Consider the following 57,172-nt stretch of genomic DNA (forward strand, 5'->3'; position numbering starts at 1 on the left):
TACCCGGGCAGGGCGGCGGGCAGCAGCACGTGCCGCACCCCGCGCGCCCCGTGGGCGCCGAGCGTACGGCCGGCCCGCAGGAACAGCGGCGGCACCTGGTCGACGCCGGCGATCAGGCCGTTGGCGATCGAGGGCGTCGCACCCAGCAGGATCACCGCGTACATGGCCGAGTTGTTGATGCCGAGCCAGATGACGGCGGCCGGTACCCAGGCGACCGAGGGCAGCGACTGCAGGCCCGACAGCACCGGCCCGATGGCGGCCCGGACCGGTCCGATCCGGGCGACGAGCAGGCCGAGGGGCGTACCGATCGCGACGGCCACCACGAAGCCCGAGACGCCGCGCCACAGGCTCGTCCAGATGATGGAGAACAGGGTGCCCTCGCCCCACAGCAGGGTGAGCGCGTGCCAGACGTCGGCCGGACTCGGCAGCTTCGTGGGACTGGCCAGGCGCAGGCTGTGGGCGAGCTGCCAGAGACCGATGACCAGGACGAGGCCGAGCACCGGCGGGAGCACCCGCGTCCTCAGCACCTGGCGGAACCGGGCGCGCTGCGGGCGGTCGGCCTCCAGCGCGTCCAGACCGGCCGCCAGCGTACCGAGGCCGGCCCCCGGACCGTCGGGGAAGGGAGTGCGGCCGCTCGCCGCGGGTCGGATGTCAGTGCTGGACATGGCGGCGTATCTCCCCACGAAGGTGCTCGGTGATCTCGACGGACAGCGCCGCGACCTCGGCGGACTCGCCCCGCAGCGCATGCGGCAGGTCGACGCGCCACTCGCGGGCGATCCGGCCGGGCCGGGACGACAGCAGGACGACGCGCTGGGCGAGGCGCACGGCCTCCCTGACGTTGTGGGTGACGAACAGCACGGTGAGCTTGCGCTCGGTCCAGATCCGGGTGATCTCCTCGTGCAGGACGTCCCGGGTGATGGCGTCGAGTGCGGCGAACGGCTCGTCCATCAGCAGTACGGTGCTGCCCTGGGCGAGCGCGCGCGCCAGCGCCACGCGCTGTCGCATGCCGCCGGAGAGCTCGTGCACCCGCTTGCGGTACGCGCCGCCGAGGCGGACCAGCTCCAGCAGCCGCTCGGCCTCCGGCCTGCGGTCCTCGCGTGCCACGCCCGCCAGGCGCAGCGCCAGTTCGATGTTGCGGCCCGCGCTCAGCCACGGGAACAGCGCGTGGTCCTGGAACATCAGCGACGGCCTGGTGCCGGGCACCTCGATGGTTCCGGCGCTGGGTTCGTCGAGCCCCGCCACCAGGTTCAGCAGCGTGGACTTGCCGCAGCCGGAGGCCCCTACCAGGGTGACGAACTCGCCCGGGGCCACGTCCAGATCGATGTCGTCGAGGACGACGGAGCCCGCACCGGGGCGGCCGAAGGCCTTGGAGACGTGCGAGAGCCGGACCGCCGGGCAGTCGTCCGTGGTCCGGGCGACGGGGGCGCGCTGCGGGACGCTCAGTGCCGTGGTCATTGCGGGTTCCTCCTGCGGGAGTGGACGAGGGCGCTGCGCCGGGCTACGAGGTGCCGGGGGGTCACTTCGCGCCGAGCCCGGCGTCCGCCGCGGCGGGCCGGCCCGCCGCCGTGAGGACCTTGTCGAGCAGGGTCAGGTCGACGATCCCGGAGAGATCGGGCTTGTCGAGCAGGCCCGCGGCGACCGCGTGGTCGGCCCCGGTCCGCAGGGAGCCCGCCAGCGGGTCGTCGGTGAAGTCGATCCCCGCCCACGCGGGATCGAGGACGGCGGGCGGCAGCGCCTTGCCCGTGTCTGCCTTGATCCGCAGGTTGGCGGCGGCCTTCGCCTGCGCGGGGTCGGCCTCGATGAAGGCGTTGGCCGCCAGCGAGCCGCGCAGCACCGCCTCGACCACGTCGGGGTGTGCGGACAGGAACTTCTGCGAGGCGATGATGCTGGTGGTCGCGAATTTGCCGTCCGGCCACAGCGACTTCTCGTCCAGCAGGACCTTCCCGCCGAGCGCGACCAGCTCGGACGCGGTCGGCTCGGGCACCCAGGCACCGTCGATGGAACCGGAGCGGTACGCCTGCGGCACCACCTTGTTCTTCGTACGGAGCACCCTCACGTCGCCCGCACCGGACACCGGGTCCACCCGGTAGCCCCGGCCCGCCAGGTAGTTGAGCAGGGCGATGTCCTGGGTGCCGCCCAGCTGCGGGGTGGCGAGCCTCTTGCCCCGGAGGTCGTCCGGCGACGAGATCTTCTCCGGATCGACCACCAGCTTGACCCCGCCGGAGGCCGCGCCGCCGACGATCCGCAGGGACGTGCCGCGCGAGGTGACGTAGCCGTTGACCGCCGGGTTCGGGCCGATGAAGCCGATGTCGACCGAGCCGGCGTTGAGCGCCTCGATCTCGGCCGGCCCGGCGTTGAAGTACTGGGCCTTGATCCGGGTCGACCCCAGCTCCTTCTGGAACAGGCCGTTCTGCAGGCCCACCAGCGCGGTCCCGTGCGTGATGTTCGGGAAGTAGCCGATCCGCACGGTGTCGGCGGACAGCTTCGGACCCGTGGCCTCGACAGCCGGCCCCGCCGGGGCCGGCTGGGCGCTGGCGCCGTAGCCGCAGCCCGACAGCAGCCCGGCGGCTGCGGCCGCCGCCACGGCCGCGACGGCCAGGCGCCCGGTCCTCTGACAGAGCATCAGGTCCATCCCTCCTCGTCGGTCGTCGCGGTCGCGCGCCGTACGGACACGAAGGGCTCGCCCGCCATGCCCGCGGCGAGGGTGGTGCCGTCGGCCGGGTCGATCAGCAGGAACGAGCCCGTCCTGCGGTTGTCGGCGTACGGGTCGAGCGCGAGCGGCTCGGCCGTGCGCAGCACGATGTGGCCGATGTCGTTGACCTGCAGTCCCCCGGCGCCGGATCGCCGTTCGAGCGTGCTGGTGTCGATCCGGTACGCGATGTCCTTGACCACGGCGCGCACGGTGCGGGTGGTGTGCTTGAGCAGGACCTTGGCGCCGACGTGCAGGGGGCGCTCGTTGAGGTGGCAGATGCTGGCCGCGATGTCCTTGGTGGGTGCCCCCGCCGTGCCCCCGGCCGCGATCATGTCGCCGCGCGAGACGTCGATGTCGTCGGTGAGCCGGACGGTGACGGACTGGGGAGCCCAGGCGACGTCCGTCCGCCTGCCGAGCGCGTCGATGGCCGCGACGGCGGTGGTGCGCCCGGAGGACAGGACGGTGACGGGGTCCCCGACCCGCAGCACGCCGGAGGCGATCTGGCCGGCGTAGCCCCGGTAGTCGGGGTGCTCGGCCGTCCGCGGGCGGATCACGTACTGGACCGGGAAGCGGGCGGGCTCCGCCCTCGGGTCGCCGCCGACCGGGACGGTCTCCAGATGCTCCAGCAGCGTCCGGCCGCCGTACCAGTCCATGGCGGCGGAGTGCTCGACGACGTTGTCGCCGGCCAGCGCGGAGAGCGGGATCGCCACGACGTTCTCGACCCCCAGCGTGGCGGCGTACGCGGTGAACTCCTCGGCGATCTTCGCGAAGACGCCCTCCTCGTAGCCGACGAGGTCCATCTTGTTGACGGCCAGCACCACGTGCGGCACCCGCAGCAGAGCCGCGACCGCGGTATGCCGGCGGGTCTGCTCGACCATGCCGTTGCGGGCGTCGACGAGGACGACCGCGAGGTCGGCGGTGGAGGCGCCGGTGACCATGTTGCGGGTGTACTGCACGTGCCCCGGGGTGTCCGCGAGGATGAACCGGCGGCGGGCGGTGGCGAAGTAGCGGTAGGCGACATCGATGGTGATGCCCTGCTCGCGCTCGGCCCGCAGGCCGTCGGTGAGCAGCGCCAGGTCGGGGGCGTCCTGTCCGCGGCCGGCCGATACCCGTGCGACGGCCTCCAGCTGGTCGGTGAGGACCGACTTGGAGTCGTGCAGCAGGCGGCCGACCAGGGTGGACTTGCCGTCGTCGACGGAGCCCGCGGTCGCGAAGCGCAGCAGCGTGGTGGCGCTGAGCTGCTCGGTGGTGGTGGTCATCGTCAGAAGTACCCCTCGCGCTTGCGGTCTTCCATGGCGGCCTCGGACAGCTTGTCGTCGGCCCGGGTCGCGCCCCGCTCGGTGAGGCGGGAGACGGCGATCTCGGCGATCACCGCGTCGAGCGTGGTGGCGTCGGAGTCGACCGCGCCGGTGCAGGACATGTCGCCCACGGTGCGGTAGCGGACGAGGCGCCTCTCGACGCTCTCGCCGTCCTTCGGGCCGCCCCACTCGCCGGCGGTCAGCCACATGCCGCCCCGCAGGAAGACGTCCCGTTCGTGGGCGAAGTAGATCTCCGGCAGTTCGATCTCCTCGCGGGCGATGTACTGCCAGACGTCCAGCTCGGTCCAGTTGGAGAGCGGGAACACGCGTACGTGCTCGCCGGGCGCGTGGCGGCCGTTGTAGAGCTGCCACAGCTCGGGGCGCTGGCGGCGGGGGTCCCACTGGGAGAACTCGTTGCGCAGGGAGAAGACGCGCTCCTTGGCGCGGGCCTTCTCCTCGTCGCGGCGGCCGCCGCCGAAGACGGCGTCGAACGCGTGCTGCTGGATCGCCTCGGTCAGCGGGACGGTCTGCAGCGGATTGCGCGTGCCGTCGGGGCGCTCCTTGAGCTTGCCGGCGTCGATGTACTCCTGGACCGAGGCCACGTGCAGGCGCAGCCCGTGCCGGGCCACCGTGCGGTCCCGGTAGTCGATGGCCTCTCGGAAGTTGTGCCCGGTGTCGACGTGCAGCAGGGAGAACGGCACCGGCGCCGGCGCGAACGCCTTGAGCGCCAGGTGCAGCATGACGATCGAGTCCTTGCCGCCGGAGAACAGGATCACCGGCTTCTCGAACTCGCCCGCCACCTCGCGGAAGATGTGGACCGCCTCGGACTCCAGCGAGTCCAGGTGCGTCAGCGCGAAGGGGTTCCCCGACGCCTCGATCAGGCGATGGGTCGCGGTCGTCATACCAGTCCCCTCTCGGTCAGGAAGGTGTGTAGCTCGGCTGCGGAATCGGCCACCGAGCGGTTCTGCGTCCGGATGCGCAGATCCGGTCTCTCCGGTGCCTCGTACGGGTCGTCGACGCCCGTGAGACCGGAGATCTCGCCGGCCGCCTGCCTGGCGTACAGGCCCTTCACGTCGCGCTGGGAACAGAGCGTGACCGGGGTGGCCACGTGGATCTCCAGGAACGGTGTGCCACGGGCGGCGTGCCGGGCACGGACGGCGGCGCGGGAGTCGGCGTACGGGGCGATGACCGGGACCAGCGTCTTGACGCCGTGGGAGGCCAGCAGCGCGGCCACGAAGCCGATCCGCTGCACGTTGGTGTCCCGGTCCTCGCGGGTGAAACCCAGTCCCGAGGAGAGGAACTCGCGGATCTCGTCGCCGTCGAGCACCTCCACCCGGTGTCCCCCGGCGCGCAGGTGCTCGGCGAGGGCGCGGGCGAGCGTCGACTTGCCCGCGCTGGGCAGCCCGGTCAGCCACACGGTGGCGCCGCGCGCGGCGGCCGGGACCGCCTCGGCGGTGTCCCCGGCGGCCAGGGTGAGAGCCGTGGTCACGGTGGTGTACTCCTGGGAGGTAGGGGGCGTGCTTTCAGGGCCGGGCCGGGCACGCCCGTTCGCTCTGCGGAGCGTCGGCGCGGGCAGGGGCGGCGCGGGCAGGGGCGGCGCGGGCAGGGGCGGCGCGGGCAGGGGCGGCGCGGCCATTCAGGCGGCTGCGAACTCGACCAGCGCCCGGCCGAGCACGTCCATGTCGATGCGGTGCCAGGAGCCGGGCAGCTCCAGACCCCGGCCGTTGGGCAGGGCCGCAGCGGTCGCCTGCGCCGCCGCCCGCAGCCAGGCGCTGGTGCGGTCGCTGTTGAGGACCAGCGTCTGCGTCGGCAGCTGGGCGAGCCGGCCGGCCGGAACGGTGAAGTCACCGCAGATGGCGATGTCGTACAGCAGCGTGTGCGCGTTCGCCTCGTTCATCGCCCAGATCGGGCCCCTGCGCCACTGTGCGACGTCGTCGGGGGTGAGCCCCAGGACGGGACCGAGGAAGTACTCGGCCGCCTCGCCGCGCCGGTCGCCCTCCGCGAGGAGGGCCCGGAGCGTCTCGGCGGAGTTCGACGGGGGCTTGGGGAACCCCTCGACCCGGAAGAACGGCTCGTGCAGCGCCAGCCTGCTGATCGGCGCGCCCGCGAACGCCGCCCGCAGCGCCAGGTTCGCGCCCGTGGACCCGGCGAACACGGCCGCGGAGCCGCCCGCCTCCTCGATCATCGCCTCGAGGTCCTCGATCTCCCGCTCGACGGCGTAGGAGGGAGCGTCACCGCTCTGGCCGCGCCCGCGGCGGTCGTAGGCGTAGACGGTGCAGTGGCGCGCCAGAGCGGGAACGAGATCGTCGAAGATCGTGTGATCGCGGAACGCTCCGTTGAGCAGCACGAGAGGTGGGCCCTCGCCCGCGGTGTCGTAGGCGATCGTCGTGCCGTCCCGCGAAACGACCTTGCGCATCACGCACTCCTCATGCCGACCGGAGGTGCTCTCACCTCGCTCTGTGTCTGCAGCTTCGAGTGCACCGGTGCACAACCAGTCGAGAACCGATAGCGGCCCGCTTGCCCCGCCTGCCGGCCCGGCGGCGGCCCGTGGCTGACCTGCGTTCTTCCCGGAGAACGCGGACAGCCGCTCCTCACGCCTCGCGGTGTCGACCTGCGAAGCGCTGAGGAACGGCTGGTGCGTACGGCGCCGGAGACCTGCCCCGGGGTCAGCCCCGCAGCGTGGCGATGGCCTTCTCGATGCGCCGCCGGCGCGTCTCGGGCATCTTCGCGCTCTCGACGGCACGCACGTGCTCGCGCTTGCGGCTGTACGTGAGGTGGTCGTACGCGGCCCGGGCGGCCGGATCGTCGTCCAGGGCCCGGGCGAAGTCCTCCGGCTCGACGACGACGCGCGGTTCGGTGTCGAGCTCCAGCTCGACCTCGACCTCCTCGCCGATCTCGACACCCGCGGCCCGCCGGTTGGCATGGCTGAGCCCGATCAGGTGACGGCCGCGCAGGAAGGCGACCCGGCTCCGCCAGGAATGCCCGTTGAGCGTGATCGTCACCGGCGGCCGCGAGCCCTCGCCGAGAGCTTCCACCACCTCGGGCGGGACCAGCAGACCCCGCATGGGCTCGGGCGGCTCGACGTGGGACAGAAACTTCATGATCCTTCTCCTGGTTCTCCGCCGGGCCGCCCGGCTCCGGGCATGGCTACTCGGCGTAGGGCTGGTCGGTTCCCTGGTCGCTGAAGCCGAGACTCCAGACGTAACCGTCCGGGTCGGCGAAGGTGCCGCCGTACCCGCCCCACGGCAGGGCGCCGGCGGGCTTGAGGATCGTGGCGCCGGCCTTCGCGGCCTCCGCCATGACCTCGTCGACCCGCGACTCGCTGCGGACGACATAGGTCATGACCAGACCGCTGAAGCCGCTGCCCTCCTGGTCCGTACCCACCTGCTGGGCGAGTCCTTCGCGGCTGTAGAAGCCGACGGGCGAGGCACCGTCCGACTCGAAGAACACCGAGACGCCGTAGTCGTTCTGGATCTTCCAGCCGAGCCCTTCGGCGTAGAACTGCTTGGCCCGTTCCATGTCCCGGACACCGAGAAGGATCGAGCTGACGTGTGCCTTCATGTCGTACTCCTTGAGCGGTAGAGATGTGCGTGCCCGGTAGGGACGGAGGTCAGGCCGGTGGGCGAGCCGTAGCCTCCCGCTCCCAGGTCCCGGGAACATCACCGTAGGGCCGTGCGGCGGCCGGGGCTTCTTGATTCCTGACCGGTCTCGCGGCCTTCCACGCCTTTCGCGGCTCAGCACCGGGAGAACACCCAGGTACCGCGCCCGGATGGACGCACGGCCTGCACGTGAGCCCCCTGACTCAGCGGAGCTCCTGGATGCGGACCAGGTTGCCCGCCGGGTCACGGAAGGCGCAGTCGCGGATGCCGTACGGCTGCTCGACCGGCTCCTGGACGACCTCGGTGTCACCGGCCTGCACCTTTTCGAACGTGGCGCCGACGTCCGGGGTGGCCAGGAGAATCCAGCCGTAGGTGCCCTTGGCCATCATCTCCGTGATCATCCGACGCTCGTCCTCGGTGACGCAGGGATCGCCGGCAGGCGGTGTGAGCAGGATCGAGGTGTCCGGCCGGCCGGCCGGACACACCGTGATCCAGCGAGCCTTGCCCACGCCGACATCGCTGAGGACCTCGAAACCGAGGACGTCGCGGTAGAAGGCGAGGGAGGCGTCCGGGTCGTCGTACGGCAGGGATGTCGTGCGAATGGTGATGTCCATGGCAGGCAGGCTAGTGGTACCCCCCGGACGGGGCTTCTCGATTCCTGACCCGATCCGGCCGCGAGCCGTGAGGGCCCGGCCAGCCCGTGAGGGCCCCGCGGTCCGTGAGGGCCCCGCGGTCCGTGAGGGCCCCGCGGTCCGTGAGGGCCCCCGCGATGCGCGAGGGCCCCGCGATCCCGCCGTCCCGTCCTCTCCCCGCGGCCGAGGACGGCCGCGGGGGAGCGCCTAGTTCCAGGCGGCGCCCGCGGGCTCCTGGAGAGTGGCGTTCAGCCGGTTGAAGAAGTTCGTCGTCGCGATCATGAGGAGGATCGCGGCGAGCTGCTCCTCCGTGAAGTGGTCGGCGGCCTCGTCCCAGACCGCGTCCGACACGGCCTGCCCGCTGTGGTCGGCCAGTCGGGTGGCGGCCTCGGTCAGTGCCAGCGCGGCGCGCTCGGCGTCCGAAAAGAACGGCGCCTCGCGCCAGGCGGCGACGGAGTGCAGGCGCTCGTCGGTCTCGCCGGCCTTCTTGGCGCCCGTGACTCCGGCGTGGACACAGGCGCTGCAGCCGTTGATCTGGCTCGCGCGAAGGTGCACCAGGTCCAGCGTGTGCTTTTCGACCCCGCCCTGGTAAATGGCCTTGTAGAGGTTCTGAATACCGTTCATCGCGTCCGGCAGAACCTTGGCGGGGTTCGTCATACGAGCCTTCATCGCAACTCCCTCAGCAGTGTTCTTCATTCTTCCGTTCGTCACCACACTGACGGATTCCACCCCACGGAGAGGACCGGAGAACGAGAAGAACTTTTCGAGAGGCGGCACGCCCACCGCGCTGAGCAGCGGCGATGCGGGAGCCTCGTGCGCGCCTGTGCCGCGGCTCAAGCGAGATTCATGCACGCCTGTACCACCACTCCAGGAAACCTCATGCGCTGCGGAGCGACCGCACAGCTGACGGACGACACCGGTCGAGTGAGAAAATCCAGCCGGAAAAGGACCGCTACCGGGCGAGGAAATCCGATTCCAACCCGACTCCAGGGGCGCTCCACCAGGACTCCACCCCGCTGGTGAACAACTTGTACGCGCAGTTCCGTTTCCGTACGAGCCCCCGCTCCACGGCTCCTGACACTCAGTGAGCGTCACATGACGACCCAGACCACGGCACCATCCCCCACAGAAACGGTTCCACCGCCCGTTCCTCCTCCCACCGTTGCGAATCGATACGCTGCATTCGTCGCCGGCCGGCGCTCCAAGTGGGTCGTGCTCGTACTGTGGCTCCTGCTCATGGGCGTCGGTGGCTCGCTGGCCGCCGGCCTGGCAGACGTACAGGACAACGACCCTGAGGCCTGGCTGCCGTCGAGCGCCCAGTCGACCAAGGCGGTACAGCTCGCGGAGCAGTACTTCGCCGACAAGGACACCAGCACGGCGGTCATCGTCTACGCCCGCGAGGGCGGTCTCACCCAGGCCGACCTGTCCCGCATCGACGGCGACCGCACCCGGCTCGCCGACAAGGTGGCCGTCGGCGAGGTTTCTCCCGCCGTGGTCTCCGACGACAAGGTCGCGGCCTTCGTGAGCGTTCCGCTGCGCACCTCGCCCAGCGACAACACCGTGCTCACCGACAAGGTGACGGAAGCCGGCAAGCTCACCTCCGACGGCGCCCCCGCCGGTCTCGACGTCAAGATCACCGGTGAGGCCGGAAGCATCGCCGACTTCGCCGACGTCTACTCCGGCATGGACGGCGCACTGCTGGGTGTCGCGCTCGGCGTGGTGGCGCTGCTGCTGCTCATCACCTACCGCAGCCCGGTGCTGTGGCTGATTCCGCTGATCACCGTGGGGCTGGCCAGCCAGGTGGCGAGCGGTGTGGTCTACCTCCTGGCCAAGCACGCGGGGCTGATGGTCAACGGCCAGAGTGCCTACGTGCTGATGGTCCTCTCGGTGGGCGTGGGCACCGACTACGCCCTGCTGCTCATCTCCCGTTACCGGGAGGAGCTGCACCGGCACGAGGACCGCCACACCGCGATGGCGCTGGCCGTGAACGGCTCGCTGCCGGCCCTGGCCGCCTCCGCCGCGACGGTGACGATCGCGTCGCTGTGCCTGGTGTTCGGCAGCATGAACAGCACCCAGGGTCTGGGACCGGTCGTCGCCATCGGCGTGGTCCTGGTGTTCTTCGCCATGACCTCGCTGCTGCCGGCGCTGCTGGTGATTCTGGGCCGCTGGGTGTTCTGGCCCGCGAAGCCGCGCGTCACCGCGGGGTACGACCCGAACTCGACCCAGGAGCACGGCACGTGGGCGAAGATCGCCGCGACCGTGGGACGGCGCCCGCGCGCGGTGTGGATCGGCACGGCACTGGTGCTGGGCGCCATGGCGCTGGGCATCACCGGCGTGCAGACCGGCCAGACACAGGCGGAGCAGTTCACCGGCAAGGTCGACTCGGTCACCGGCCAGCAGGTTCTGGCCGAGCACTTCCCCGCGGGCTCGTCCGCTCCCGCGGACGTGTACGTCCGCGACGCAGGGGCCGCATCCGCGACGGCCGCAGTCGCCAAGGTGCCCGGTGTGTCCTCCGTCAGCACCCAGGTGGCCAAGGGCGGCTGGACGCATCTGACAGCGGTGCTCCGCGACGCTCCGGACTCCGCGGCCGCCAAGGACACCGTCCGCGACATCAGGACGGCGCTGGACGGATCGACCGGTCCGGCAGCCGATGCGGTCGTCGGGGGCCAGAGCGCGGTGGCGCTCGACGTCTCCGAGGCGCAGGGTGACGAGGAGATGCTGCTGATCCCGCTGATCCTCGCGGTGGTGCTGGTGATGCTCCTCGTCCTGCTGCGGGCGGTCATCGCGTCCGCGGTGCTGCTCGGGTCCGTGGTGCTGTCGTTCGTAGCGGCCGTCGGCACGGCCTCGCTGCTGTTCCACGCACTCGACCACGGGAGGATCGACCGCGGGCTGGTGCTGTTCGGCTTCATCTTCCTGGTCGCGCTGGGCGTCGACTACACCATCTTCCTGATGACACGCGCGAAGGAAGAGGTGCGCATGCGCGGGCACCGCGAGGGAATCCTCACCGCGGTGACGGTGACCGGCGGTGTCATCACGTCGGCGGGCGTGGTGCTGGCTGCCACGTTCTGCGTCCTTGCGGCGATCCCTACGGTGAGCTCACTGCAACAGGGTCTGCTGGTAGCGGTCGGTATCCTCCTCGACACGTTCCTGGTACGCAGCCTGCTGGTTCCCGCCCTGGCCCTGGACCTGGGCCCCCGCTTCTGGCGACCGGGCCTGACGCCACAGCAGACAGCGCCGCACGATCCCGTGAAGAGCCGGACCGAAGCACCGTCCACCGTCTGATCCGCGGACGACCGGCACGTACGACGAGGCGCCCGGGCAGCGACACGCTGCCCGGGCGCCTACGGGCTGTCCCGCACTTCCTGGTGGATCAGCGCGCTCACCCCCGGCCTCCAGCGCCGCCTTCGGCGTACCCGGACCGGGCACGGCCTTACCATCTGGCAGGACCAGAGACTTCAGAGAGATACGGCCCAACAGAGCATCGACGAAGTCGTGACCAGGAGCCGCGCGGCCGCACGGCCGTGCGCCGGTCAGCCAGTGCCGCACCGCCGACTTGTCGTAGCCGGACCCGCAGGACCGTCGTGGCGCCTGGCATCGGCCGGCGGAACGTGGTCCGCTGGACCGGCCGGCCGGCCGCGACTGCGTCACTCGTCGTCGGATGCCGCTCGATGCGACGTTCCGGGTAAGGGTCTGTGCCGGAGTGTTCCGGGTAGCCGTCGGGGCGAGGGCCGATCCAGCCGTGGTTGACGACCGTGCGTTGCGAATTCCGCGTTGACCGAGGAGCAGCATGACCGACGAACACCGCCGGGTGCCGGACACCGTCGTCGTCGGAGCGGGCCTGGCCGGCCTGGCCCGCGCACTGGACCTGTGCCGTGCCGGTCAGCGGGTGGCGCTGCTGGAGGCGTCCGACGGCGTGGGCGGCCGGATGCGCACGGGCCGTCGGGACGGATTCCTGCCGGACCGTAGGTTCCAGGTGTGCAACACCCCTTACCCGCAGGTGAAGCGACGCCTGGACCTGAGCAGTTCGGCACTGCGGCCGTCCACCGCGGGAATCATCGCGTACACGCCGAAGGGGCCGATCCGTCTCGCCGACCCAACGAGGGAGCCGGGCGCGGCAGGGGCTCTGCTCCCGGGACGGGTCCTCTCCGCCCGCGATCCGGCCGCGCCGGCGGCACTCACCGCGCGGGACGCCGTTCTGCCCGCCTCCATGGTCAGACGGCGCCGGGACCTCTCGACCGCGGCGGCGCTCTCCCGGGCGGGTGTGTTGGACGCGGTGATCGCCGACGTCCTGCGGCCGTTCCTGTCGGGCGTGTTCCTGGCGGACCGGCTCGAGACCTCCGCCCGTTCCTTCCACCTGGTCTGGCGCAGCACGGCGCGAGGGCCACTGTGCCTGCCGGCATCAGGTATCGGCGCCGTACCGGCCCAGCTCGCCGGCACCCTGCCCGAGGGTGTCCTGCGTCTGGGTACGTCCGTCGAGGAGATCACCGACGCCGGAGTGCTGCTGAGGAACGGGAGCGAGGTGCCGGCCCGGGCCGTCGTGGTGGCGACGGCCCCGGCGACCGCTGCCCGCATGCTGCCGGACCTGACCGTGCCGGACGCACGCACCGTCACCACCTACCACCACGCCACCGAGAGCACACCCATGGCCGAGCCGCCCCTGATGGTGGACAGCACCGGCACGGCCCTGAACGCCTGCGTACTCAGCGAGGTCAGCACCGGCACGGCCCTGAACACCTGCGTACTCAGCGAGGTCGCTCACACCTACGCGCCCCCCCGCCACCGGTCTGATCTCCACTTCCATACTGGGAACGGACGCCCCGCGCCAGGCACAGGAGGTGCTCCGGCGCCTGGCCGAGCTGTACGGCACCGACACGAGCGGCTGGCAGCAGATCGCCGCCTACACGGTCGAGGGCGCCCTGCCGGCGATGCTTCCCCCTGGCCGCTGAGCCACCACACCCGCCTCGGCCCGGGCAGGTACGTGTGCGGGGACTCCCGGGCGACCGGCTCCGTGCGGGGGGCCCTCGCATCGGGCGCACGTGCCGCCCGGGAGGTGTCAGCCGACTCGGAGCGCCGCAGATGACTTGGGGCAGGGCCGCGAACGACCCCGTCCGTAGAGGGCCGATGGCGCGACGTGGTGGCGGTCGGATGACCTCGTCGGTTCGCACCCGGGTTCGTATCCAGGAGTCAACGTGGAACTGAGCGGTGTCCGTCCTGCCGTCACCGAGCCGCCGCGTCCGGGCACGCGCGGAACGCCCGCCGCCAAGGGGGCGGCCACGTGACACCCCGGTCCGCCGAAACATCCGACGTGGTCGTCGTCGGGGGCGGTGCCGCCGGCCTCAGCCTCGCGCACCGGCTGGCGGAGACCCGCGCCGCCACGGTGACCGTGATCGAGCCGCCCGACGGCCCGCTGCGCCCCGCGGAACGGACCTGGTGCTACTGGCACTCGGACGTCGACGGCCTCGAAGAGGCCGTCAGCGCATCCTGGTCCGTGCTGCGCGTGCACGGCGCCGACGGCCGCCCGGTCACCGTCGAACCGGACCCGTTCACCTATCGCATGGTCCGCTCCACCGACTTCGAACGAATGGTCCACGGCCGCCTGGCCCACTCGGACGGAGGGCACGTCCTGCGCGCGACAGCGCAATCGGTACGCAACTCGCCCGGTGGCGCGGAGGTCCGGTGCACACTGCCCGGCGGGGGGCCCCTGACCCTGCGCGCCCGTCGCGTGTTCGACTCGCGGCCGCTGACCGCCCTGCCGCCGGCGCGCACGCAGTTGCTGCAGCACTTCCGCGGCTGGTTCGTACGCACCGACACCGATCGGTTCGATCCCACGGTCGCGGATCTGATGGACTTCCGGGTTCCTCAGCCGGCACACGGACTCGCCTTCGGCTACGTCCTGCCACTGACGCCCAGTCGGGCGCTCGTGGAGTACACCGAGTTCTCCCGCAACACGCTGAACACCGAGGCGTACGAGTCGGCGCTCGATCGCTACTGCCGGGACACTCTCGGGCTCGGCCCGCTCACGGTCGAGCAGACCGAGCAGGGAGTCATCCCCATGACCGACGCCCGCTTTCCCCGGCACGCCGGAACTGCCGTGTTCCGCATCGGGACCGCGGGCGGCGCCACTCGTCCGGCCACCGGCTACACCTTCTCCGCGGTACAGCGACAGAGCCAAGCCATCGCCGCAGCCCTGCGCGACGGGCACGCAACCGTCCCCGCACCCCACGGGTGGCGCGCGCTGGCCATGGACGCGATATTGCTGCGCGCCCTGGACACCGGGCGGATCAGCGGCCCGGACTTCTTCACCAATCTGTTCCGCCGTGTCCCGGCCGAGCGCCTGCTGCGGTTCCTCGACGGCACGACATCGCTCCGGGAGGAGTGGGGCATCGGATTGCGTACCCCTGTCCGGGCGATGCTCTCCACGGCAGCCGAACTGCCCTTTCTGCCCCGCCACGCCCGGCACAGCGCGAGAAACGGAGTGAGCCACCGATGAGCCTCATGCGCGACCACGACCTGGCCCGCGCCTTCGACCACGCCTCCCACACCTACGACCGCCTCACCGCTCTCAATCCCGGCTACCGCACCGACCTCCTGCGCTCGGCCCGCCGCCTCCGCCTCCCCGAGGACGGAGCCGGCCTGCATCTGCTCGACCTCGGATGCGGCACCGGCGCCTCCACCCGGGCCCTGCTCACGGCCGCCCCCCGGGCCAGGATCACGGCCGTGGACGCCTCCGCGGGCATGCTGCGCCGCGCGATGACCAAGCCGTGGCCCGCACGCGTGCGCTTCGTCCACCTGACCGCCGAGGAACTCGCGACCGCCGGCGAGGGCCCGTTCGACGCGATTTTCGCCGCCTACCTGTTCCGTAACGTCACCGACCCGGACACGGTCCTGCGGACTGCCCGAGCCCTGCTGCGGCGGGGCGGACGTCTCGCCGCCCACGAGTACAGCCTCAGCGGCGCGCGGGTGCACCGGGCGCTGTGGACGGCGGTCTGCCAGGGGGTGGCCATCCCTGCGGGAACGTTCACAGGGGACCGCGGCCTCTACCGCCATCTCTGGCGCAGCGTCATCGCCTTCGACACCGCCCCCGACTTCGCCGACCGGCTGAGGCGAGCCGGTCTGACCTCGGTGCGGATCGCCCCGGTCGCCGGATGGCAGACGGGCATCGTGCACACCTTCCTCGCCCGCAACGGCGGCTCGACCACGACAAGGGAGCACGCACAGTGACCGCTCATCGCCCCGCTGCCGCCCGGCGAGGCCGCGACCGCAAGGCCGAGGTCCTGCTGCCCGCACCCGGCGCGGAGCGCTTCCGGCGCGGGGACGCACCGTCCGTCGCGGTGATCGGAGGCGGAATCGCCGGCCTGTCCGCAGCCACCCTGCTGGCCGAACGCGGCGCCCGAGTGACGCTGTACGAGAAGGACGGCTCACTCGGCGGTCGGCTCTCCGGCCACCGCACCACGCTGACGGACGGCTCCGCGGTGACCATGACCCGCGGGTTCCACGCCTTCTTCCGCCAGTACTACAACCTCCGAGGTCTGCTTCGCCGCACCGACCCCACCCTCTCGCGGCTCACCCCGCTGCCCGACTACCCCTTGCGGCACAGCGGCGGCCTGACCGACAGCTTCGCCCGTGTCCCGAGGACCCCACCCCTCAGCGCGCTCGGATTCGTCGCCCTCAGCCCCACCTTCGGCTGGCGGGACCTGGCCGCCATGGACCCCCGGGCGGCGCTACCGCTCCTCGACGTACGCGTCCCCGCGGTGTACGAGCGCTTCGACGACGTCACCGCCACCGGCTTCCTGGAAAGCGTGCGATTCCCCGAAGCCGCACACCACCTGGCCTTCGAGGTGTTCTCGCGCAGTTTCTTCGCCGATCCGCGCGAACTGTCCGCCGCGGAACTGCTCCTGATGTTCCACATCTACTTCCTCGGATCGGCCGAGGGTCTGCTCTTCGACGTACCGACCGAACCCTTCCCCCAGGCGCTCTGGGAGCCGCTCGCCGACTACATCCAGGGCCTCGGCGCGAACATCCGCACCAAGACCCCCGTGCACCATGTCATTCCTCGCGACGGCGGAGGGGCGGACGTGCACACCGACGCCGCTACCGACCACCACCAGGCCGTGGTGCTCGCCCTCGACACCGGTGGTCTGCGGCAGACCGTCGCCGCGTCACCCGGCCTCGGCACGGTCGGCTGGCGCGACAACATCGCAACTCTGCGTACCGCACGGCCCTTCCTCGTCTCCAGGCTCTGGCTCGACCGTCCGGTCCGCACCGACCGGCCCGGATTCCTCGGCACCAGCGGCTACGACGGGCTGGACAACATCAGCGTCCTGGACCGGTACGAGGGCGAGGCCGCCCGCTGGGCCGCGCGCACCGGAGGCTCCGTCGTGGAACTGCACGCCTACGCCGTGGAGCCCGCGGCGGAACGGAAGGACGTGCAGGACATGCTCCTCGACCGGCTGCGCCAGGTGTACCCGGAGACCCGCGAGGCGCGCATCGTCGACGCCCGGCACGAGTGGCGCTCGGACTGCCCGCACTTCGAAGTCGGTTCCCACCACCGGCGCCCCGCCGTGCACACTCCCCACTCCTGGCTGACCCTGGCCGGTGACGCGATCCGCTGCGACCTGCCCGTCGCCCTCATGGAACGAGCCGCCACCACCGGCTTCCTGGCCGCGAACGCCTTGCTCGCCGACCGGGGTGTACGGGGACAGGTGCTGTGGACGGTCCCCAGGTCGGGCCGCTCCCGCCTGCTCCGGGCGCTCGGGGCAGTCGCGGGATGTCGCCCGTCTCCCTGACCGGTGTCCTCCCGCGCACAGTGGCGGGGGAGGACACCGATGGTTGCTCAGCCGGGAAACCGCCCGGTGCTGCGCAGTGCCCAGCGTCGCTCGGCGTAGGCCAGGTCGTCACGCCACAGACGCCCGGCCGTGCGACGCATCAGCGGACGCAGCACGGGGGCGGCAGCTCGGGCGAGAGCGAAGCCCGGCCGGTCCGAAGTGGCGACCGTCGCCTCGATCACCGCAGTGCGCGGACGTTCGTGGTCCAGCCTTGTCATCGGCGTCGCGTGCGTCTCCACCACGGAGGCGGCTCCCTCGCCGTCGGTGATGCGCATGACGACCGTTCGCGGCTCCGGAGCGGTGAACTCGGCCCGCACGGGGACCACCAGGCGTCCGGCCACCCGGAAGGAGACATCGACGACGAAGCCGTCGTCCTCGTCGTTCTGTGGCTCCCGAATCACCGACAGGTCGATGAACGAGTACGGGTGGAACCACGAGCCGTGCCATGGGTCGAGCCGGTTGGCTACCACATCCTGGGGTTCGCACCGCCCCGCCGCCGTGAAGACCGCGTCCACCGCGCTGTCCGTCGCGGGGCGTACGGGCACCACAGGCCGCTCGGTCGGCTTCTCACCACCCACCTCGTCCAGCCTCACCCAGACGAGTACGCCGTCGTCGTGCACCGGGAAGGGCTGCCAGCCGGCGAACGGAGAACCGTCCAGGGCAAGGCCGTGCCAGTGGCACACCAGCGTGCCGCACGCCACCCGGCTGTCCCGCAGCGGAGCACCGAGATGGGGGCAGACACCCGGGCCCGCCCGCAGCTCACCGCCGTCCGTACGCCACAGCACGACCTCCACACCGCCGACCGTCCTGCCGTACGGGCGGTCACCCGCACGGACCTCCCGGGAGGCGCCGACCACGAACCAATTGCCCGACGGGCGGGCGGTCGCCCGCTTGAGCGTCTCGGCGATGAGCGCAGGCCTCGCCTGGCGCCAAGTCGGCGTCTGCGCCGCCCAGTCCGGGCCCGGACCCCGGAGCCGTAGTGGTGGCGACCAGCGCTTCCCGCCCATTCGCTCACTCACCGCACCGGCTCCTTCCGCTCGACTGCCGGATCACTCGCCGTGATCGCTCGATGCCGGATACGGGCACCCCACCGGGCACCGGTCACGCGCAGCACACCGACCGCGGCGGTGGCCACACGGCGCCGGCGGGAGACCACCGCACGACGATGCAGGACCGAGTAGTCCTGCTCGGCGATCACATCAAGGATCGCGCCGTAGAGGGTGAAAGCGGCACGGATGCAAGGACGCACCCGCGGATCGAGCATGGCGATACCCGGTTCCGCCGTCCGGTACACGCTCTGCGTCATCGCCGCCGCGTCCACCAGGGCCGCCCGAATCCGCGCATCCCGGCGCCCGGTGCGCCGACTCCACTCCAGCAGCGCCCTGTCCACACCGTGGGCGGCCAGCAGGTCGCCGGGCAGGTAGACACGGCCCCGGTCGAGATCCTCACCCACGTCCCGCATGAAGTTGGTGAGCTGGAACGCCACACCGAGCGCTGCCGCGTGCGGTGCCGCCTCCTCCCGGGGCACGACCGTGCCGAGGACCGGCAGCATCTGCAGACCGATCACCGCAGCCGAACCGTGCACGTACCCCTGCAGGTCGGCGTAGGTCGGGTAGTCGGTGACGGTCAGATCGGCACGCATCGAGGACAGGAAGTCGGCGAACAGCTGGTGCTCGATGTCATACCGGGCGGCAGCGTCGGCAACGGCTCGGACCACCGGTTCGTCACCGGCACCGGTGCGCAGCTCCCTCGCCAGGTCGCTCTCCAGGCGGAGTAGCAGCCGGTCGCGCTCTGCGGGCGTCCCGTCCGGGTCGAGGTCGTCCACGATGTCGTCCGCCCAGCGGGCGAAGCCGTACAGGGCGTGCACGGCGGAACGCCGCTCGGGCGGCAGCAGACGGGTGGCCAAAAAGTAGGTCTTGCCGTGGCGGGCGTTGAGCCGTCGGCACCGGGTGTAAGCGGTGCGCAGCTCGGGATCGGTGATCCCGGCTGCGTCCAGTTCACGACGGGTCATCAGCACCTGCCCCGGCCGGGACGGAGGAACTGCCGGCTGCGACCGGGGACGGACGCACTCGTCCGAGCCGGTGACTGGTGCCGCCGGTGACGCGCGCGGCTGCGAGTTTGCCACTGATGAGTACGGTCGGTACGCCGACGCCCGGCGTGGTCCCGCATCCCGCGAGTACGACGTTCTCCGCCCCTCGTACCAGATTGCGCGGGCGGAAGGGGCCGGTCTGGGCGAACGTGTGGGAGACCGAGAAGGGACTGCCGGCGCCATGGCCCTGCGCCGCCCAGTCGAGAGGGGTCACCAGAAGCTCCTGTTCAATACTGTCCGCGAATCCGTCCAGGCCCCGGCGCTCCAGTTCGCGGATCAGACGGTCGCGGTACCACGGGCCGAGGTCCCGCCAGGCGGCGGCCGAGGGACCGACCGTGGTGTTCGGGCAGGGGGCGAGGACGTAGTGGAGATGGCGTCCCGGTGGTGCCAGGGCAGGGTCGTGGGCGGTAGGACGGGTGATCAGCAGGGAGGGGTCGCTCATCAGCTCACCCGACCGGGTAAGTTCGTCGAACGTGTGCTCCCATGCGGCGCCGAAGGAGATGGTGTGGTGGGCGAGGTGAGGCCAGGTGCGGTCGGTTCCGGCCTGCAGGATCACGGCAGACGGTGAGTGGCGCAGCCGTGCCGGACGCCGAGGCCGACGCCCCAGGAGCTCGTAGGCAGCAGGCAGCTCACACGTCAGCACCACCGCATCGCAGGGGATGCGTTCGCCGGAGCTGAGGCGAACGGCACGTACGCGGCCCGCCGAGCGCTCAAGCGCGTCCACTTCTGCGCTCCAGCGCAGTTCGGCGCCGGCCTCCGCAGCCGCGTCGGCCATGGCGCGGGGGAGCGCGTGCATGCCGCCTTTCGGGAACCAGACGCCGGCCACCGTGTCCATGTAAGCGATCACCGCGTACGCCGCGAGTGCGCGGGCCGGGGCCACGCCGGCGTACAGCGCCTGGAAGGAGAAGACACGACGCAGGCGGTCGTCGGCGATGAAGCGTCTGATACGGCCGTCCAGCCTCCCGAACCCGCCCAGCGCGGCCAGCCGGGCCAGATCCGGGTGCAGCAGCTGGAAGGGGGAGTCGAAGTTCGTGTCGATGAAACGGTGCATCTGCGCCCGGTACAAACGCTCCAGCCACTGCCGCAGGTCGCGGTAGCCGGCCGCCGCCGATGCCCCGGCGAAGCGCCGAACCTCCGCTTCCATCGCCTCGCCGTCCGTGTGTACGTCGAGTGAGGACCCGTCCGCGAAGCACGCCCGGTAGGCCGGATGCAGAGCCACCAACTCCACGCGGCGGTGGAGACTGTCGCCGACAGCGGCGAACGCCTCGTCGGCCAGATGCGGCATGGTCAGCACCGTGGGTCCGGTGTCCACCTCGTATCCGCCCAGTTGTAGGCGGCCGGCCCGGCCGCCGGGGCAGGTGTCCCGTTCGACGACGGTGACCCGGCGGCCCGCACCCAGCAAGTGCAGGGCACAGGCCAGCCCGGACAGCCCGGCACCCACCACGACGACGTGGTCGGTCGGCCCCGGCACCCTCTTCACGCGACCCCCTCCGCACGGCGCGGGGGCACGCCCGTCGCCTGTCGTACCAACGTGGCGAACTCACGCCGGAGGGCCGGGTGGGCGCCGGTGCGGTCGAAGTGCCCGAGGCTCACGGCCGTCAGCTCCTCGATCTTCGCCTCCACCAGGTCACGGGCGCCGGTGTGTTCCAGCACTGCCCGCACCTGCTGCACGGCGTGAACGGACTCCGGGTCCGCCGCCAGTGTCGCGGCGGCGTGGTGATCGTCGGCGTCCTCTGCGAGTTGGACGCCGACGGCGAGCAGATAGGTGCGCTTGCGTGACCGCAGGTCGTCGTCGGCAGGTTTGCCGGTCAGCGCCGGATCACCGAAGGCGCCCAGGAGGTCGTCACGGAGCTGGAAGGCCAGCCCGGCGCATCGGCCGGCCGCCCGCAGTGCGTCCAGCACGTGATCGTCGGCCCCGGCCAGCGACGCGCCCAGCGCGAGAGGCCGGGCGACGGTGTACAGAGCACTCTTCAGGGTGGCGATGGCCAGCGCCTCGTCGGCACCGGACGAACGACCGGCCTGAGCGTGCAGGTCGCGGTACTGTCCGGCAACCATCTCGGTGCGCATCGCCCGCCACTCCTCGTGCAGGCGCGGCCCGTGCGCCGTACCGAGTGCCGTCTCCGTCAGTAGGTCGTCCGCCCAGGCAAGGGCCAGATCACCGACGAGGACGGCGGCCGACCTGCCGAAGGACTCCGCAGAGCCGTGCATCCCCGCAGTCCTGTGACGCCGGGCGAGTTGCACGTGCATGGCCGGGGCACCTCTGCGTCGCAGGGAGCCGTCCATCACGTCGTCGTGTACGAGGGCGGACGCCTGGATCAGTTCGAGGGCGGCCCCCGTCCGTAGAACCGCGGTGGTGTCACCCGAACCGCCGGCGGCCCGCCAACCGCAGTACGTGAAGCCCGTGCGCAGTCGTTTGCCGCCCCGCTCGACGAACGCGGCCAAGCGGCCGGCCAGCTCCTGGGCGAAAACGGGATCGACGGCACGGGAATGACGCAGCCGTACGTCGAGAACCTGCTCGAGGACGGTGCCGACCGCGTTCGCGACATCGGTCGCGGCAAGAGGGCCTTCGACGAGTTCGGCCGGTGGGGCAACGATCGGCGGCGGTCCAAGCATGCTCAACCCCTTCTCACTCCCGGTCACCCGCACGTCAGTGCTTCCGCCGAGTGCCCTGATACGGATGCGCCGACTCCCTGCCGGAACGCGCGCACAGTGATCTCACCCCGCCGGCCCGTCGATGTGCCGCTCATGGCGGCGTGTCACCCCGTGCGTGCTCCAGTCGGCGTACTTCCGCGAAGTCCGTGAGCCGGCCGAGTCGTCGCAGGGGTGCCTTTGGTCAGACACGACCGTGAACCCGACGAGCAGGTTTCCGTGTCCTGCACGGTTGCTCCCTGAACCAGCCCGACGTCACAACCGCCACGGACACGACCCGCTGTGGCGCGGCCACCGCGACGGCCTGGGACCGGATGCACCCCCGACTCACCCACCGCGGGCCCTGGCTGACCACGCCAAGGAATAACTAATAACTCCCCTCCCCGTCCTGCACGGCACGTTGGGCAGCGGTGCAGCTTCGACGGCGCCGAACAGCCCACGTGTCCGAGGCGCTCAGGGCTGACCGGCACGAGGGCTTACCGATCCGTCATACGTGAGGTGGGCATCGCCGGGCAGAGTTCGTGAGCCGTTCGGCGAGAGCCTCGACGAGGCCGCGGAGCTCATCCGGACGTTCGATGACGAAGGGCCGGTCCAGCGAGGCGAGTACAGCAGGCAGCCAGTCACGGACGACGTCGTCCGCCTCGTCGACTTCTACGAGCGCGCCACCGGAACAACTGCCAGCTGGTCCAACGAGCACTTTGCTGAGCTCAGGACCACCTCCGCCACCCTCGCGATCGGCAGCACCCGCACTGTCCCTCTGTTCGCGCCTGGCTCCGCCCGCCCGGCCGACAACCACAGCGTCATCCTCGAATTCCTTGTCGACGACGTGGACAGCGTGCACAAGAACCTGACCGGCTTCGTGGAGGACTTCGTCAACGGACCCACGACGATGCCCTGGGGCAATCGTGCGCTCCTGTTCCGCGACCCCGACGGCAACCTCGTCAATTTCTTCACCCCCGTCACACCGGCCGCCATCGAGAAGTTCGCTCGCTGAGGACAGCACAGCCGCCCGGCAGACGCACGGTTTCCCCGTCGGCCCGACTTCGCCGGCGAACGGTCCGATTTCGTTGTCACTGGACACTGACCTGTCGCAGCGAAGGTTGAGCACTTCTCACTGAAGGCTGGGTGGTCGGCCGCCGGCTGGATGGCTCCGTTCACGGACCGGGCTTCCTCGCGGGCGCCTCCGCCGCTGCTCAGTGGCGGCCGGTCTGTCGGGCCTGGCGGGTGGCGGTACGAGGGCTGCCGGTGAGGGGTCGGCCGTGGCCGGGCAGGAGAAGGGTTGCGGCGGTCAGCCCGTCCAGCCGGTCGAGAGAGGCCAGGGCGGTGCGGCCGTCGTGGCTGAAGCCCCCGCGGGCCAGGGTGCGACCGGTGTGTCCGGTCAGGACGTGGGTGACCAGGGCGTCGCCGGTGAAGAGCAGGCCGCGTTCGGGGAAGAAGCAACCGCTGCTGCCCGGGGCATGACCGGGCAGCAGGACGGTCCGCGGTGCTCCGGGGACCTCGTCCGGCCGCCGGCCGGTGTCGAAGCCGCGCACACCGGAGACGGCGGGGGCGGTGAAGGCTCCCTCGCGGGCGAGGTGGAACGAGGTGGTGATCGCGGTGGGCCGGCGCGGGAGGTAGGGCAGCGCGGAGCGTTCCGGCTCGGCGTGGCGCAGGGCGCTGCGTGGGCGGATCGGCGGGCGGCGGCTGGGCGGTGCGGAGGTCGCGGACGGCCTGGAGGGCGTCGGCCAGGCGTACGGCCTCTTCGTCCACGGCGGTCAGCGGGCTCTTGTCACGGTCGAGGGGCGGGTGTGACTGAGTGCTTCATCTGGTGAGAACCGCCACATGAAGCGCTCACTGATCCTGGGTGTACTGAGCTGCGTACCAGCTGGAGTCGATGGCGGGGTTGCGCAGGGCTCCCCAGAACCGGTCGCCAGGTATCGGTGGCAGTGGCGGATTGCCCAGGTCCGCATGGAGATCCGCACGCCAGTCGACAGTGAGGCGACTCCGTATCCCCGCGCTCTCGTACACGGACCTGTAGGGGGACCCCCAGATCCCGTGTGCCATCTTCTCCGCGGCCCACCTGCGAGTGTCGTCTCGGTGGGTGTTCGCCTGCACCAGCACCGCGCGTAGCCGCAGGGCCAGCGGACCGGTCTGGTCCGGCCGTGGTGGGGCTTCACCCCGCTCCAACGCGTCCAGGGCCGACTTGACCTCCGGATACTTGTTCAGGCCCGTTTCGAGCGCCAGTCTGCGCAGTTGCTTCCGCGCGGCCTCAGCCACCTGCTCACGTGGCAGGACCGCGAGCAGTGCACCGAGCTCCTCGAATCCGTCCAGGTAGCTCGCGTGGAGGAGGTCGGTGGGACTGCAGGAAAGGTCCAGCTCCGGTAGCCGCTCGCCCGGTGCGGGAAGGGGATCGTCGGCGCTGCCCCACTCCGGGCGGGCAGACATGGTGGGCTCCCAGAACAACCGACCGTTGAACGTCACGACACCACCATCCCGCCCGCGCTCAAGCCGGCCGGCCAGCTCTGCCAGATACTCACCCAGCGAGTCGGCCTGCCCGAAGCTGGTGCCGGTCTCGTCGAAGAACCGTCCGATCGCACCGAAGGACTCCTGCCCAGTGCGACAATCGATCACGAGACCGTCCGACGTCGCTTCATAGGAACCGAACTTCACGTATCCGTGATGCCAATAGTGCTCGGCCTCCTCCTCGTCAAGGTCATGGGCGACGTCGCGCATGAACCCGGTGTCCCCGAGGATTCCACCCACTCCGAGCAGCCGGTCGTCCGTGCTGAACGTGAAAGCCTCCGCCCCGTTCGCCGCCCCGTTGTGCCGGAGCAGTGAAGCGACCAGGTCCGGAGGAAAGGTGACACCCAGTTCCTCTTGCGCTGCCACGATCTCCTCATCTCCCGCAGGCGGCTGAAGGGTGGCGAGAGTGCGGGGTGCGTGCTCGCGCAACCACGCGTCGATGCGGTTCCATGAGTCCTGGACCAGGTCTGCTGTCATAGGGCCGACCCTAGAGCCAGACACTGACAGCTTGATCGTGAGCCGAAGCCCAGGAGTTGTCACCGGCGGAGCCGCGTGAGCCGGCGAAGCGGAACAGTCGAAGCAGTCTGGTTGTCACCAACAAGGCATTCGACTTGTCACGGGCGCTCGTTCAGCTGCCCGGCGAGACAGCGGAACAGACCCTCGGGGTCCTGTGCGCCGTCCCGGGTCCGGGCGCCGCCGGCCAGCCCGGCGCCCATGAGCGACACCGGCCGTTATCGCCGAAGTCCGTTCGCCACCGTCGTCATGATCGCCAGCAGAGCTTCCTGCTGATCGTGCGACAGGCACCCGAACAAGGCTTGGCGTAAAGCGGCGGAGTGGACGGACGTGGCACGCGTGAGAACATCCTGGCCCTCCTCGGTCAGTACGGCCAGCAGGCCGCGCCGGTCGGTGGCGCACGTTTCGCGGCGCACCCACCCGCGGTTCTCGAGACGGGTGATGGTGTGCGAGAGACGGGACGGGCTGATCCGCGCGTTGCGGGCCAACTCGGACATGCGCAGGCGCTGCTGCGGAGCTTCCGACAGCTGTATCAGTAGTCCGTAATGGACCGACCGCATCCGTGCGTCATGCTGCATTTGCTGGTCCAGGTGTTCCTGGAGGGAGGTGGTGGCGTCCACATACGCCTGCCAGGCGCGACGTTCCTGCTCTGTGAGCCTGGTCTGACGGGAGGTCACGGTATTCTCCAGCGGGTCGGTGCGGATGGGTGGGGACGTCAGGTCCATCGGCGGGCAACGGATCGCGTCAGACAGGTCAGCAAGGCGCAGGAGAGGAAGCCGGCAGCGAACACGGCAGTGTGCCTACCCTGCTGGAGCAGGGCGGTGCCGACGGCGATCGCCAGGGAACTGGTGAGCATTGCCGCCGCGGCGAACAGCGCGGACGCCCGCGCCCTCGCGGAGAACGGAACCAGGTGCGGCAGCCAGGTCTGCAAGGTGGTGTGCAGATAGCCCCAGGCGGCGCCCAACAGGAGTGCGCAGACCAAGGTCGATGACGGCCCGGGCGAACTCGCGGTGAGAGCCGTCCCGACCGCGCCCGCCGCCCCGCCGACTCCCAGCAGACGCATCGGCGGCCAGGTGTGACAGTGCCGGTGGACCATGACCGTGCTGCTCAGCACGCCGACGGCGTAGAGCGGCTGGGCCAGCGCTGTCACGGTCCGAGCACCCGACAGGGCGAGCGACGGGGCGAGCAGTGCGGGCAGGGTGAGCAGCGCCGCGCCCTCGGCGGCGCCCAGGGCGATCACCGTTCGGTACGCAGGCGCGTTGGCGTGCCATCGTGCCGCGCTCGGCCGAGGGGGCGACGCATCGGGAGGGGCGCCGGACATCCGGAACACGGTGGCGACGGCCAGAAGGCCGACGAGGAGGAAAGGCAAGCGCCATGAGGCCGCGAGCGAGGCCAGGACGGCCAGTGGGGGAGCGGCGACGGCAGCCATGGCCGCCGCCACCGTCAGGCCGGCGAAGGAGCGGTGGCGGTTCTGCGCCGAATCAGCTGATTCACAGGCGAGTGACACGCACGGAGGGACGGCGGCGAAGGAGGCGCCCGCCGCCATCCTCAGTGCGATCCACCACCCCGGCCCGGGCGAGAGCGCGGAGCCGGCCGACGCGATCGCGCCGAGGAGCATGCCTGTCTGCAGGCACCGCTGATATCCGTACCGATCGGCGGCGGCACCCCAGAGCGGCAGCGCGCAGCCGTATCCGAGTGAGTAGGCGGCGACCCCCATCGTGATGGTGGCGACGTCCGTGTCCCAGGCAGCTGACAGTGCGACGATGAGCGGACCGGTGACGCACCAGTCCGCATTGGCGACGGCGGCGGCCCACCGAGGTGCGCTCGCTGGGGGGCCGAGGCCGATATTTCTCTTCATTGTCCCGATGAACACCGTAGGTGATGCATAGGTTGCAATCGAAAAGACGTAGCTCATTCGGCTGCAGAGATGTGGCGATTTTCGGCCAATGATGTGAAGCGTAAACGCACTGCTTTTATGTTGTTGTAAAATTTCTTGAGACACCGGGGTGCGGCTATTGATCTTTACCTGTTACGGGGGGGGAACGATGGATGTCTGCATACTTGGCCCCATGGCCATCTATTCGTCCGGCCGCATCGACCGCGTTTGGCTGGCCCCGAAACCGAGGACGGTGTTCGCGCTTCTCTGTGGCCATCCGGGGCAGATGATCTCAGTCGCCCACCTCGTCCGCGAGGTCTGGGGGGAGGAGCCGCCCGCCAGCTCGCTGCGCAACATGCACACCTATGTATTGCAAGTCAGGAAAATGCTGGCGCGCCTCTGCGGCCTGCCGACCCGGACTGTCTCCCAGGAGCTGCTGGTCACGCATCCCGGCGGCTACTCCCTCAGCGAGGCGTCGCTGGGCTTTGATCACCATACGTTCACCGGGCTGACGGCTGCTGGGCGTGGACTTCTGCGGGACGGGGAGCTGCTCGTCGGCATCGACGGCCTCGTACGGGCATTGAGGACGTGGCGCGGACTCGCTTTCGCCGATGTCGTCACGGGGCCGATTCTGGAGGCTCAGCGACGCCAGCTCCATGATGCTCGGATCGGCGCGATGGAGGCGCTGTCGGATGCCAGGATATCTGCCGGGCAATTCCATGAAGCGATCTCAGACCTTTCCTCTTTCGTCACCGAGAACCCCCTGCATGAAGGTCTGCATTTTCACTACATGCGCGCCCTCGCCCTTTCAGGAGGGCGCGCTCGGGCGCTTGAAGTCTTCAATGATCTGCGACTGAATCTGGTATCCGAATTGGGTATAGAGCCCAGTGCTTCGATGCAGCAGTTGCAGTGTCGTATTCTGAATTCCGCCGCCCTGGTGCCCGGAATCTGACGCACCCGTCAGGTCACCGGTTTCCCGGCGCGGGTGAGGGCCCGTCCCGCGGTGCGGGGGGCCAGCAACACGTGATCGGGCTCCCTCGTGGGCGGCCGGGGCGGCAGGAGAGGATCAGTTCTCCCCGTGATCCGCAGGCCGCCGTTGTCCGGGTCGAACGCCACGAGGTCACCGGTCCGCAACCATCCCGCGCCGTCCTCACCGCGGAGGAAACCTGGTGCGGCGGACTGCACGCCGACGTACGGACTCCGGTCGAGGCGGACCTGCAACTCGCCCGACAACAGGCGGACGTGTACGCCAGGCGCGATCATTCCCGCCGTGTCGGGTCCGAACCAGCCCGTCGGGTCAGCCGCGATGATGCCGGTTTCCGTGGTGCCGTACGCCTGCCCGATGCGTACGCCGTGACGCTCCTCGAATGCCGTGTGTACGAAGGCGTTGAGGCGGGCGCCCCCGGCGATCGCCCGTCGCAGCCCGCGGATCGCCAACGGACGGGCGCATCGGGCTAGTTGGGCGAACTGCTCGGACGAGCCGAGGAGCGTGTCCGCGTCCGACCGGATCGCGGAGCGCAGCAGCGAGGGGACGGAGGAACTGCGCGGGAGGACCGTCTCGGCCCCGACGTTCATGTTGTGGAGCAGTCCGCCGATGAGGGGGAAGGAGTGGGTGAGCGGTCCCACTATCAGGACCCGGTCGCCATGTCGGGGCATTCCGCCGATACGGACGAACGTGTCCAGCTCGGTGAGCAGCGACCGGACGCTGCGCCCCACTGCTTTCGCGGCGCCCGTACTGGCAGAGGTGAACTGGACCAGGGCGTGGTCGTCGGCCGCGGGAAGGCCGTCTCGCAGGCGCCGGACGAAGATCTCGCACTCGTCATGGAAGTGACGGCCGCCGAGACCGGACGAGCCGAAGGCGATGTAGAACTGCGGGCGGGTTCTGTCGAGCAGTGCGGCCAGCTCGGGCCCCCCTGTCTCGGAGCTCATGAGGTGCACCTGAGCGCCCAGTGACCACAGGGAGAACACGGCCCACAGCTGCGAGAAGCTCGGCACACCGCGCAGGGCCACGGTCGCTCCCGCCCGGATTCCGTGCGACTGGAACAGCCGTCTCAGCTCGGTCACCTGGCGTCGTAGCTGCCCGTAGGTCACGGTGCGTCCGCTGCGGGCCCAAGGCGCGGTGGACGGGGGCCGGGCGAGGAGAGGGGTGCCCCACCAGTCGGGTATGTCATCGAAGGTGTCGTACACGACGCTCCTCGTTTCCCCAGGACGGTGATCCACCCACCAGAACACCGGCGAGCGGCGGAAGGTTGCACGGAGACACGGAGGGTGGCGGCAGGGCCGGCTGTCCGCCTCGTGCAAGGCGGACAGCCGACCCGGAGGAACCGAGAGCGCGGGGGATGTGCCCCTCGGTTCCGTTCGGGGGCGACGTCTCAGGAGACATCGCGGGCCTCCAGGGCGAGGAGGAACTGCTTGGCCTCCGTTCCGCCGGCGTAACCGCCTGGCCCCCCGGAGGCAGGCACGATCCGGTGGCAGGGCACGATCACACACAGCGGGTTGGCACCCAGCGCCCGACCCACGGCTCGGGCCGCTCCCGCTCTGTTCAGCCGGGTTGCCAGAGCGCCGTAGGTGGCCGTGCGGCCGTACGGTGTGAACCCGTCCAGCGCGGTGACGGTCTGCCGCGTGAATCCGGAGGCGAGGCGGAAATCGACGGGCAGGTCGAAGGTGCGCCGCCCGGCGGAGAGAAAGGCATCGATCTGGCCCCGGGCCTCATCGAGGAGGGCGTGCCGCGCGGGGACACGCCCTGCTGCCGCCTCCGGCCGACCGCCCCCCAGGCGCTGCAGGACCTGCGCGGGTTCGTCGAACCCGCAGTAGAGGACGGCCCTTTCGGACGCGGCCAGCGTCAGCCCGCCCAGTGGCGTCGGGTGGCGGACGATCGAGATGTGACCGGTTTCGGGGACGGACACGCGGGCTCCTCTGTCGGACGGTTCGTGCACCGTCATACGGTCACGGGACGGCAGACGCGGCAGGCGCGAAAGCCCGCCCGGTGAGCCTCGGCCGCGTCGTGGAACGGTCGTTGGTGTGCTGCGGTGATGCGGCGCGCGTGCGCGCAGGTGGGATGGCAGAAGATGCGCGTCGTGTCGCTGCCCAGCAGCGACAGTCCCTGACGGCCGAATTCCGCGACGCGCTCCATGTCGATGCCCTCGGCGTCGCGCAGCGCGCGGCCCGTGCTCGGCAGATAGGCGGCGTCGCACGGAGTGCCGTCCTCGTACGTGACCCGGTGGCAGGGCACCAGGTGCACGACCGGGTTGAGCCTGAGAGCTTCCAGCACATCGGTGTCCTGCCCCGTGCCGGCCTCCCTGGCGATCCAGCTCATCGGACGCAGCTGTCCCCGAGGCACGCTCCGCACGGCTCCCAGGACGGCGCGTTGCCCCTCCGACAGGCGGCCCAGGTCGACCGCCAGGTTCTTGGCGCGGCCGGACCGCAGGGCGGTACGCAGTCCTCGGAACGGGACATCGCAGCGCATCGCGGTGCGACCGGTCCGGCTCCAGTGGAGCTCCTCGAACATCTCCGTGCTCACGACCATGCTCGACGGCACGGACCCGGTGACGGCCTGCGGGCTGAACGCCACGTACAGGCCGCAGGCGTCCGTCTCCAGGCGCACGTACTGGTCGTATCGGTCCTGTGGAATTCCCACGTGCCGCAGAACGCGCAATCCGAAGTCCAACGGCGCGGGAGACGTGAGGTCGGCCAGTGCGTTCTCCACATGGGCTCTCGAAGGCCGTGGGCCTTCGCCGTTCGGACTCACTTCAACACCTCCCTCGGGGGCGGTTCCTTGGGGCCGAGCAGTAAGCGCAGGCTACCGACGCCGCGCGACACCTGAGCTTTGACCGTTCCCACGGGGCACCCCTGAGTCTCGGCTATCTCGCCGTAACTCATGCCGACCACGTGGCGCAGGACCACCGCGACCCTCGGCTTCTCCGGTAACTGGGTCAGCGCCGAGACGAGGCGTCTGCGCTCCTCGGCGGTCGAGGCGCACTCCTCCGGACCCGGCCGTTCGTCGGGCCAGGCCTGACTCGCGTCCTCGATCGTTGTGACGGCCACGGGGCGGCGCACGCTGGTACGGACGTGGTTGCGCCACACGTTGGCCGCGATGGTCATCAGCCACGCCCGCGGCCGCAGTTCGCGGCGCCGTTGAGGCGAGTAGCCCTGCAACGCGGTGTACGCACGCAGGAACGTGTCCTGCCCCAGGTCGTCCGCTTCCGCGGCCGACCCGCAGACCCGGAACAGGAACGCACGAACCGCCGAGGCGTGGAGACGAACCAGCTCCGTGAAGCCGTCGTCGAGATCCACTGCCAGGCGCTCGGTCAACTGCTCGGCCATCTCGTCCATCACAGATCAGAACACCAGGGTCTCGGAAAGGGTTGCACGGTGCCGCACGGGGCGCTCACCGGCCGGGCAGGCGCACCGACTGACGGTGCCGGAAGACGTCTGCGGGGTCCCATGCCTGCTTCACGCGCTGCGGTCTCGGATGGTTCTCCCCGTAGTACAGGTCGTGCCAGGGCACGCCCGAGGTGTTCCAGCGCAGATCGCCCCCGAGGTGTTCCAGCGCAGATCGCCCCCGAGGTGTTCCAGCGCAGATCGCCAAGATCGGCGTCGGGATGGTTGACGTGGGCGCCGTCGGCCGCGCGGGCCCCCCACCGGTGTCGGTGAAGACCTCGCGGTAGGCCGTCCTGACCCAGGACAGGGACGATGCCTCCTGCTCGGGGGCGGGCGCCCCCAGGACGGCGGCCGCGCCCGCGCCTGCCGATGCGATCAGGCCGCGCCGGGGAAAGCGCCCGGTCTCGTTCGGTGTGCGCAAGTGCCGCCCTTCTCGCCGGAAGCCGTGCGCATCAAGGCTTCCGCGGACGCTGAGGGCTGTCCCCCCGGGGCGTTCGGGAAGTCGCGGTCGAATCCCGCGGCCCCGCGCATGCAACCGGCCGAGCGGGACCGGTGTTCCACGGATGACAGGCAACCGAAACGAAGGGGACGAAATGTCCGACCTGGAGGAGATGGCCGGCGCCAGGGCCGACGCTCCAGCCGTGCCGGACCGCATGACGGGTCAGCAGAAGCTGGCTCTGGCGGTCCTGTTGGGCGCTCAATTCATGCTTGCCGCGGATTTCTCCATCCTGACCGTTTCTCTGCCGGTCATCGGTGACTCGCTCGGCTTCTCACTGGACCATCTGCAGTGGATTACCACGGGGTTCGCGCTGCCCGCGGCGGGGTTCACGCTGTTGTTCGGCCGCATCGCCGATCTCTTCGGACGCCGCAAGGTGTTCCTCCTCGGCATCGTGCTGCTCGCCGCCGCGTCACTGGTAGGTGGTCTCGCGCAGTCGTCGGAGGTACTGCTGGCGGCGCGGGTCGCGCAGGGCGTGGCGACGGCCATCTCGGTGCCGTCCGCATTGGCGCTGCTGACCACCACGTTTCCCGAAGGACCGCTGAGACGGAAGGCACTCGGCCTCAACGGAGCCCTGCTGGGCGGTGGATTCAGCGCGGGAGCCCTTCTCGGCGGGCTGCTCACCGAACTGTTCAGCTGGCGCTGGTCCTTCCTGATCAACGTGCCGATCGCACTGTTCGTGCTGATCGGCACCCTGCTCGTCATTCCCGAGGGCCGCGCCGCCGTACGCAGCCGGCTCGACGTGCCCGGCGCTGCCACCGTCACCGCCGGAATGCTCGCGCTGGTCTTCGGCATCACGACCGCGGGCGAGCAGGGGTGGGCGCACGCGGAGGTCTACCTCTGGCTGGCCGCCGCGGTCGTCCTTCTGGTGACGTTCTGGTTCGTCGAGCTGAAGAGCGCCAATCCGCTCGTACCCGTGCGGGTGCTGAAGCGGCGCACCGTGCGCTGGGGCAACTTCGGCGGCTTCGCGTCCATCGCGATGACGACGGCGACCTCGTTCTCCACGACCCTGTACATGCAGAAGGTGCTCGACTTCCCCGCCTTGACGACGGGCGTCGTGATCGGCCTGCCGGGTCTGCTGACCGTGCTGGGCGGCACCATCGCGCCCCGCCTGCTGGGCCGGATCGGGGCGCCGGCCGTCCTCGCGCTCTCGCTGGTGGTCCAATGCGTGGGGTACGGGGTGCTGTTGCTGCTCGGTGGCGGAGCGACGACCGGAGTCGTCCTCGTGCTCGTAGCGCTCTCGGTGGGCTTCTTCGGGCACGCCTACAGCCTCGTCTCCTACATGGTCAGTGCCACGTCCGGGCTTCCGGACGACGAGCAGGGACTCGCCACCGGCCTCACCACCATGAGCATGCAGATCGCCATCACGCTCGGCATCCCGGTCATCAGCGCCGTGATCGCGGCGCGGACGTCCTCGCTGTCGCAGGAGTCCCCGACGGACGCCATGCTCGGCGGCCTGCACGCGGGGGTGCTGGTGCTCTCCGTCTTCCTGCTCGTATCGGCTCTCATCGTCTGGCTGTTCCTCGGGCGGGGCCGTGCCGATCAGGAGGCGCGTGCGTGATGAGGGACCTCGAAGGAAAGACCGCGGTCGTGACCGGCGCGAGCCGGGGCATCGGGCGGGCGACGGCGGAAAGGCTCGCAGAGCACGGAGCGGTGGTCGCGGTGCACTACGCCACCGATGCCGCGGCCGCCGGTGACGTGGTCGCGGCCATTCGGGCCGCAGGCGGCGCGGCCTTCGCCGTCCAGGCCGATTTCGCCGCCGCCGACGGCCCGGACAGGCTCTGGGCCGCTTTCGACGAAAGCGTCCTGGATTTCGCAGCGGACAGACGCGTGGACATTCTGGTGAACAATGCGGCGACCTCGGTCCAGGCCACCATGGAGGAGACGAAATTCGAGGACTACGAGCGGATGTTCGCCGTCAACGTGCGAGCTCCCTTCTTCCTGATCCAAAAGGGCTTGCAACGATTGCGGGACGGGTCACGGATCGTTAGTGTGGCTTCCGCCGTGACACGAATGGCGTTTCCGGAAGTGGCGGCCTACGGGCTGACCAAGGGGGCGCTGAACACTTTGACACTCACCCTGGCTCAGGAACTCGGCCCCCGCGGCATCACGGTGAACGCGGTCTCTCCGGGAACCGTGGACACGGACGTCAACGCCGGCTGGCTCCGGGGAAATTTGCAGGCACAGCGGTCCGTGGCCGGGCAGGTCGCGCTGCGGCGCGTCGGGCAACCCGACGACGTCGCCGACGCGATCGTCTTCCTGGCGTCCGAGCGGGCTCGCTGGGTCACGGGCCAGGTGGTCGACGTGAGTGGCGGTGAGCGGCTCTGAATGACGGAGGGCGACGCGCTCGCCCCGACACAGGGGAGTACCGGCATGGCTGTCGGACAGGGAGAGGTCTACGAGAACCCGCGGTGCCGCGAGCGGGTGGTGATCAGGACCCCCTCGGCGGACACGGGCGGGGAGCGCACCGTCATGGACGTCTATGTGCAGCCGGGCGGTGCCGTGTCGGGCGCCCATGTGCACCCGCTGAGTGAGGAGCGGTTCACGCTCGTCCGCGGGCGGGTCGCCTTTCTGGTCGACGGTCGTGAGACGGTGCTCGACCAGCCGGGCCAGAGCATCCTGATAGAGCCCGGCGCCAAGCATCGCTGGTGGAACGCGGGCAGTGAGGAGTCCCGGCACATATGCGAACTGAAGGGCAGAGCGGACCGGTTCGAACAACTGGTCCTGCGTCAGCTCTTCGGGCTCGCACAGGACGGCAGGACCACTCCGGAGGGCATGCCGCATCTGCTGCAACAGGCGGTGACCACCCTGGAGTTCAAGGACGTCCTGCGGTTCACCTCGCCGGCCTGGCCCGTCCAGCGCGCGCTGTTCGGCGTACTGGCGCCCGTGGCGCGGCTGCTGGGTTACCAGGGGTGCAACCCGGAGTACATGGAGCGCAAGCCCAGCGAGATCGCCGAACTGGAGCCGCTGCCGGACGAAGTGAAGAAGTGGCACTACTGAGAGAGCCTGTCCCACGTGGTGCCGGATCTCCGCGCCATGATGTCTCGTCATGGGTGTGGGTCTGTCACAGCGACTGGTTCCGGATGAACTCCCGGCCCCCGGTCGCTCCGTTGCTCCCTTCGTTCGCGTCTCGTCCGCAAGGCGGGGGTACGGCCCCGAGTGACGGGCGGGACGTGTTCACCACCGGGTGCACGTGCTGACCGGCGGCTGTGCGTGGCGGCATCTTCCAGAGACGGTGTCCCGGGAAGATGCCGCGCACCTGAGGCGGCTGTGCAGCCGCCACATCGCCCCCGCATCGCACGACCCGGCATCGATCCCAGCGAACACCTCGGCCGGCACCGCTGGAAGACCGAGCGGTCGATCTCCTGACTATCCGGCTGCCGCCGCCATGTGAGAAGGCTCTGAGTCGAAGAACGAGGTGGCACCGGCCCGGAACGGGCCGGTGCCACCTCTCCTTGTATTCTATGGAATATTGAAGTCCGTTTCTCTGTATCAGCTCTGGTGTGCTTCTGGTGCGAAGAGTGGCAGGGTCCTTCTCATGAGGCCGAAACTGGTACCCGACGCGATTTTTGAATACATCGTCGAGAACAGCAGCCCGATCGATGAGTTCCAGCGGAATCTCATTGAGCGTACGGCCGGGGTAGGGGAACGGTCGCGTATGCAGATCGGAACTCCGCAGGGCACGCTCTTCACCTTTCTGACCCAGCTGATGTCGGCCCGGGCAGTCCTTGAGGTCGGCACATTCACCGGATACTCGGCGCTGGCCTTCGCCAAGGGGCTGCCGGCGAACGGACGGCTGCTCACCTGCGACGTCAACGAGGAGTGGGCCGCGATCGCCCAGGAGTTGTGGAAGGAGGCCGGGGTGGCGGACCGGATCGAACTGCGGCTCGGCCCGGCCCTCGACACCCTGCGGAGCCTGCCGCGGACCCCCGACTGGGACCTGGCGTTCATCGACGCGGACAAGGACAACTACACCGCGTACTACGAGGAACTGGTGCCGCGCATCCGCCCGGGCGGCGTCATCCTCGTCGACAACGTCCTATGGTTCTCGACGGTCGTGAGCGACCCCGAGGGCGAAGGCGCCCCCATGCGCCGGTTCAACGCGCACGTCGCCGCCGACCCGCGAGTCGAGGCGGTCATCCTGCCGATCGGAGACGGTGTGTCGCTCGTCCGCAAGAAGGCCTGAACACCGGCCGACACCCCTGACCCGGGGCCGTACCACCGCACATCCCGCACTGACGCAACCCGCTGCACAAGGGAGTGCCTGATGACCACCACCCCCCTCACGGGGAAATCCATGCGCCTGGCCAGACTGTCCGGGCACGGGGACGGGCGTTTCCTGCTCGTGCCCCTCGACCACTCGGTGTCGGACGGTCCGATCGCCACCGCCAGCGGCTTCGAGAAGCTGGTGCACGACGTCGTGGCCGGGGGCGCCGACGGCATCGTCGTCCACCGGGGCAGAGCCCGCGCCATCGACCCCGAACTCCTGGCCGGTTGCTCCCTGTTGGTTCACCTGAGCGCCAGCACGGCACACGGCCCCGACGCCGACGCCAAGGTGCTCGTCGGCGGTGTGGAGGACGCCATCCGGCTGGGCGCCGACGCGGTGAGCGTGCACGTGAACATCGGTGCCGACACCGAGTCCGATCAGCTCGCCGATCTCGGTGCCGTCGCGACCGCCTGCGACCTCTGGGGCATGCCGCTGCTCGCCATGATCTACCCGCGGGGGCCGCGCGTCGCAGATCCGCACGACCCCACACTGCTGTCCCACGTCGTCAACATCGCCGCCGACCTCGGAGTGGACATCGTCAAGACGGTGTTCGCGGCGCCGGCCGAGCGCATGGCCGAGGTCGTCGAGAGCTTGCCGCTGCCCCTCATCGTGGCCGGCGGGACCGGCACCACCAGCCTCGCCGACTTCACCGTTGCCGCCCTCTCGGCAGGGTGCCGCGGACTGGCCGTCGGCCGACGGGTGTTCAGCTCTCCGAATCCGCGCGCCACCGTCCTGGAGCTCGCCGAGATCATCCACGGCTCCGGCGGCCCCCTCGCTCCCTCGACCCCCTCGCGAATGGCTGGTGTTCTGTGAAGCTCAGCTGGATCGACATCCGTACCGTCGGATCGGCCAAGAAAGCGGTCGTCGAAGAGGCCGTCCACGCGCGGGTCGACGGCATCGTGGCCGCCGACACCGCGGATCTGACCGGCCTGCCGCCTACGGTGCGCAAGGTGCTGTTCCCCCAGGGGCAGCCGCTGCCCGAGGACTTCGGCCCCGCCGACGTCGTCATCGTGGAACCGGACAAGCACGGCGAGCCCGCCGAACTGGCGCTGCGCCACTCCGGCGTCGAGTTCGGCCGCTACGTCGAGATCATCGACGCGGACACGCTCGAAGACGCCTGCCAGTCCGCGCGCACGGACCGGTGGAGCCTGCTGTACTTCCGCGATCCGACCAAGATCCCTCTGGAGATCGTCATCGCCGCCGCCGCCAAGGCGGAGGGCAGCCTGATCACGGTGGCCAAGGACACCGAGGAGGCCGAGATCATCTTCGGGGTCCTGGAGCTCGGCTCGGACGGTGTGCTGATGGCCCCCACCGCCGTCGGCGACGCCACCGCCCTGCGCCGGGCCGCCGAGGCGGGCGTACCCGACGTGGAGCTGGTCGAATTGGAGGTCACCGGCACGGCGCACGTCGGGATGGGTGACCGGGCCTGTGTGGACACGGCCACCTACTTTCGCGAGGACGAGGGAATTCTCGTCGGTTCGCACTCCAAGGGCATGATCCTCTGCGTCAGCGAGACGCACCCCCTGCCCTACATGCCGACCCGGCCGTTCCGCGTCAACGCCGGTGCCATCCACTCGTACACCCTGGGACAGGGCGAACGGACCAACTACCTGAGCGAACTCAAGGCGGGCAGTAAGGTCACGGCCGTGGACATCCACGGCCGGACCCGCCTGGTGACTGTGGGCCGCGTCAAGATCGAGACCCGGCCGCTCATCTCGATCGACGCCGTGGGACCGGACGGCCGCACGGCCAACCTGATCCTCCAGGACGACTGGCACGTACGGGTCCTGGGCCCGGGCGGCACCGTCCTCAACAGCACCGAACTCAAGCCCGGGGACAAGGTGCTCGGCTATCTGCCCGTCGCCGACCGGCACGTGGGATACCCGATCAACGAGTTCTGCCTGGAGAAGTGAGCTCGGACGAGATCCGGTCGGAGGCCGTGACCCGGCGCGATCCACGGGCTGACGACACCTTCCGCTACGGGGTGCTGTCAACGCGGACCTACAGCCGGCCCTTCTGCGCGGCCCGCACACCGAGCCGGCACAACACGGTCTTCTTCGCCGACGCGCGGCAGGCGCGGAACGCGGGTTTCCGCCCCTGCCCGCGCCGTCGACCCGACAAGGACACAGAAGGGCTGCCGCGGCGGCCGCGGTGCGTGCCTGCCGCGGCCTGCCGCACCGCGCGCCTGCACCACGCCCTCACCCACGCCGACACCGTCACGGAGGCCATCCACCGGCCCGGATTCAACTCCACCGGCACCTTCTACGCAGCGGCCCAGAACCTCCTGGGCATGACCCCCACGGCCTTCCGCCACCGCGGATGCGGAGTGCTGGTCCGCTACGCCGTCGTGCCCGACGCCACCGGCCGGCTCCTCGTCGCCGGAACCCCGACGGGCCTGTGCGCCGTTCTCTTCGGCCCGGACCGTGACGTTCTCGTCGACCAGGTACGTCGCCGCTACGCGGAAGCGGCGGACGTCGCGGACGACCCGGGCCTCGGCAGCCGCCTGGCGCACGCCGTCCGGCACGACACGCGGCCTTGCCACCCCGCGGTCCCCCAGAAATCCGGCGCCGGGCGCTGGAGGGACGGCTGCGCCAGACCCCCGGTCCCCGAGCCCGGACCCCCGTAGCCGACGTAGGAGAGACACCCCCATGAACATCTTCAGGACGCACAGGTCCACCGTGCAGCGCTTGCGGCTGACGGCCGACCGGCAGCTCGGAGCGGGCAACTTCTTCTGGCACGCCTGGCGGGTGGCCGACGATCGGGACCGGCCGCTTCTGTTCCACCCGGACGTCACCTCCGACCACTGGGACGAGGGCGAGCTGCCCGGACTGTCCCTCAACGACATGCGGCGCATCGTCATCCGGTACGCGCACTGGTACCGCAGCCACGGCGTACTGCCCCACACACACGTCGGAGTGCTGACCCGCAACGGGCTGTACGGCCTCCTGCACCACATCGCGCTCACGAGCCTCGGCGCGGTCGCCGTCCACTGCAATCCCAACATGGCGCTGCCCACCGCCGCCGAATACTTCGTCCGCACTCGCGTCACCGTCCTGGTCGCCGACGCCGACCTGCTCGCGGGCTGCACCCGCATGTGGGACCGGTCCGCGAGCAGCGAAACCAAGGAGATCCTCACCGAGGACATCCGCCTGCTCCACGAGACCGCCCCCCGCCCGAGCGGACCACTGCCCGGCTTCCCGCACAGGCACCAGCGCGACGACCTGGTGATGATCTCCCACTCCTCCGGCACCACCGGCCGTCCCAAGGCACCCGTCTTCACCCACACCTCGTTCTTCGACGGCAAGCGCGGCCGCCTGTGGACCTTCCCCTCGCAGCGTTCCGACCGGATGCTCACCGCGTTGCCGCACAGCCACTCGGCCGGCATCAGCTATCTGACCATGGCACTGCTCCTCGGCATCCCCACCCTCGTGCTGGACGCCGCCGACGGGGCGCTGCTGACCCGGGCGATCAACCGGTTCCGGCCGACCTTCGTACTGGGATTCCCGCTGACGCTGGCCGAGATCGACGTCACGCGCGTCACGCCGTACGCCGCCCAGTCCATCCACTCGTGGAACGGGATGGGCGACGCCTCGCACGAACGGCACATCCGCCCGCTCACCGCGCTCGGCGCCCGGCACGAGGGCCGCAGGCGTCTCGCGGGTTCCCGCTACATCGACGGTCTCGGCTCGTCCGAGATGGGCATGGTGCTGTTCCGTACCGTTTACACCCCGCAGAGCACCGACTACGACCGGTTGATCGGCCGCCCCATCAAGGCGGTGAAGGACGCCGCCGTCCTCGACGAGCACGGCAACGTCCTGCCCGACGGGGAAGCCGGACTGCTCGGGGTGCGCACACCCAGCGTCACGCCGGGTTACTGGGACGACCCGGGCCTGAGCCAACAGTCGCTGAGCAACGGCTACTTCCTCACCGGGGACGTCGTACGGCGGGACCCCGACGGCCGCTGGTACCACCTCGACCGCACACCGGACGTGATCCACACGGCCGACGGCCCCGTGCACAGCCTGCCCCTGGAGGAGCGGGTCCTGCTGACGACCCAGGCCCTGGACGCCGCCGTCGTCGCCGTCGCGGACCCGGACCGGCCCGGGTCCGATGTGCCGGCCGCGGTGATCCTGTACCGGGACGACGTGCGGCGTTCGCCGGAGGACCTCCTCCACAGGTGCAACGCCGATCTGCGCAAGAGGGGACTGCGCACCCTCGACGCCCTGATCATCGCCGCCGACCGTGAGGAACTGCCCGTCGGCCCGACCGGGAAAGTCCTCAAGCGCCGTCTGCGCGAAACCCACCGCGACGTGCTCGGCAAGCCCGCCCAGGACGCGGTCGCCCACACGCACACCCTTCCCGAACCGGTGTCCGCACGCGCCGAGTAGGACACCTCCGAGAGACGATCCGACAGCGAAAGGCACGAGACATGGCCGACGCGCTTCCCGCGCGCCGCGTGGTGGACGTTCTCACCGGCGCCTGGCAGGCCCAGGCGCTGCACGCGGCCGCCGTACTGTGCATACCCGACCACATCCAGGCAGGACACACCACCACCGCGGCGCTGGCCGCCGCGACCGACTGCGACAAGGACGCCGTCGAACGGCTCATGCGGCTGCTGACAGCCATGGGCTTCTTCGACGGGGGAGGCGACGCCGGCTACCGCCTCACCCCGGCCGGCGACCTCCTGCGCGGCGACCACGACCGGTCCATGCGCGACATGGCGGTCGTCTACGGGCAGGAGTTCCACCGCGCGTGGGGCGACGTCGTGGACGCGGTCCGCACAGGTACCTCGGGGTTCCAGCACGCGTTCGGCGTGCCGCTGCGCACCCACCTCCTGAGCGACCCCGAGGCCGCCGTCCGGTTCCAGCGCGCGATGAACGCCGGGAACGTCTTCTTCCAGGACGTCGCGGCCGCCCACGACTTCTCGTCCGCCCGCACCGTCGTCGACGTGGCGGGTGGCGCGGGCACCCTGCTGTCGACCGTGCTGCAGGCCCATCCCGGGCTGCACGGCGTGCTCTTCGACCTCCCGCACGTCATTCCGGTCGCCGAGGCCGCCCTCGGCAGCGTCCTCGGCGCCGACCGCTACGACACCGCGGCGGGCGACCTCTTCGAGAGCGTCCCCGGCGGCGCGGACGTCTATCTGCTCTCCCGGGTGCTGCAGGACTGGGACGACGCCTCCTGCGTGCGGCTGCTCAAGGTGCTGCGCGAGGCGATGCCGCCAACGGCCCGGCTGCTCGTCGTGGAGCGGGTGATCCCCGGCCCCGGAGGAGACCAGGAACTGCTCCCGCTGCTGTGGGACCTGCATCTGCTCATGGCCGCAGGCGGCCGCGAGCGCACCCTCGACGGCTACCGCGGCCTGCTGGAAGGCGCCGGCCTGCGCCTGCGGTCCGTGCACCGACTCGCGCTGGAGACAAGCCTGCTGGTCGTCGAGCAGGCAGAGGAGGACAAGTGAGCGCCCAGCGGGCCGACGGGACCATCGAGCGGCGGGTCCCCGTACTGATCGTGGGAGGCGGCGGGTCCGGACTGACCGCCTCACTGGCCCTGTCCGACCTCGGTATCGAGTCGCTCCTCGTCGAGCGCCACCCCTCCACGTCCGTGCAGCCCAAGGCTCACATCCTCAACGCCCGGACCATGGAGATCCTCGCCCACCACCAGGTCGCCGACGACGTCTACCGCGAGGGCGCGCCACCGGAGAACTGCGGCGCGATGGTCTGGCTGACCAGCCTGGGCGGCGACGCACCCTACGACCGCAAGGTCCTTTACCGCACGAGCGCCTACGGCGGCGGCGACCTGGCCGCACCGTACGCGGTGGCCTCCGCGCAACCGCACGCCAACCTCGGCCAGCGCTGGCTGGAGCCCCTGCTGCGCCGCCATGCCGAACAGCGGGGCCCCGGCTCGCTGCTCTTCCACCACGAACTCCTGGACCTGGAAGAGGACGCGACCGGGGTCACCGCGAGCGTCCTCGACCGGAGCAGCCGGGACAAGCGGATCTTCCGCGTGCGCGCTTCCTACGTGATCGCGGCGGACGGCGGCAAAACCATCGGGCGGCTGCGGGGCATCCCGATGGAGGGAACACCGACGTTCCTGGAGTGGATCAACCTCCATGTCCGGGCGGACTTCTCGCCGTTCATCCCGTACGACGACGCCGTAGTCAACCGTGTCTCCAGCCTCTCCGACGACGGGACCCTCGAACACTGCGGTGTCGTCCCCATGGGCCCGGACCGCTGGGGACGCCACTCCCAGGAGTGGACCCTCATGTTCTCCAGGGCCCCGGGTGCCACGGGCGCCACTGATCTCGACGACGAGACCGTCGTCAAGATGGTGCGGCGCACGCTCAAACTCCCGGACGACCACCCCATGGACGTCGAGAGCATCAGTCGCTGGCCCGTCGAGGGCACCGTCGCGCAGCGGTTCCGCGCCGGCCGTGTCTTCCTCGTCGGTGACGCCGCCCACCGGCATCCGCCCTCCGGGGCCCTGGGACTGAACACCGGAATCCAGGACGCGCACAACCTCGCCTGGAAGCTCGCGCACGTCCTCGCCGGAACGGCGGGCGAGGCACTCCTCGACAGCTACGAGGCCGAGCGCCGGCCCGTGGCACAGCGCGTGGTCGAACGCGCGGTGTACTCGCTCTTCAACCAGATCGCGTTCACCGCCGGGACCGGAGTGGTCCATGGAGCCCGTCCCGAGTGGAACCGGGCGCAGATGACCGCACTGTTCTCGGACACACCGGACGGCGAGACCCGGCGCACCGTGCTGCGCGAGTACTTCGACACGAACCGCATCACGACGGCCCACCTCGGCCTGGAGATGGGCTACGAGTACGGAGACGCCGGATTCGTGGTTCCCGACGGGACCCCGCGCCCCCCGACCGATCCCCTGGGACTGGAGTACCGGCAGACCGCCCGGCCCGGCGCCCGCCTTCCGCACGCCTGGCTGCGCCGCCGCGAACAGCGTGTCGCCACCCATCAGCTGCACACCGCTCCCGGTTCGTTCCTGCTGCTCACGGGTGCGCGCGGGGACGCATGGCTGCGGGCCGCACGGGACCTCGCCGCGCGCCTGGACATCCGTATCGACGCGTACGCAGTCGGCCCCGACGGCGCACTCCAGGACATCGAGGGCATATGGACCCGTCTGCGCGGCCACGACGACGACGGAGTCGTCCTGGTGCGCCCGGACGGGTTCGTCGTCGCCCGCCACCTGGCCCACTGCCCTGACCCGTCGCCGGCGCTCGAAGCGGCGCTGCGCGTGGGCCTGGGCCGACCGGAGGGCTGCTAGATGCAGCGGACCCAGCACACACCCGTCGCCATCGTCGGCGGTGGACCGGTCGGCATCATGCTCGCTCTGTTCCTCGACCGGCACGGGGTGCGCAGTGTCGTGTTCGACGAGGGAGAGAATCCGTACGACGTCCCACGGGGAAACACCCACAACGCGCGCACCATGGAGCATTACCGCAGCCTCGGCATCTCCGCACCGATCCGGGCCCTGGGACTCCCCGCCGAACACCCCGCCGACATCGCCTACTTCACCCGCTACTCCGGCCCCGAGCTCTCCCGGCTCAAGCTGGCCTCCCGGGCCCGCAGAATGCGGCAGACCGCCGTGGCACCGGCCACCGACCAGACGCCGGAGCCGGTGCACCGCGCCAACCAGATGTACGTCGAGCGGTTTCTGTACGAGCACGTCCGCACCCGGCCGAACATCACCCTGCGCCTCGGACGCCAGGTCACCGACATCGAGCAGGACGCCGAGCACGTGTTCCTGCGGGCACAGCCCGCGGACGGCCCCGCCGAGCACTGGACCGCCCGCTTCGCGGTGGGCTGCGACGGAGGCCGCGGCCTTGTCCGCCGCTCCCTCGGCGTGCGGTACGACGGAGAGGGAGCCCTGGACCAGGAGGTGCTGGGCAGCCGGGCGACGGCGGCGCACCTGCGCCTGCCCACGTTCCACCGGGACGTGATGACCGGCCGCCGCGCCTGGAGCTACTGGTCGCTCAACAGCGAGCTGGCCATGAACCTCATCTCCCTCAATGGGGCGGACGAGTTCTTCCTGCTGACCAGCTCCGTGGCGCCGGACGCGGGACCGGACGACATCGCGGACCTGGTGCGCCGCGGCGCGGGGATGCCGTTGCCCGTCGAGGTGCTCGGCCGACGGCCATGGACGCCTGGCGTGGCGCTGGTCGCCGAGCGCTTCACCATCGGCCGCATCCTGCTGGCCGGTGACGCGGCGCACCTGTTCACGCCGAACGGCGGATTCGGCATGAACACCGGAGTGGACGACGCGGCCAACCTCGCCTGGAAGCTGGCGGGCATCCTGGCCGGCTGGGGCGGCCCCGGTCTGCTCGCGAGCTACGAGGCCGAGCGCAGACCGACCGCCCGGCGGAACACGACGGCCGCCCGGGAACTCAACATGGGGCTCGGAGCCGTCGAGCGCCCCGCCGAACTGGAACACCCCGGCCCGGACGGTGCGGCGGCGCGGGCGCGCGTCGGCGACCAATTGCGCTGCTACGGCGAGCGGACCCACTCGCTCGGCGTCCAGCTCGGCGCCCGCTACGACGGATCGCCCGTCATCGCGCAGGACGGGCCGCCGCCCGCGGACTCCTGGGGGACCTACACACCGTCCAGCGTTCCGGGAGGTCGCGCCCCGCACCTGTGGCTGGACGCGTGGCACGGCCCGGGCAGCTCCCTGTACGACCGGCTCGGACCGGGCTTCACCCTGCTCAGGTTGGGGGGCCGGGCGCCGACCGGCAAGCCGCTGGAGGCCGCCGCCCAGGCCCACGGGATGCCGCTGACCGTGCTGGACGTCGACCAGGACGCGGCGCGGGACCTCTATCAGCGGGACCTCGTGCTGATCAGGCCCGATCAGCACGTGGCCTGGCGCGGCGACCAACTGCCCCAGGACCCCGACGCCTTGGTGGCACTCGTGACCGGCGCCCGGGGGGCCCGGTGAGCGAGGGGAGCCTGGAGATCGCCATCGTCGGGGCGGGGCCGCGCGGCCTGTCGGTGCTGGAGCGGATCTGCGCCAACGAACGCGCGCACGGACGGCACGACCGGGTGATCGTGCACCTCGTGGACCCCTACCGGCCCGGCGCGGGGAGGGTATGGCGCACCAGCCAGTCGCGGCTGCTCCTCATGAACACCGTGGCATCCCAGGTGACCGTGTTCACCGACGACACGGTCGACATGGCGGGCCCGGTGGAGCCGGGCCCGAACCTCTACGAATGGGCGCGCACCGTCGTGCTGCCCGCCGGGCCCGACGTGTTCGGTGAGGCGACGTACACCGAGGCGACGGCCCTGCACCCGGACGGCTACCCCACGCGCGCGTTCTACGGTTGCTACCTGGTCGACGCCTACCGGCACATCCGTGAGCGGGCGCCGGCGCACTGCCGCATCGTCGAACACGCCACCCGCGCCGTGGCCCTGCGGGACCGAGCGGCCGGCTCCGGTGTGCGGCAGGCGCTGTCCCTCGCCGACGGTACCCTGCTGCCCGGTCTCGACGCCGTGGTGCTGGCCCTCGGTCATCTGCCCGAACTGCCCAGCGCACGAGAGTCGGACTGGTCCCGTGCCGCCACGCGCCGGGGCCTGACATACGTGCGTCCGGCCAACCCGGCAGACCTGGACCTGTCGTGCATCGAGCCGGGCCAGACCGTGCTCGTCCGTGGGCTCGGGCTCAACTTCTTCGATCAGATGGCGCTGCTCACCAGGGGACGGGGAGGCACGTTCGTCCGGCGCTCGGGCCGGCTGGTGTACGTCGCATCCGGACGGGAGCCCCGGATTCACGCGGGGTCGCGGCGCGGCATCCCGTACCACGCCCGCGGAGAGAACGAGAAGGGCGTGCACGGGCGCCACCAGCCCAGACTGCTGACACCGCGGACCATCGAGACGCTTCGACGCCGCGGCCAGAACGGGGAGCGCGTGCACTTCGCCACCGACCTGTGGCCCCTCATCGCCAAGGAGGTCGAGAGCGTCTACTACGAGACGGTGCTGCGGTCCCGGCACGAGATCCGGGCAGCGGACTTCGGCGGTGAGTACCTCGCCGCCGACACCCCGGGGCAACGAGAGGCGGTACTGCGGGCACACAACATCACCGAGGACGAGCGCTGGGACTGGGACCGCCTCCAGCGGCCCACCGGAGGCCGCCTCTTCGCCGACCGGGCCGATTTCCACCGCTGGCTGCTCGACTACCTGGCCGAGGACGTCCGCGAAGCACGGAACGGAAACGTCAGCGGACCGCTCAAGGCAGCCCTCGACGTACTGCGGGACCTGCGCAACGAGATACGGCTCGCGGTCGACCACGGAGGACTCGAGGGCAACTCCTACCGCGACGACCTCAAAGGCTGGTACACGCCGCTCAACGCCTTCCTGTCCATCGGCCCGCCCGCGTCCCGCATCGAGGAACTGAGCGCCCTGATAGAGGCCGGCGTCGTGCAACTACTGGGCCCAGAAACGGAGTTCGTCCTGGAGCAAGAGGGAGACCACGGTGCCTTCGTCGCGGCGTCGCCCCAGGTCATCGCAGACCCGGTACGGGCGTCCGTGCTGATCGAGGCTCGGCTGCCGGAGCCCGACGTCCGGCAGACCGCCGACGCCCTGCTGCGGTACCTCCTCGTCACCGGACAGGCGGCCCCCTACCGACTGGACGGCTCCTGCGGCTCCGTCTTCGAGTCGGGCGGGCTGGCCGTCACCCCACGCCCGTACCACACCGTGGACGTCCACGGCCGGGCCCATCCGCGGCGCTTCGCCTACGGCGTCCCCACCGAATCGGTGCACTGGGTCACCGCCGCCGGCATCCGCCCCGGAGTCAACTCGGTGATTCTCGGCGACTCCGACGCGATCGCCCGTGCGGTGCTCCACCTCCCCCCGTCCGCACCCGCGCCCGCGCCCGACCATCTGGAGATGACCACGTGACCCGGAACAACGGCGGTGCCTCGTGGGACGGCGCACCGGACGCCGGCCTGTTCTCCCCGGTCAGGGTAGGGACGGCGGCCGAGCGGGCCACTGGTGAACAAGCCTGGCTGCAGGCCATGCTGGACGCCGAGGCCGCCCTGGCCCGGGCCCAAGCGCGGCTCGGCACCGTCCCCGCCGAAGCGGCCGACGTCATCACCCGGGCCGCCCGCGCCGAACATTTCGACCTACGGGACCTGGCCGTCCGGGCGAGGGAGACGGCCAACCCGGTCGTGGGCCTGGTGGGTGCGCTGGGCCGGGTGGTCGCGGTCGAGGACCCCGAGGCGGCCGAGTACGTGCACCGAGGCTCGACGAGCCAGGACGTCCTGGACACCGGCATGATGCTCATGACCCGCCGCGTGCTGGACCTCGTGCTCGCCGACCTGAACCGGACGGCCGACGCCCTGGCCGGGCTGGCCGCAGACCACCAGGACACCGTCATGGCCGGCCGCACGCTGGCCCTGCACGCGGTGCCCACCACTTTCGGCCTCAAGGCCGCCGGCTGGCGACAGCTCGTCCTGGACGCCGTGGACCGGACTTCAGCCGCCCGCGGCACCCTGCCCGTCTCCCTGGGCGGAGCCGCCGGGACGCTGGGCGGATACCTGGAGTTCGCGCGCCCGACACCGCGGACCCCGCCGCCCGACGACTACCAGGACCGGCTCGTGGACGCCTACGCGGCCGAGACCGGCCTCGCCCGGCCACGCCTGCCGTGGCACGCCCTGCGCACACCGGTCGCCGACGTCGCCGCGGCACTGGCCCTCGCCGCGGGCGCGCTCGGCAAGCTGGCCACCGACGTCCAGGTCCTGTCGCGCACAGAGATCGCCGAGGTCTCCGAGCCCGCCGCGAACGGGCGCGGCAGCTCGTCGGCGATGCCCCACAAACGCAATCCCGTGCTCTCCACGCTCGTCCGCAGCGCATCCCTGCAGGTCCCCTCCCTGGCCCAGGGACTGACGCAATGCCTGATCACCGAGGACGAAAGGTCGGCCGGGGTCTGGCACGCCGAGTGGCTGCTGCTGCGCGAGGCGCTGCGCCTCACCGGCGGAGCCGCCTGGACCGCCGCCGAACTGGCCGAAGGGCTCACCCCGCACCCCCGGCGCATGCGGGAGAACCTCGGCCTCACCGGCAGCCGGATCGCCACCGAACGCCTCGCCGCCGCCCTCGCACCGCACCTGGGCCGCGTATCCGCGAAGGAACTGTTGACCGAGGCCTCCCTCGCCGCCGAGACGGAAGGGCGCCCTCTCGCCGACGTGTTGAGCGCCCGGCCCGAGGCGAGCGCACATCTCACCCCCGACGAGCTGGCACACCTGCTCGATCCCACCGCCTACACCGGGGGCGCCCGCGCCCTCGTGGCCCGCGCGCTCGCCGAGCCCGCGCCGCGCCCCCCTCACTCCCAGGAGCTGTGATGTCCCGTCGCCTCTTCACCTCGGAGTCCGTCACCGAGGGCCACCCCGACAAGATCGCCGACCGGATCAGCGACGCGATCCTCGACGCCCTGCTGCGCGAGGACCCCGCCTCCCGCGTAGCCGTCGAAACCATGATCACCACCGGGCAGGTGCACATCGCGGGTGAGGTCACCACCACGGCGTACGCGCCGATCGCCCAACTGGTGCGCGACACCGTTCTGGCGATCGGCTACGACTCGTCGGCCAAGGGGTTCGACGGAGCGTCGTGCGGGGTGTCCCTCTCCCTGGGCAGCCAGTCGCCGGACATCGCCCAGGGGGTCGAGGAGGCCTTCGAGTCCCGGGACCGCGACGGGCACGACGCCCTCGACCGGCAAGGAGCGGGCGACCAGGGACTCATGTTCGGCTACGCCACCGAAGAGACCCCGACGCTCATGCCCCTGCCGATCGACCTGGCCCACCGGCTGGCCCACCGCCTCACCGCGGTACGGCGCGACGGCGTCATGCCGTACCTGCGCCCGGACGGCAAGACACAGGTGACCATCGAATACCAGGGCAGTCGGCCGGTGCGCCTGGACACGGTCGTGGTCTCCTCGCAGCACGCGCCCGACATCGACCTGGACGCCCTCCTCGCGCCCGATGTCCGCGAGTACGTGGTGGAGCACGTGCTGGCCCAACTGGCCCACGACGGCATCAAGCTGGACACCGAGGGCTACCGCCTCCTGGTGAACCCGACCGGGAGGTTCGAGATCGGCGGCCCCATGGGCGACGCGGGCCTGACCGGCAGGAAGATCATCATCGACACGTACGGCGGCTACGCCCGTCACGGCGGCGGCGCCTTCTCCGGCAAGGACCCCTCCAAGGTGGACCGCTCCGCCGCGTACGCGATGCGCTGGGTCGCCAAGAACGTCGTCGCCGCCGGCCTCGCCCAACGCTGCGAGGTCCAGGTCGCGTACGCCATCGGCAAGGCCCGCCCGGTCGGCCTGTTCGTCGAGACCTTCGGCACCGGCATCGTGGCCCAGGAGCGCATAGAGCGGGCCATCGAGGAGGTCTTCGACCTGCGCCCGGCTGCGATCATCCGCGACCTCGACCTGCTGCGCCCGATCTACGCGCAGACCGCCGCCTACGGCCACTTCGGCCGCGAACTGCCCGACTTCACCTGGGAACGCACGGATCGTGCCGCACAGCTCAGGATCGCTGCGGGCCTGTGACCGACATGCCGACAAGTAGCCCCGTCGCGCGCATCGCCGTCACCGGCTCGATCGCCACCGACCACCTGGCCGTCTTCCCCGGACGCTTCACCGACCAGCTCATCCCCGGCCAACTCGACCACGTTTCCCTGTCGTTCCTCGCCGACACCCTCGAGGTGCGCCGCGGCGGCGTCGCCGCCAACATCGCGATCGGACTGGCCCGGCTCAACCTCACCCCCGTCCTGATCGGCGCGGTCGGCCACGACTTCGCCGACTACGCCGCATGGCTGGTCAACAATGGCGTCGACACCCGAGCCGTGCACATGAGCGAGACCCTGCACACCGCCCGGTTCATGTGCACCACGGATGCCGAGCACAACCAGATCGCCACGTTCTACGCCGGGGCGATGGCGGAGGCCCGGACCATCTCCCTCGGCGACACCGCGCGGCGCACGGGCCCCTTCGACCTGGTGCTGATCGCTCCGGACGATCCCGAGGCCATGCTCCGTCACACCCACGAATGCACCGAACTCGGCGTCCCCTTCGCCGCCGACCCCTCCCAGCAACTGGCCCGCCTCGACCGCGAACAGACCCGGTCGCTGGTCACCGGTGCCCGGTACCTGTTCACCAACGAGTACGAGTCCGCGCTCCTGCTCGAACGATCCGGATGGTCGCGCACGGACGTCCTGGACCGGGTCGGCATCTGGATTCGCACGCGCGGGGCCGAGGGCGCCGAGATCCTGGAACGCTCCGCACCCGTCCGTCACGTTCCGGCGCTGCCCACGCGCCGACCGGCTGATCCGACCGGAGTCGGCGACGCGCTGAGGGCGGGGTTCCTGGCGGCGGTGGCTCAAGGGATCGCGACCGAGCAGGCCGTCCGGCTGGGCTGCACGCTGGCCACCACGGCCCTGGAATCGGTGGGCACCCAGGAGTACGAGATCGTGCCGGCCGAGGTGCGCCGTCGTGTCACCGAGGCCTATGGCTCGGGGGCGGCTGCCGCCCTGGAACCACTCCTCGCGGACCTGCCGTGACTGTTCTCCCGACGCACCCCCACCGCCCGCGCTCACGCAGCGCCGCCTCGGTGCGCGACCAACTGGCCTCCGGGCAGCGGACGTTCTCGTTCGAGTTCTTCCCACCCAGGACCGAGGCCGGGTACAAGGCCCTGTGGGAGGCGGTCCGGCGGGTGGAGGCGCTGGCCCCCTCCTTCGTCTCGGTCACCTACGGAGCCGGGGGGTCCTCGCGTGACCGCACCGTCGAGGTGACCCGGCGCATCGCCGCCGAGACCTCGCTGAGGCCGGTGGCCCACCTGACCGCGGTGGGCCACTCGGTGGCCGAACTGCGCCACATCATCGGCCAGTACGCGGACGCGGGCGTGCGCGACGTCCTGGCGCTGCGCGGAGATCCGCCGGGGGACCCCCGAGGGCTCTGGACGCCGCATCCCGACGGGCTGACATACGCCCGCGAACTGGTCGAACTCATCGGGGGACTGGGCGACTTCGGAATCGGCGTGGCCGCCTTCCCGGAACGCCACCCGCGCTCACCGGACTGGGAGAGCGAGATCCGGCACTTCGTCGCCAAGTGCCGGGCCGGCGCCGACTTCGCCATCACCCAGATGTTCTTCGACGCGGAGGACTACCTACGGCTCCGGGACCGCGTCGTACGGGCCGGGTGCGACATCCCCATCATCCCGGAGATCATGCCCGCCACGGACGTACGGCAGATCAGCCGGTTCGCCGAGCTCTCCGACGCCACCGTTCCCACCGGTCTCGCGCAGCGGCTGCACAAGGCCCGCGACCGTCCGGCCGAAGGCCGTCGCATAGGTGTCGAGCACGCCACGGCGCTGGCCGAACGCCTCCTGGGAGAGGAGGCACCGGGGCTGCATTACATCACGCTCAACCGCTCCACGGTGACACTCGAAATACACCAGAACATCCATCCCTGAATCGGCGTAACCAGGACTTCTCACCTCTCGTTGGCCTTTTGGCGGCCGCACCGCGACCGCTGTGAGACCCGGGAGAGACGATGACGACACGTGATACCAGCGCGGCCCAGACCCTTGAGCGCTTCTACGCCGCTGAAGCCGCCTATGTCGAGGCCGGCGGCCCCGGTGCGGCGAGTTTCGACGAGATCGCCGCGTGCCTGGCTCCGGACGTGACACTGCACCAGGCGCCCGGCCTGCCGTACTCCGGAACCTGGCAGGGCCCGGAGGGGATCGAACGGTTCCTGGCCGTCATGGGGGAGGCCTGGCAGACCATGGAGTTCCTGGACCAGCGCTGCTTCGTGGACGGCCAGGAGGTCGTCGTGACCAACCATGTCCGGTTCGTGGCCCGGGCGACGGGCCACGAACTGGACACCCGGATCGTGCAGGAGATGACGGTACGGGACGGCCGCATCGCGGAGATCCGCCCCTTCTACTGGGACCCGGCCGCGGTTACCGCCGCGCTGACGCTCCCCGCGTGAACGCGGCCGGGGAGTACGGGACAGCCCCTGGTCATCAACTTCCGCTGATGCGCGGCGCGGGCGTACAGGGGTGATCCAGCTGGAGTGAACGCGACGTCCGAATGCCGCCAGCGCTTGGTCGACTCGGGAGCGACGATCGAGGGCGGCGCAGGAGAAGGCACCGCCCCGGTCGAGGAGGCTCGCAGACCTGCCCCGGTGCCACAGATCTACGAAAGACGTCTTCATGAACCAGTCCGCCCTTCCCGCCGACACCCTGTTCCTTCCTGTCTCACCGGCCGGCCGGCCGCCGCGGGTACCCGCATCGGACGATCTGCCCTTGCTCGACGCACTCGACTGGGGCCGGCTGTACGCCCAGCTCAACGAGGAGGGCGTGGCCCTCACCCCGCCTCTGCTGTCGCGCGCGCAGTGCCAGGAGATCATCGACACCTTCGAGCAGCCCGGCCTGTTCCGCTCCACGGTCGTCATGCAGCGACATCAGTTCGGCCGCGGCACCTACAAGTACTACGCCGACCCGGCTGCTGTGCCGGTGATCCAGAACTTGCGGGAGCAGCTGTACCCGTCGATGGCGTGGATGGCCAACCAGTGGGCGCCGCAGCTGGGAGAGCGCACCTTTCCGCTCTCCCTGGAGGAGTTGCTGGCCGAATGCGCGGACAACGGGCAGAGCCGTTCCACACCGCTCATCCTTCAGTACGGCCCCGGTGACTACGCGTGCCTGCACCAGGACATCTACGGTGACATCGTCTTTCCACTGCAGATCGCGGTCATGCTCAACCAGCCCGGCGACGACTTCACCGGCGGCGAGAACGTGTTCGTCGAGCAGCGCCCCCGCTTCCAGTCCCGCGCGATCGTGGTCAAACCCGAACTCGGCCAGGGAATGATCTTCCCCGTCCGGCACCGGCCGATCCGCAGCAAGCACGGCTTCCGGCGCCATCCGATGCGCCACGGCACGAACGCCGTCGAGACCGGGCAGCGCACCACTCTCGGGCTCATCTTCCACAACGCCCGCTGACCTGCACCGGGTGCCCTGCCTGCTCACCCCGCAGGGAGCTTGGCGTCCATTTCCCGCCAGCGCCTCGTGGCGGGCTGCCGCACACTGACGTGGTGACCAGCGAAGACAGCATGTACGAAGCTGTGCGCAGCCGCGATGCCCGTTTCGACGGCGAGTTCTTCTTCGCCGTCTCGACGACCGGTATCTACTGCCGTCCCAGCTGCCCCGCCACCACACCGAAGCGGCAGAACGTGAGCTTCTTCCCCACGGCGGCGGCCGCCCAGCACTCGGGTTTCCGCGCCTGCCGGCGCTGTCGCCCGGACGCGGTGCCCGGTTCCGTCGCCTGGAACACGCGGGCGGACGTGGTGGGCCGTGCCGTGCGGCTGATCGGCGACGGCATCGTGGACCGGGAGGGCGTCGCAGGCCTGGCTGCGCGCCTGGGCTACAGCGCCCGACAGGTGCAGCGGCAGCTGAACGCCGAACTGGGCGCCGGCCCGATCGCACTCGCCCGCGCCCAGCGTGCGCACACCGCGCGGGTCCTGCTGCAGACCACGTCCCTTCAGGCCACGGAGATCGCCTTCGCGGCAGGATTCGCGAGCGTGCGGCAGTTCAACGACACCATCCGTGAGATCTACGCTCTCACCCCCAGCGAGCTGCGTGCGGCCCGGCCGGGCCGCACCTCCCGATACGGCAGCACCGGCAGCGCGGCGGGCATACCGCTGCGGCTGGCCTACCGTGGCCCCTACGACGCGGCCGAGGTCTTCGACCACCTCGCCGCCCGCGCCCTGGACGGCATCGAGGAGATGACCGGCAGCCGGGGCAGGCGCACCTACCGGCGCACCCTGGGCCTGCCTCACGGCCCCGGGATCGCCGAGGTCAGCGAGAAGCTCGGCGGCGGCTGGCTGGAGTGCCACCTGAACTTGGGCGACCTGCGGGACCTGACCACCGCCACACAGCGCATCCGCCGTCTGTTCGACCTGGACGCCGATCCGTACGCGGTCACCGAGCGGCTCGGCGCCGACCCGGCGCTCGCCCCACTCGTCCGGGTCAGGCGCGGGCTGCGTGCCCCCGGGGCGGCCGACCCGCACGAGCTGGCGATCCGCGCCGTACTGGGCCAGCAGGTCTCCGTCTCCGCCGGACGGAAACTCGGCAAGGCGCTGGTGACCGCCTACGGCCGGCTGCTTCCCACTCCTAACAGCGGCCTCACCCATGTGTTCCCCGGCGCAGACGACCTCGCGGAAGCGCCCCTGACCGAGCTCGGCATGCCCGACTCCCGCCGCAGGACCGTACGCACCATCGCCGCCGCACTCGCGCACGGCACCGTGTGCCTGGACGCGGGCGCGGACCGCGACGAGACGGAGAAGAAGCTGCTGGGCCTGCGCGGCATCGGCCCCTGGACGGCCGGCTACATCCGCATGCGGGCGCTGGGTGACCCCGACGTCCTACTGACCGGCGACGTCGCCGTCCAGGCCGGCATGCGACTGGCGGGCGCCGATCCGGTCGACGCCGAGAGGTGGCGCCCCTGGCGCACCTACGCCATGCACCACTTCTGGAACACGGCAGCAGACCGACGCCGCACCCCCGCAGCGTGACGTCCGAATCCCGCCAGCGCCGGGGGCCGCCGGCCACCACAGTTGACGGTGGACCGAAGACTGACGAGAAGGACGCGACGATGACCGCCTGCACAACGATCACCAGCCCGCTGGGCGACCTGCTTCTGGTGGGCGAGGAAAGCGTCGATGGGCTCACCCTGACCTCACTGTCCATGCCCGGACAGAAGAACGCCCCGCCCCCGCGCCCCGGATGGCGGCGTACCACGAAGCCGCTCGCGGACGTCATCCGCCAACTGGAGGCGTATTTCGCGGGCGAACTCACCAGCTTCGACATCCCGTTCACCTCCGGTGGAACGGACTTCCAGCAGCGCGTCTGGAGGGCATTGGAGGAGATCCCGTACGGCACCACGACCACGTACGGCGCTCTGTGCGCCCAACTTGAACTGCCGCGCGAGCGGAGCCAGGCAGTGGGTGCGGCAATCGGCGCGAACCCGCTGCTGCTGGTACGCCCCTGCCACCGGGTCATCGGCGCGGACGGCACGATGCGCGGCTATGCGGGCGGCGTCGAGCGCAAGATGCACCTGCTCACTCACGAAGGCGCCCTGCAGCCGACCCTCATCTGAACACCGCGGCGGTGTCCCCCCGGGCCGCGGCGGTCCGGGGGAACACCGATCGGCGCGAGCCAGCCGCTGGTCGTACGCCCAAGCCACCGCGTCACCGGCGCCGACGGCCGGCTGACCGGCTACGCCGGCGGCCTGGAGCGCAAGCAGCGGCTCCTGGACCCGAAAAACGTCCACCGCGCCGCCTGACCCGCCCCACCCCAGCCCCCACACGCCCGCTCACGGACGGCGGACGCCACCCGGGCGGCACCACCCTCCCCACCAACGCAAGGAACCCCCGACATGACCGAGACCACCCGGCTCGAGAGCTCGGTCGCACAGACCGACTGGGCTGCCCTGGAGGCCGAACTCGACACACACGGCAACGCCCCGACCGGGCCGCTGATCACACCCGCCCAGTGCCGCGAGCTCACCGCTCTCTACGACCAGCCCGACCGCTTCCGTACGACCGTGGACATGGCCCGCCACCGGTTCGGTTCCGGCCAGTACCGCTACTTCACCCACGACCTGCCTGACCTCGTGCGGGACCTGCGCGAGGCGATCTATCCCCGTCTGCTGCCCATCGCACGGGCCTGGGCCGTCAAACTGGGCAAGCCCGCACCCTGGCCCGACACCCTGACCGAGTGGCTGACGATGTGCCACGAGGCCGGACAGAACAAGTCCGCTCAGATTCTTCTGCGCTACGGGCCCGGCGACTGGAACGCCCTGCACCGCGACGTGTTCGGTGACATGGTCTTCCCCCTGCAGGTCGTCATCGGCCTCAACACCCCCGGCACCGACTTCACCGGCGGGGAGTTCCTGATGACCGAACAGCGGCCCCGGGCACAGACCCGCGGCTCGGCCACCACCCTGCTCCAGGGCCACGGCCTGGTCTTCACCACCCGCGACCGGCCCGTGGCCACCAAACGCGGCTGGTCGAACGGGCCGATGCGCCACGGCGTGAGCACCGTCCGCTCCGGCACACGGCACACCCTCGGCCTCGTTTTTCACGACGCCGCATGACTCCCGCCCCAGCCGATGACGCCGGGCCGGTACGCACGTACACCCTGTGCGGCACGGACGGACGGCCCTACCGGAGCCAGACACCCGGCACGCTCGGCGGGCACCGCCGCAGTCGGCTGTACGGGCGGCTGGACTGCCCGTCCGCGCTGCGGGCCATCGCCCGCGGCCACTACACCACCCACCGGGTGTTCTTCGCCGACGAAGCCACCGCCGTCGCCGCCGGACACCGGCCCTGCGCCGTGTGCCTGCCCGTCGCCTACGCCCGCTGGAAAGCCGAACAAGAAGGCACAACCCGATGAACCCCCTCACCGGACGGGACGGAGACTCCCGCTCTCCCCTCATCAACCCCGCCGATCTCGCCGCCCACGCCGGCGACCTACCCCCGCCCCAGCCCCACACCGACGCTGAACTCGCCTCGCTCCTGGGCCTGCTGACGGGGCCGAGGCAGCGGACCGAGACGGCCGTGATCGGGCACAGCCGCGACGACGCCTCCCGCGCAGCCGCCCAGGCGTTCGAGGACGCGTGGACAGCCCACGGCGGACGTGTGCTCACGGTCGTCAACTGGCCGGAGACGGCCGCGTCCTGGCTGCGTCCGGCCCGGCGGCTGACGGCCCAGACCCCTGACGCCTGGGTGTTCGCCGCCTCCGTGCTGGGCTTCGCCCAACTCGCGCGCCGCCTGCGCACGTCCACCGACTTCGAGCCGGCCCGCGCCGTGGCGTTCGCCTCGCTGAGCACTTCCCTCCTGCCCGCGCTCGCCGGCCCCGGTGCCCTGAGCGGGCTGCGCGGCGCGAGCGCCGACGGCGGCACCTGGGACGTCGACGGGGCCCAGGTCACCACCTACCCGGCGGCGGAGGCGAGCGCATGAGCGCGCTGGTTGCCCGCCCCACCATGGAGATCGCACCCGGCGCGATACACGTGCCGGGCTGGCTCACCCTCCACGAGCAGCGCGAACTGGTCGCCGCCTGCCGCACCTGGGCCACCAGCCCGGTCCCCATCCGCCACACCCGGCTGCCGCGCGGCGGCGTCATGTCCGTGCAGACCGTCTGCATCGGCTGGCACTGGCAGCCCTACCGCTACACCCGCACCGCCGACGACGTGAACGGCGAACAGGTCGCCCCGTTCCCTGACTGGATGGTCCGCCTCGGCCGCCGCGCCGTGTGCGAGGCGTACCACGACCAACAGACGGCGGACCGCTACACCCCGGACACCG

At 70.8% G+C, this 57,172-nt stretch carries 54 protein-coding genes and 4 pseudogenes (2 of these 58 cut by a window edge); 33 read left to right on the top strand and 25 right to left on the bottom strand.

Annotated features, from left to right (window positions below):
• The 11 genes from E6P78_RS11735 to E6P78_RS11785 form a co-directional block, all read right to left on the bottom strand.
• On the bottom strand, window positions 1-665 hold the 5' portion of the coding sequence (locus tag E6P78_RS11735) for an ABC transporter permease (RefSeq protein WP_136203483.1). The gene continues 253 nt to the left of window position 1, outside the view; the window shows 665 of its 918 coding nt (coding positions 1-665); its start codon is at window positions 663-665; its stop codon lies beyond the left edge, outside the window.
• On the bottom strand, window positions 652-1,455 hold the full coding sequence (locus E6P78_RS11740; protein WP_136203484.1) for an ABC transporter ATP-binding protein: 804 nt from the start codon (window positions 1,453-1,455) through the stop codon (window positions 652-654). The genes E6P78_RS11735 and E6P78_RS11740 overlap by 14 nt, the downstream gene beginning before the upstream one ends.
• Window positions 1,456-1,516: 61 nt before the next feature.
• Window positions 1,517-2,623: an ABC transporter substrate-binding protein gene (locus E6P78_RS11745; RefSeq protein ID WP_136203485.1), complete on the bottom strand. Its 1,107-nt coding sequence runs from the start codon at window positions 2,621-2,623 to the stop codon at window positions 1,517-1,519.
• Window positions 2,623-3,951, bottom strand: coding sequence for a GTP-binding protein (locus E6P78_RS11750; RefSeq protein ID WP_136203486.1), 1,329 nt, complete (start codon window positions 3,949-3,951; stop codon window positions 2,623-2,625). Before E6P78_RS11750 ends, E6P78_RS11745 begins: the two co-directional genes overlap by 1 nt.
• Before the next feature lie 2 nt (window positions 3,952-3,953).
• Window positions 3,954-4,892: a sulfate adenylyltransferase subunit CysD gene (gene cysD, locus E6P78_RS11755; protein ID WP_136203487.1), complete on the bottom strand. Its 939-nt coding sequence runs from the start codon at window positions 4,890-4,892 to the stop codon at window positions 3,954-3,956.
• Window positions 4,889-5,461, bottom strand: coding sequence for an adenylyl-sulfate kinase (gene cysC / locus E6P78_RS11760; RefSeq protein ID WP_240799164.1), 573 nt, complete (start codon window positions 5,459-5,461; stop codon window positions 4,889-4,891). The genes cysD and cysC overlap by 4 nt, the downstream gene beginning before the upstream one ends.
• Before the next feature lie 165 nt (window positions 5,462-5,626).
• A complete protein-coding gene (locus E6P78_RS11765) occupies window positions 5,627-6,406 on the bottom strand; it encodes an alpha/beta hydrolase (RefSeq protein ID WP_136203489.1) in 780 nt (259 codons plus the stop codon).
• Window positions 6,407-6,656: 250 nt separating this feature from the next.
• Window positions 6,657-7,091: a YdeI/OmpD-associated family protein gene (locus E6P78_RS11770; RefSeq protein ID WP_136203490.1), complete on the bottom strand. Its 435-nt coding sequence runs from the start codon at window positions 7,089-7,091 to the stop codon at window positions 6,657-6,659.
• A gap of 46 nt (window positions 7,092-7,137) precedes the next feature.
• Entirely contained in the window at window positions 7,138-7,551 is a 414-nt protein-coding gene (locus E6P78_RS11775) for a VOC family protein (protein WP_136203491.1), read from the bottom strand.
• Between the two features lie 241 nt (window positions 7,552-7,792).
• Window positions 7,793-8,203, bottom strand: coding sequence for a VOC family protein (locus E6P78_RS11780; protein ID WP_136203492.1), 411 nt, complete (start codon window positions 8,201-8,203; stop codon window positions 7,793-7,795).
• Between the two features lie 225 nt (window positions 8,204-8,428).
• Window positions 8,429-8,890 (bottom strand): carboxymuconolactone decarboxylase family protein, encoded by a 462-nt coding sequence (locus E6P78_RS11785; protein ID WP_136203493.1) that lies wholly within the window; start codon window positions 8,888-8,890, stop codon window positions 8,429-8,431.
• 543 nt (window positions 8,891-9,433) lie between these two features.
• Between E6P78_RS11785 and E6P78_RS11790 the strand changes: the two genes are divergently transcribed.
• The 5 genes and pseudogenes from E6P78_RS11790 (at window position 9,434) to E6P78_RS11810 (ending at window position 17,007) form a co-directional block, all read left to right on the top strand.
• The gene (locus E6P78_RS11790) at window positions 9,434-11,503 is read left to right on the top strand and encodes an MMPL family transporter (RefSeq protein ID WP_240799148.1); all 2,070 of its coding nucleotides are present in this window, start codon (window positions 9,434-9,436) and stop codon (window positions 11,501-11,503) included.
• 505 nt (window positions 11,504-12,008) lie between these two features.
• Window positions 12,009-13,301 (top strand): annotated as a pseudogene (locus E6P78_RS11795) (NAD(P)/FAD-dependent oxidoreductase).
• A gap of 195 nt (window positions 13,302-13,496) precedes the next feature.
• Window positions 13,497-14,711, top strand: a complete 1,215-nt coding sequence (locus E6P78_RS11800; protein WP_136203495.1) for a lycopene cyclase family protein — start codon at window positions 13,497-13,499, stop codon at window positions 14,709-14,711.
• Window positions 14,708-15,442 carry a class I SAM-dependent methyltransferase gene (locus E6P78_RS11805; protein WP_136203496.1) on the top strand — a complete coding sequence of 245 codons (735 nt, stop codon included), beginning with the start codon at window positions 14,708-14,710 and terminating at the stop codon, window positions 15,440-15,442. Before E6P78_RS11800 ends, E6P78_RS11805 begins: the two co-directional genes overlap by 4 nt.
• On the top strand, window positions 15,439-17,007 hold the full coding sequence (locus E6P78_RS11810) for an FAD-dependent oxidoreductase (RefSeq protein WP_276607217.1): 1,569 nt from the start codon (window positions 15,439-15,441) through the stop codon (window positions 17,005-17,007). Before E6P78_RS11805 ends, E6P78_RS11810 begins: the two co-directional genes overlap by 4 nt.
• Window positions 17,008-17,054: 47 nt before the next feature.
• Here E6P78_RS11810 and E6P78_RS11815 read toward each other — a convergent pair whose 3' ends face one another.
• From E6P78_RS11815 to E6P78_RS33370, 5 genes and pseudogenes are all read right to left on the bottom strand, one after another.
• The gene (locus E6P78_RS11815) at window positions 17,055-18,053 is read right to left on the bottom strand and encodes a DUF5914 domain-containing protein (RefSeq protein ID WP_168712609.1); all 999 of its coding nucleotides are present in this window, start codon (window positions 18,051-18,053) and stop codon (window positions 17,055-17,057) included.
• An 8-nt stretch (window positions 18,054-18,061) separates the two neighbouring features.
• A complete protein-coding gene (locus E6P78_RS11820) occupies window positions 18,062-19,057 on the bottom strand; it encodes a phytoene/squalene synthase family protein (RefSeq protein ID WP_136203499.1) in 996 nt (331 codons plus the stop codon).
• Window positions 19,044-20,615, bottom strand: coding sequence for a phytoene desaturase family protein (gene crtI / locus E6P78_RS11825; RefSeq protein WP_240799149.1), 1,572 nt, complete (start codon window positions 20,613-20,615; stop codon window positions 19,044-19,046). Before crtI ends, E6P78_RS11820 begins: the two co-directional genes overlap by 14 nt.
• Window positions 20,612-21,748: a polyprenyl synthetase family protein gene (locus E6P78_RS11830; protein WP_168712600.1), complete on the bottom strand. Its 1,137-nt coding sequence runs from the start codon at window positions 21,746-21,748 to the stop codon at window positions 20,612-20,614. The genes crtI and E6P78_RS11830 overlap by 4 nt, the downstream gene beginning before the upstream one ends.
• A gap of 523 nt (window positions 21,749-22,271) precedes the next feature.
• Window positions 22,272-22,415, bottom strand: a pseudogene (locus tag E6P78_RS33370) (transcriptional regulator); the annotation flags it as partial.
• Between E6P78_RS33370 and E6P78_RS11840 the strand changes: the two are divergent.
• The gene (locus tag E6P78_RS11840; RefSeq protein WP_136203553.1) at window positions 22,347-22,778 is read left to right on the top strand and encodes a VOC family protein; all 432 of its coding nucleotides are present in this window, start codon (window positions 22,347-22,349) and stop codon (window positions 22,776-22,778) included. The pseudogene E6P78_RS33370 and the gene E6P78_RS11840 sit on opposite strands and share 69 nt — an antisense overlap.
• Window positions 22,779-22,977: 199 nt before the next feature.
• On the opposite strand, the gene E6P78_RS11845 is transcribed toward E6P78_RS11840, so the two are convergent.
• The 4 genes from E6P78_RS11845 to E6P78_RS11860 all read right to left on the bottom strand — a co-directional run bounded on the left by E6P78_RS11845 (window position 22,978) and on the right by E6P78_RS11860 (window position 26,657).
• Window positions 22,978-23,316 carry an MBL fold metallo-hydrolase gene (locus E6P78_RS11845; protein ID WP_168712601.1) on the bottom strand — a complete coding sequence of 113 codons (339 nt, stop codon included), beginning with the start codon at window positions 23,314-23,316 and terminating at the stop codon, window positions 22,978-22,980.
• Window positions 23,317-23,614: 298 nt separating this feature from the next.
• On the bottom strand, window positions 23,615-24,763 hold the full coding sequence (locus tag E6P78_RS11850; RefSeq protein ID WP_136203502.1) for an SMI1/KNR4 family protein: 1,149 nt from the start codon (window positions 24,761-24,763) through the stop codon (window positions 23,615-23,617).
• A gap of 254 nt (window positions 24,764-25,017) precedes the next feature.
• A complete protein-coding gene (locus tag E6P78_RS11855) occupies window positions 25,018-25,524 on the bottom strand; it encodes a MarR family transcriptional regulator (protein WP_136203503.1) in 507 nt (168 codons plus the stop codon).
• Complete coding sequence (locus tag E6P78_RS11860; RefSeq protein ID WP_136203504.1) at window positions 25,515-26,657, bottom strand: MFS transporter; 1,143 nt, start codon at window positions 26,655-26,657, stop codon at window positions 25,515-25,517. The genes E6P78_RS11855 and E6P78_RS11860 overlap by 10 nt, the downstream gene beginning before the upstream one ends.
• Window positions 26,658-26,868: 211 nt before the next feature.
• Between E6P78_RS11860 and E6P78_RS11865 the strand changes: the two genes are divergently transcribed.
• Window positions 26,869-27,627: an AfsR/SARP family transcriptional regulator gene (locus E6P78_RS11865; RefSeq protein ID WP_168712602.1), complete on the top strand. Its 759-nt coding sequence runs from the start codon at window positions 26,869-26,871 to the stop codon at window positions 27,625-27,627.
• An 8-nt stretch (window positions 27,628-27,635) separates the two neighbouring features.
• On the opposite strand, the gene E6P78_RS11870 is transcribed toward E6P78_RS11865, so the two are convergent.
• From E6P78_RS11870 to E6P78_RS33375, 5 genes are all read right to left on the bottom strand, one after another.
• Window positions 27,636-28,862, bottom strand: coding sequence for a class I adenylate-forming enzyme family protein (locus tag E6P78_RS11870; RefSeq protein ID WP_168712603.1), 1,227 nt, complete (start codon window positions 28,860-28,862; stop codon window positions 27,636-27,638).
• Window positions 28,863-29,047: 185 nt separating this feature from the next.
• A complete protein-coding gene (locus E6P78_RS11875) occupies window positions 29,048-29,581 on the bottom strand; it encodes a methylated-DNA--[protein]-cysteine S-methyltransferase (RefSeq protein ID WP_240799153.1) in 534 nt (177 codons plus the stop codon).
• A gap of 32 nt (window positions 29,582-29,613) precedes the next feature.
• Window positions 29,614-30,312: an MGMT family protein gene (locus E6P78_RS11880; RefSeq protein WP_240799155.1), complete on the bottom strand. Its 699-nt coding sequence runs from the start codon at window positions 30,310-30,312 to the stop codon at window positions 29,614-29,616.
• A gap of 107 nt (window positions 30,313-30,419) precedes the next feature.
• Window positions 30,420-31,007: an RNA polymerase sigma factor gene (locus E6P78_RS11885; protein WP_136203507.1), complete on the bottom strand. Its 588-nt coding sequence runs from the start codon at window positions 31,005-31,007 to the stop codon at window positions 30,420-30,422.
• Between the two features lie 55 nt (window positions 31,008-31,062).
• Entirely contained in the window at window positions 31,063-31,476 is a 414-nt protein-coding gene (locus tag E6P78_RS33375) for a BBE domain-containing protein (RefSeq protein ID WP_168712604.1), read from the bottom strand.
• A 172-nt stretch (window positions 31,477-31,648) separates the two neighbouring features.
• On the opposite strand from E6P78_RS33375, the gene E6P78_RS11895 reads away from it, so the two are divergent.
• The 26 genes and pseudogenes from E6P78_RS11895 to E6P78_RS12015 all read left to right on the top strand — a co-directional run.
• Entirely contained in the window at window positions 31,649-33,112 is a 1,464-nt protein-coding gene (locus E6P78_RS11895; protein WP_206307789.1) for an MFS transporter, read from the top strand.
• On the top strand, window positions 33,112-33,879 hold the full coding sequence (locus E6P78_RS11900; protein ID WP_136203509.1) for an SDR family oxidoreductase: 768 nt from the start codon (window positions 33,112-33,114) through the stop codon (window positions 33,877-33,879). The genes E6P78_RS11895 and E6P78_RS11900 overlap by 1 nt, the downstream gene beginning before the upstream one ends.
• 45 nt (window positions 33,880-33,924) lie before the next feature.
• Window positions 33,925-34,551 carry a cupin domain-containing protein gene (locus tag E6P78_RS11905; protein WP_136203510.1) on the top strand — a complete coding sequence of 209 codons (627 nt, stop codon included), beginning with the start codon at window positions 33,925-33,927 and terminating at the stop codon, window positions 34,549-34,551.
• A gap of 256 nt (window positions 34,552-34,807) precedes the next feature.
• A pseudogene (locus tag E6P78_RS33380) lies at window positions 34,808-34,917 on the top strand (IS5/IS1182 family transposase); the annotation flags it as partial.
• A gap of 172 nt (window positions 34,918-35,089) precedes the next feature.
• Window positions 35,090-35,737, top strand: a complete 648-nt coding sequence (locus E6P78_RS11910) for a class I SAM-dependent methyltransferase (RefSeq protein ID WP_136203511.1) — start codon at window positions 35,090-35,092, stop codon at window positions 35,735-35,737.
• A gap of 81 nt (window positions 35,738-35,818) precedes the next feature.
• On the top strand, window positions 35,819-36,631 hold the full coding sequence (locus E6P78_RS11915; protein ID WP_136203512.1) for a 2-amino-3,7-dideoxy-D-threo-hept-6-ulosonate synthase: 813 nt from the start codon (window positions 35,819-35,821) through the stop codon (window positions 36,629-36,631).
• Complete coding sequence (locus E6P78_RS11920) at window positions 36,628-37,731, top strand: 3-dehydroquinate synthase II (RefSeq protein WP_136203513.1); 1,104 nt, start codon at window positions 36,628-36,630, stop codon at window positions 37,729-37,731. Before E6P78_RS11915 ends, E6P78_RS11920 begins: the two co-directional genes overlap by 4 nt.
• Window positions 37,728-38,444, top strand: a complete 717-nt coding sequence (locus E6P78_RS11925; RefSeq protein ID WP_168712605.1) for an Ada metal-binding domain-containing protein — start codon at window positions 37,728-37,730, stop codon at window positions 38,442-38,444. The genes E6P78_RS11920 and E6P78_RS11925 overlap by 4 nt, the downstream gene beginning before the upstream one ends.
• A 22-nt stretch (window positions 38,445-38,466) precedes the next feature.
• Entirely contained in the window at window positions 38,467-40,206 is a 1,740-nt protein-coding gene (locus E6P78_RS11930; protein WP_136203515.1) for a class I adenylate-forming enzyme family protein, read from the top strand.
• Window positions 40,207-40,247: 41 nt separating this feature from the next.
• Entirely contained in the window at window positions 40,248-41,270 is a 1,023-nt protein-coding gene (locus tag E6P78_RS11935; protein ID WP_136203516.1) for a methyltransferase, read from the top strand.
• Entirely contained in the window at window positions 41,267-43,093 is a 1,827-nt protein-coding gene (locus tag E6P78_RS11940; protein WP_136203517.1) for an FAD-dependent monooxygenase, read from the top strand. The genes E6P78_RS11935 and E6P78_RS11940 overlap by 4 nt, the downstream gene beginning before the upstream one ends.
• Entirely contained in the window at window positions 43,094-44,758 is a 1,665-nt protein-coding gene (locus tag E6P78_RS11945; RefSeq protein ID WP_136203518.1) for an FAD-dependent monooxygenase, read from the top strand.
• A complete protein-coding gene (locus E6P78_RS11950) occupies window positions 44,755-46,713 on the top strand; it encodes an FAD/NAD(P)-binding domain-containing protein (protein WP_136203519.1) in 1,959 nt (652 codons plus the stop codon). Before E6P78_RS11945 ends, E6P78_RS11950 begins: the two co-directional genes overlap by 4 nt.
• Window positions 46,710-48,152 (top strand): lyase family protein, encoded by a 1,443-nt coding sequence (locus E6P78_RS11955; RefSeq protein ID WP_136203520.1) that lies wholly within the window; start codon window positions 46,710-46,712, stop codon window positions 48,150-48,152. The genes E6P78_RS11950 and E6P78_RS11955 overlap by 4 nt, the downstream gene beginning before the upstream one ends.
• The gene (gene metK, locus E6P78_RS11960) at window positions 48,152-49,360 is read left to right on the top strand and encodes a methionine adenosyltransferase (RefSeq protein WP_136203521.1); all 1,209 of its coding nucleotides are present in this window, start codon (window positions 48,152-48,154) and stop codon (window positions 49,358-49,360) included. Before E6P78_RS11955 ends, metK begins: the two co-directional genes overlap by 1 nt.
• 5 nt (window positions 49,361-49,365) lie before the next feature.
• Window positions 49,366-50,370: a carbohydrate kinase family protein gene (locus E6P78_RS11965; protein ID WP_136203557.1), complete on the top strand. Its 1,005-nt coding sequence runs from the start codon at window positions 49,366-49,368 to the stop codon at window positions 50,368-50,370.
• A gap of 50 nt (window positions 50,371-50,420) precedes the next feature.
• The gene (gene metF / locus E6P78_RS11970; RefSeq protein ID WP_136203558.1) at window positions 50,421-51,281 is read left to right on the top strand and encodes a methylenetetrahydrofolate reductase [NAD(P)H]; all 861 of its coding nucleotides are present in this window, start codon (window positions 50,421-50,423) and stop codon (window positions 51,279-51,281) included.
• Between the two features lie 80 nt (window positions 51,282-51,361).
• The gene (locus E6P78_RS11975) at window positions 51,362-51,799 is read left to right on the top strand and encodes a nuclear transport factor 2 family protein (protein WP_136203522.1); all 438 of its coding nucleotides are present in this window, start codon (window positions 51,362-51,364) and stop codon (window positions 51,797-51,799) included.
• A 316-nt stretch (window positions 51,800-52,115) separates the two neighbouring features.
• On the top strand, window positions 52,116-52,808 hold the full coding sequence (locus E6P78_RS11980; RefSeq protein WP_240799156.1) for a 2OG-Fe(II) oxygenase: 693 nt from the start codon (window positions 52,116-52,118) through the stop codon (window positions 52,806-52,808).
• Between the two features lie 110 nt (window positions 52,809-52,918).
• Window positions 52,919-54,379: an AlkA N-terminal domain-containing protein gene (locus E6P78_RS11985; RefSeq protein ID WP_136203559.1), complete on the top strand. Its 1,461-nt coding sequence runs from the start codon at window positions 52,919-52,921 to the stop codon at window positions 54,377-54,379.
• Between the two features lie 80 nt (window positions 54,380-54,459).
• Window positions 54,460-54,963 carry a methylated-DNA--[protein]-cysteine S-methyltransferase gene (locus E6P78_RS11990; protein ID WP_136203524.1) on the top strand — a complete coding sequence of 168 codons (504 nt, stop codon included), beginning with the start codon at window positions 54,460-54,462 and terminating at the stop codon, window positions 54,961-54,963.
• A 30-nt stretch (window positions 54,964-54,993) separates the two neighbouring features.
• Window positions 54,994-55,149 (top strand): annotated as a pseudogene (locus E6P78_RS11995) (MGMT family protein); the annotation flags it as partial.
• Between the two features lie 93 nt (window positions 55,150-55,242).
• Complete coding sequence (locus E6P78_RS12000; protein WP_136203525.1) at window positions 55,243-55,962, top strand: 2OG-Fe(II) oxygenase; 720 nt, start codon at window positions 55,243-55,245, stop codon at window positions 55,960-55,962.
• On the top strand, window positions 55,959-56,261 hold the full coding sequence (locus E6P78_RS12005; RefSeq protein ID WP_136203526.1) for an Ada metal-binding domain-containing protein: 303 nt from the start codon (window positions 55,959-55,961) through the stop codon (window positions 56,259-56,261). The genes E6P78_RS12000 and E6P78_RS12005 overlap by 4 nt, the downstream gene beginning before the upstream one ends.
• Window positions 56,258-56,827, top strand: coding sequence for an ABC transporter substrate-binding protein (locus tag E6P78_RS12010; protein ID WP_136203527.1), 570 nt, complete (start codon window positions 56,258-56,260; stop codon window positions 56,825-56,827). The genes E6P78_RS12005 and E6P78_RS12010 overlap by 4 nt, the downstream gene beginning before the upstream one ends.
• Window positions 56,824-57,172, top strand: partial view of an alpha-ketoglutarate-dependent dioxygenase AlkB gene (locus E6P78_RS12015; RefSeq protein ID WP_136203528.1) — the 5' portion only. It continues 326 nt past the right edge of the window; only the first 349 of its 675 coding nucleotides appear in the window; the start codon lies at window positions 56,824-56,826; its stop codon lies off the right edge, out of view. The genes E6P78_RS12010 and E6P78_RS12015 overlap by 4 nt, the downstream gene beginning before the upstream one ends.

Origin of the sequence: Streptomyces sp. A0958 (assembly GCF_004795035.1) — a bacterium.
Lineage (GTDB): Bacteria > Actinomycetota > Actinomycetes > Streptomycetales > Streptomycetaceae > Streptomyces.

Coding starts and splice junctions, on each gene's coding strand:
- E6P78_RS11855 (WP_136203503.1), bottom strand. CDS start 25,524: ATGGACCTGACGTCCCCACCCATCCGCACCGACCCGCTGGAGAATACC.
- E6P78_RS11910 (WP_136203511.1), top strand. CDS start 35,090: ATGAGGCCGAAACTGGTACCCGACGCGATTTTTGAATACATCGTCGAG.
- E6P78_RS11915 (WP_136203512.1), top strand. CDS start 35,819: ATGACCACCACCCCCCTCACGGGGAAATCCATGCGCCTGGCCAGACTG.
- E6P78_RS11805 (WP_136203496.1), top strand. CDS start 14,708: ATGAGCCTCATGCGCGACCACGACCTGGCCCGCGCCTTCGACCACGCC.
- E6P78_RS11900 (WP_136203509.1), top strand. CDS start 33,112: ATGAGGGACCTCGAAGGAAAGACCGCGGTCGTGACCGGCGCGAGCCGG.
- E6P78_RS11850 (WP_136203502.1), bottom strand. CDS start 24,763: ATGACAGCAGACCTGGTCCAGGACTCATGGAACCGCATCGACGCGTGG.
- E6P78_RS12000 (WP_136203525.1), top strand. CDS start 55,243: ATGACCGAGACCACCCGGCTCGAGAGCTCGGTCGCACAGACCGACTGG.
- E6P78_RS11985 (WP_136203559.1), top strand. CDS start 52,919: ATGTACGAAGCTGTGCGCAGCCGCGATGCCCGTTTCGACGGCGAGTTC.
- E6P78_RS11820 (WP_136203499.1), bottom strand. CDS start 19,057: ATGACCCGTCGTGAACTGGACGCAGCCGGGATCACCGATCCCGAGCTG.
- E6P78_RS12010 (WP_136203527.1), top strand. CDS start 56,258: ATGAACCCCCTCACCGGACGGGACGGAGACTCCCGCTCTCCCCTCATC.
- E6P78_RS11750 (WP_136203486.1), bottom strand. CDS start 3,951: ATGACCACCACCACCGAGCAGCTCAGCGCCACCACGCTGCTGCGCTTC.
- cysD (WP_136203487.1), bottom strand. CDS start 4,892: ATGACGACCGCGACCCATCGCCTGATCGAGGCGTCGGGGAACCCCTTC.
- E6P78_RS11815 (WP_168712609.1), bottom strand. CDS start 18,053: ATGGGCGGGAAGCGCTGGTCGCCACCACTACGGCTCCGGGGTCCGGGC.
- E6P78_RS11830 (WP_168712600.1), bottom strand. CDS start 21,748: ATGCTTGGACCGCCGCCGATCGTTGCCCCACCGGCCGAACTCGTCGAA.
- E6P78_RS11895 (WP_206307789.1), top strand. CDS start 31,649: ATGTCCGACCTGGAGGAGATGGCCGGCGCCAGGGCCGACGCTCCAGCC.
- E6P78_RS11785 (WP_136203493.1), bottom strand. CDS start 8,890: ATGAAGGCTCGTATGACGAACCCCGCCAAGGTTCTGCCGGACGCGATG.
- E6P78_RS11945 (WP_136203518.1), top strand. CDS start 43,094: ATGCAGCGGACCCAGCACACACCCGTCGCCATCGTCGGCGGTGGACCG.
- E6P78_RS12005 (WP_136203526.1), top strand. CDS start 55,959: ATGACTCCCGCCCCAGCCGATGACGCCGGGCCGGTACGCACGTACACC.
- E6P78_RS11930 (WP_136203515.1), top strand. CDS start 38,467: ATGAACATCTTCAGGACGCACAGGTCCACCGTGCAGCGCTTGCGGCTG.
- metK (WP_136203521.1), top strand. CDS start 48,152: ATGTCCCGTCGCCTCTTCACCTCGGAGTCCGTCACCGAGGGCCACCCC.
- E6P78_RS11860 (WP_136203504.1), bottom strand. CDS start 26,657: ATGAAGAGAAATATCGGCCTCGGCCCCCCAGCGAGCGCACCTCGGTGG.
- E6P78_RS11990 (WP_136203524.1), top strand. CDS start 54,460: ATGACCGCCTGCACAACGATCACCAGCCCGCTGGGCGACCTGCTTCTG.
- E6P78_RS11935 (WP_136203516.1), top strand. CDS start 40,248: ATGGCCGACGCGCTTCCCGCGCGCCGCGTGGTGGACGTTCTCACCGGC.
- E6P78_RS11885 (WP_136203507.1), bottom strand. CDS start 31,007: ATGGACGAGATGGCCGAGCAGTTGACCGAGCGCCTGGCAGTGGATCTC.
- E6P78_RS11745 (WP_136203485.1), bottom strand. CDS start 2,623: ATGCTCTGTCAGAGGACCGGGCGCCTGGCCGTCGCGGCCGTGGCGGCG.
- E6P78_RS11865 (WP_168712602.1), top strand. CDS start 26,869: ATGGCCATCTATTCGTCCGGCCGCATCGACCGCGTTTGGCTGGCCCCG.
- E6P78_RS11775 (WP_136203491.1), bottom strand. CDS start 7,551: ATGAAGGCACACGTCAGCTCGATCCTTCTCGGTGTCCGGGACATGGAA.
- E6P78_RS11770 (WP_136203490.1), bottom strand. CDS start 7,091: ATGAAGTTTCTGTCCCACGTCGAGCCGCCCGAGCCCATGCGGGGTCTG.
- E6P78_RS11740 (WP_136203484.1), bottom strand. CDS start 1,455: ATGACCACGGCACTGAGCGTCCCGCAGCGCGCCCCCGTCGCCCGGACC.
- E6P78_RS11765 (WP_136203489.1), bottom strand. CDS start 6,406: ATGCGCAAGGTCGTTTCGCGGGACGGCACGACGATCGCCTACGACACC.
- E6P78_RS11905 (WP_136203510.1), top strand. CDS start 33,925: ATGGCTGTCGGACAGGGAGAGGTCTACGAGAACCCGCGGTGCCGCGAG.
- E6P78_RS11975 (WP_136203522.1), top strand. CDS start 51,362: ATGACGACACGTGATACCAGCGCGGCCCAGACCCTTGAGCGCTTCTAC.
- E6P78_RS11780 (WP_136203492.1), bottom strand. CDS start 8,203: ATGGACATCACCATTCGCACGACATCCCTGCCGTACGACGACCCGGAC.
- E6P78_RS11965 (WP_136203557.1), top strand. CDS start 49,366: ATGCCGACAAGTAGCCCCGTCGCGCGCATCGCCGTCACCGGCTCGATC.